Annotated in this window: 60 protein-coding genes (1 of these 60 running past the window's edge); 25 read left to right on the top strand and 35 right to left on the bottom strand. The window is 44.4% G+C overall.

Annotation, left to right across the window (positions count from 1 at the left end):
* From AB1L08_RS07965 to AB1L08_RS07950, 4 genes are all read right to left on the bottom strand, one after another.
* Positions 1-2079, bottom strand: partial view of a sensor domain-containing protein gene (locus tag AB1L08_RS07965; RefSeq protein WP_413064140.1) — the 5' portion only. The gene continues 501 nt to the left of window position 1, outside the view; the window shows 2079 of its 2580 coding nt (coding positions 1-2079); the start codon lies at positions 2077-2079; the stop codon falls past the left edge of the window.
* Between the two features lie 162 nt (positions 2080-2241).
* Positions 2242-2613, bottom strand: a complete 372-nt coding sequence (locus AB1L08_RS07960) for a YisL family protein (protein ID WP_413064139.1) — start codon at positions 2611-2613, stop codon at positions 2242-2244.
* Between the two features lie 99 nt (positions 2614-2712).
* Positions 2713-3609 (bottom strand): fumarylacetoacetate hydrolase family protein, encoded by an 897-nt coding sequence (locus AB1L08_RS07955; RefSeq protein ID WP_413064138.1) that lies wholly within the window; start codon positions 3607-3609, stop codon positions 2713-2715.
* A complete protein-coding gene (locus tag AB1L08_RS07950; protein WP_413064137.1) occupies positions 3590-4792 on the bottom strand; it encodes a DUF418 domain-containing protein in 1203 nt (400 codons plus the stop codon). Before AB1L08_RS07950 ends, AB1L08_RS07955 begins: the two co-directional genes overlap by 20 nt.
* A gap of 226 nt (positions 4793-5018) precedes the next feature.
* On the opposite strand from AB1L08_RS07950, the gene AB1L08_RS07945 reads away from it, so the two are divergent.
* The 6 genes from AB1L08_RS07945 to AB1L08_RS07920 all read left to right on the top strand — a co-directional run bounded on the left by AB1L08_RS07945 (position 5019) and on the right by AB1L08_RS07920 (position 6993).
* Positions 5019-5240, top strand: a complete 222-nt coding sequence (locus AB1L08_RS07945; protein WP_413064136.1) for a spore germination protein — start codon at positions 5019-5021, stop codon at positions 5238-5240.
* A 96-nt stretch (positions 5241-5336) separates the two neighbouring features.
* A complete protein-coding gene (locus AB1L08_RS07940; RefSeq protein WP_413064135.1) occupies positions 5337-5540 on the top strand; it encodes a spore germination protein GerPB in 204 nt (67 codons plus the stop codon).
* Positions 5541-5581: 41 nt separating this feature from the next.
* A complete protein-coding gene (gerPC, locus tag AB1L08_RS07935; protein ID WP_413064134.1) occupies positions 5582-6196 on the top strand; it encodes a spore germination protein GerPC in 615 nt (204 codons plus the stop codon).
* The gene (locus AB1L08_RS07930) at positions 6186-6380 is read left to right on the top strand and encodes a spore gernimation protein GerPD (protein ID WP_413064133.1); all 195 of its coding nucleotides are present in this window, start codon (positions 6186-6188) and stop codon (positions 6378-6380) included. The genes gerPC and AB1L08_RS07930 overlap by 11 nt, the downstream gene beginning before the upstream one ends.
* Positions 6377-6754, top strand: coding sequence for a spore germination protein GerPE (locus AB1L08_RS07925; protein WP_413064132.1), 378 nt, complete (start codon positions 6377-6379; stop codon positions 6752-6754). The genes AB1L08_RS07930 and AB1L08_RS07925 overlap by 4 nt, the downstream gene beginning before the upstream one ends.
* A 20-nt stretch (positions 6755-6774) precedes the next feature.
* Positions 6775-6993, top strand: a complete 219-nt coding sequence (locus tag AB1L08_RS07920; RefSeq protein WP_413064131.1) for a spore germination protein — start codon at positions 6775-6777, stop codon at positions 6991-6993.
* A gap of 47 nt (positions 6994-7040) precedes the next feature.
* Here the strand turns inward: AB1L08_RS07920 and addA are convergent, their stop codons facing one another.
* From addA to AB1L08_RS07905, 3 genes are all read right to left on the bottom strand, one after another.
* Positions 7041-10772: a helicase-exonuclease AddAB subunit AddA gene (gene addA, locus AB1L08_RS07915; RefSeq protein ID WP_413064130.1), complete on the bottom strand. Its 3732-nt coding sequence runs from the start codon at positions 10770-10772 to the stop codon at positions 7041-7043.
* Entirely contained in the window at positions 10769-14257 is a 3489-nt protein-coding gene (addB, locus tag AB1L08_RS07910; RefSeq protein WP_413064129.1) for a helicase-exonuclease AddAB subunit AddB, read from the bottom strand. The genes addA and addB overlap by 4 nt, the downstream gene beginning before the upstream one ends.
* A gap of 331 nt (positions 14258-14588) precedes the next feature.
* Entirely contained in the window at positions 14589-15197 is a 609-nt protein-coding gene (locus tag AB1L08_RS07905; protein ID WP_413064128.1) for a TVP38/TMEM64 family protein, read from the bottom strand.
* 202 nt (positions 15198-15399) lie between these two features.
* On the opposite strand from AB1L08_RS07905, the gene AB1L08_RS07900 reads away from it, so the two are divergent.
* Positions 15400-15813 carry a YhjD family protein gene (locus tag AB1L08_RS07900; protein ID WP_413064127.1) on the top strand — a complete coding sequence of 138 codons (414 nt, stop codon included), beginning with the start codon at positions 15400-15402 and terminating at the stop codon, positions 15811-15813.
* 11 nt (positions 15814-15824) lie between these two features.
* On the opposite strand, the gene AB1L08_RS07895 is transcribed toward AB1L08_RS07900, so the two are convergent.
* Entirely contained in the window at positions 15825-16379 is a 555-nt protein-coding gene (locus tag AB1L08_RS07895) for a competence protein ComK (protein WP_413064126.1), read from the bottom strand.
* A gap of 209 nt (positions 16380-16588) precedes the next feature.
* Between AB1L08_RS07895 and AB1L08_RS07890 the strand changes: the two genes are divergently transcribed.
* Positions 16589-16813: an IDEAL domain-containing protein gene (locus AB1L08_RS07890; RefSeq protein WP_413064125.1), complete on the top strand. Its 225-nt coding sequence runs from the start codon at positions 16589-16591 to the stop codon at positions 16811-16813.
* A gap of 109 nt (positions 16814-16922) precedes the next feature.
* Here the strand turns inward: AB1L08_RS07890 and AB1L08_RS07885 are convergent, their stop codons facing one another.
* Complete coding sequence (locus AB1L08_RS07885) at positions 16923-18194, bottom strand: M48 family metallopeptidase (RefSeq protein ID WP_413064124.1); 1272 nt, start codon at positions 18192-18194, stop codon at positions 16923-16925.
* Between the two features lie 166 nt (positions 18195-18360).
* Positions 18361-19425 carry an NAD(P)H-dependent flavin oxidoreductase gene (locus tag AB1L08_RS07880; protein ID WP_413064123.1) on the bottom strand — a complete coding sequence of 355 codons (1065 nt, stop codon included), beginning with the start codon at positions 19423-19425 and terminating at the stop codon, positions 18361-18363.
* Between the two features lie 256 nt (positions 19426-19681).
* Here AB1L08_RS07880 and AB1L08_RS07875 point away from each other — a divergent pair, with 256 nt between their 5' ends.
* Positions 19682-19864, top strand: a complete 183-nt coding sequence (locus tag AB1L08_RS07875; RefSeq protein ID WP_413064122.1) for an H-type small acid-soluble spore protein — start codon at positions 19682-19684, stop codon at positions 19862-19864.
* A gap of 36 nt (positions 19865-19900) precedes the next feature.
* Here AB1L08_RS07875 and AB1L08_RS07870 read toward each other — a convergent pair whose 3' ends face one another.
* From AB1L08_RS07870 to AB1L08_RS07860, 3 genes are read right to left on the bottom strand one after another with little or no spacing between them, the layout of a single operon-like run.
* A complete protein-coding gene (locus AB1L08_RS07870; protein WP_413064121.1) occupies positions 19901-20677 on the bottom strand; it encodes an enoyl-CoA hydratase-related protein in 777 nt (258 codons plus the stop codon).
* Between the two features lie 36 nt (positions 20678-20713).
* A complete protein-coding gene (gene lplA / locus AB1L08_RS07865; protein ID WP_413064120.1) occupies positions 20714-21703 on the bottom strand; it encodes a lipoate--protein ligase in 990 nt (329 codons plus the stop codon).
* Between the two features lie 23 nt (positions 21704-21726).
* Positions 21727-22461: an MBL fold metallo-hydrolase gene (locus AB1L08_RS07860; RefSeq protein ID WP_413064119.1), complete on the bottom strand. Its 735-nt coding sequence runs from the start codon at positions 22459-22461 to the stop codon at positions 21727-21729.
* A gap of 155 nt (positions 22462-22616) precedes the next feature.
* On the opposite strand from AB1L08_RS07860, the gene yhfH reads away from it, so the two are divergent.
* Complete coding sequence (gene yhfH, locus AB1L08_RS07855) at positions 22617-22745, top strand: protein YhfH (RefSeq protein WP_413064118.1); 129 nt, start codon at positions 22617-22619, stop codon at positions 22743-22745.
* A gap of 70 nt (positions 22746-22815) precedes the next feature.
* On the opposite strand, the gene AB1L08_RS07850 is transcribed toward yhfH, so the two are convergent.
* On the bottom strand, positions 22816-23817 hold the full coding sequence (locus AB1L08_RS07850; RefSeq protein WP_413064117.1) for an ABC transporter substrate-binding protein: 1002 nt from the start codon (positions 23815-23817) through the stop codon (positions 22816-22818).
* A 181-nt stretch (positions 23818-23998) separates the two neighbouring features.
* The gene (locus AB1L08_RS07845) at positions 23999-25084 is read right to left on the bottom strand and encodes a quinone-dependent dihydroorotate dehydrogenase (RefSeq protein WP_413064142.1); all 1086 of its coding nucleotides are present in this window, start codon (positions 25082-25084) and stop codon (positions 23999-24001) included.
* A gap of 190 nt (positions 25085-25274) precedes the next feature.
* Between AB1L08_RS07845 and AB1L08_RS07840 the strand changes: the two genes are divergently transcribed.
* Entirely contained in the window at positions 25275-25838 is a 564-nt protein-coding gene (locus AB1L08_RS07840) for an SCO family protein (protein ID WP_413064116.1), read from the top strand.
* An 85-nt stretch (positions 25839-25923) separates the two neighbouring features.
* On the opposite strand, the gene hemY is transcribed toward AB1L08_RS07840, so the two are convergent.
* Genes hemY through hemE form a run of 3 tightly spaced genes read right to left on the bottom strand, consistent with a single transcriptional unit; the run spans position 25924 to position 29363 of the window.
* Positions 25924-27366, bottom strand: coding sequence for a protoporphyrinogen oxidase (hemY, locus tag AB1L08_RS07835; RefSeq protein ID WP_413064115.1), 1443 nt, complete (start codon positions 27364-27366; stop codon positions 25924-25926).
* The gene (gene hemH / locus AB1L08_RS07830) at positions 27356-28294 is read right to left on the bottom strand and encodes a ferrochelatase (RefSeq protein ID WP_413064114.1); all 939 of its coding nucleotides are present in this window, start codon (positions 28292-28294) and stop codon (positions 27356-27358) included. Before hemH ends, hemY begins: the two co-directional genes overlap by 11 nt.
* A 16-nt stretch (positions 28295-28310) precedes the next feature.
* Positions 28311-29363, bottom strand: coding sequence for a uroporphyrinogen decarboxylase (gene hemE / locus AB1L08_RS07825; RefSeq protein ID WP_413064113.1), 1053 nt, complete (start codon positions 29361-29363; stop codon positions 28311-28313).
* Between the two features lie 242 nt (positions 29364-29605).
* On the opposite strand from hemE, the gene AB1L08_RS07820 reads away from it, so the two are divergent.
* Together AB1L08_RS07820 and AB1L08_RS07815 are read left to right on the top strand one after the other, a co-directional pair.
* On the top strand, positions 29606-30127 hold the full coding sequence (locus AB1L08_RS07820; protein WP_413064112.1) for an antibiotic biosynthesis monooxygenase family protein: 522 nt from the start codon (positions 29606-29608) through the stop codon (positions 30125-30127).
* A 438-nt stretch (positions 30128-30565) separates the two neighbouring features.
* A complete protein-coding gene (locus AB1L08_RS07815; RefSeq protein WP_413064111.1) occupies positions 30566-31753 on the top strand; it encodes an amidohydrolase in 1188 nt (395 codons plus the stop codon).
* Positions 31754-31783: 30 nt separating this feature from the next.
* Here the strand turns inward: AB1L08_RS07815 and AB1L08_RS07810 are convergent, their stop codons facing one another.
* Positions 31784-33004 carry an ABC transporter permease gene (locus AB1L08_RS07810; RefSeq protein ID WP_413064110.1) on the bottom strand — a complete coding sequence of 407 codons (1221 nt, stop codon included), beginning with the start codon at positions 33002-33004 and terminating at the stop codon, positions 31784-31786.
* Positions 32991-33737 (bottom strand): ABC transporter ATP-binding protein, encoded by a 747-nt coding sequence (locus tag AB1L08_RS07805; RefSeq protein WP_413064109.1) that lies wholly within the window; start codon positions 33735-33737, stop codon positions 32991-32993. Before AB1L08_RS07805 ends, AB1L08_RS07810 begins: the two co-directional genes overlap by 14 nt.
* 386 nt (positions 33738-34123) lie before the next feature.
* Here AB1L08_RS07805 and AB1L08_RS07800 point away from each other — a divergent pair, with 386 nt between their 5' ends.
* Together AB1L08_RS07800 and AB1L08_RS07795 are read left to right on the top strand one after the other, a co-directional pair.
* Positions 34124-34546, top strand: coding sequence for an HIT family protein (locus AB1L08_RS07800; protein ID WP_413064108.1), 423 nt, complete (start codon positions 34124-34126; stop codon positions 34544-34546).
* A gap of 141 nt (positions 34547-34687) precedes the next feature.
* On the top strand, positions 34688-35206 hold the full coding sequence (locus AB1L08_RS07795) for a tryptophan transporter (RefSeq protein WP_413064107.1): 519 nt from the start codon (positions 34688-34690) through the stop codon (positions 35204-35206).
* Positions 35207-35259: 53 nt separating this feature from the next.
* Here AB1L08_RS07795 and yhzF read toward each other — a convergent pair whose 3' ends face one another.
* Positions 35260-35370, bottom strand: a complete 111-nt coding sequence (yhzF, locus tag AB1L08_RS22570) for a membrane protein YhzF (RefSeq protein ID WP_489686523.1) — start codon at positions 35368-35370, stop codon at positions 35260-35262.
* 210 nt (positions 35371-35580) lie between these two features.
* Here yhzF and AB1L08_RS07785 point away from each other — a divergent pair, with 210 nt between their 5' ends.
* The gene (locus AB1L08_RS07785; RefSeq protein WP_413064105.1) at positions 35581-35958 is read left to right on the top strand and encodes a YtxH domain-containing protein; all 378 of its coding nucleotides are present in this window, start codon (positions 35581-35583) and stop codon (positions 35956-35958) included.
* Between the two features lie 138 nt (positions 35959-36096).
* On the top strand, positions 36097-36666 hold the full coding sequence (locus AB1L08_RS07780) for an HTH-type transcriptional regulator Hpr (protein WP_413064104.1): 570 nt from the start codon (positions 36097-36099) through the stop codon (positions 36664-36666).
* 6 nt (positions 36667-36672) lie between these two features.
* Here the strand turns inward: AB1L08_RS07780 and AB1L08_RS07775 are convergent, their stop codons facing one another.
* Entirely contained in the window at positions 36673-37011 is a 339-nt protein-coding gene (locus AB1L08_RS07775) for a DUF1878 family protein (RefSeq protein WP_413064103.1), read from the bottom strand.
* A 131-nt stretch (positions 37012-37142) separates the two neighbouring features.
* On the opposite strand from AB1L08_RS07775, the gene AB1L08_RS07770 reads away from it, so the two are divergent.
* Together AB1L08_RS07770 and AB1L08_RS07765 are read left to right on the top strand one after the other, a co-directional pair.
* Positions 37143-37685, top strand: coding sequence for a DUF3267 domain-containing protein (locus AB1L08_RS07770; RefSeq protein ID WP_413064102.1), 543 nt, complete (start codon positions 37143-37145; stop codon positions 37683-37685).
* An 88-nt stretch (positions 37686-37773) separates the two neighbouring features.
* Positions 37774-37953, top strand: a complete 180-nt coding sequence (locus AB1L08_RS07765; protein WP_413064101.1) for a hypothetical protein — start codon at positions 37774-37776, stop codon at positions 37951-37953.
* A 90-nt stretch (positions 37954-38043) separates the two neighbouring features.
* Here the strand turns inward: AB1L08_RS07765 and AB1L08_RS07760 are convergent, their stop codons facing one another.
* Both AB1L08_RS07760 and AB1L08_RS07755 read right to left on the bottom strand, forming a co-directional pair.
* Positions 38044-38136, bottom strand: coding sequence for a YjcZ family sporulation protein (locus tag AB1L08_RS07760; protein ID WP_413064100.1), 93 nt, complete (start codon positions 38134-38136; stop codon positions 38044-38046).
* Between the two features lie 86 nt (positions 38137-38222).
* Positions 38223-38309 carry a YjcZ family sporulation protein gene (locus AB1L08_RS07755; RefSeq protein WP_413064141.1) on the bottom strand — a complete coding sequence of 29 codons (87 nt, stop codon included), beginning with the start codon at positions 38307-38309 and terminating at the stop codon, positions 38223-38225.
* A gap of 179 nt (positions 38310-38488) precedes the next feature.
* Here AB1L08_RS07755 and AB1L08_RS07750 point away from each other — a divergent pair, with 179 nt between their 5' ends.
* Entirely contained in the window at positions 38489-39403 is a 915-nt protein-coding gene (locus AB1L08_RS07750; RefSeq protein WP_413064099.1) for a peptidylprolyl isomerase, read from the top strand.
* A gap of 57 nt (positions 39404-39460) precedes the next feature.
* Here the strand turns inward: AB1L08_RS07750 and AB1L08_RS07745 are convergent, their stop codons facing one another.
* The 4 genes from AB1L08_RS07745 to AB1L08_RS07730 form a co-directional block, all read right to left on the bottom strand.
* Entirely contained in the window at positions 39461-39652 is a 192-nt protein-coding gene (locus AB1L08_RS07745; RefSeq protein ID WP_413064098.1) for a sporulation YhaL family protein, read from the bottom strand.
* 84 nt (positions 39653-39736) lie between these two features.
* Positions 39737-40681 carry a 3'-5' exoribonuclease YhaM gene (yhaM, locus tag AB1L08_RS07740; protein WP_413064097.1) on the bottom strand — a complete coding sequence of 315 codons (945 nt, stop codon included), beginning with the start codon at positions 40679-40681 and terminating at the stop codon, positions 39737-39739.
* A gap of 33 nt (positions 40682-40714) precedes the next feature.
* Positions 40715-43717 carry an ATP-binding protein gene (locus tag AB1L08_RS07735; protein WP_413064096.1) on the bottom strand — a complete coding sequence of 1001 codons (3003 nt, stop codon included), beginning with the start codon at positions 43715-43717 and terminating at the stop codon, positions 40715-40717.
* 15 nt (positions 43718-43732) lie between these two features.
* Positions 43733-44968, bottom strand: a complete 1236-nt coding sequence (locus AB1L08_RS07730; RefSeq protein ID WP_413064095.1) for a metallophosphoesterase family protein — start codon at positions 44966-44968, stop codon at positions 43733-43735.
* A 711-nt stretch (positions 44969-45679) separates the two neighbouring features.
* On the opposite strand from AB1L08_RS07730, the gene AB1L08_RS07725 reads away from it, so the two are divergent.
* Positions 45680-45865 carry a YhzD family protein gene (locus AB1L08_RS07725; RefSeq protein ID WP_413064094.1) on the top strand — a complete coding sequence of 62 codons (186 nt, stop codon included), beginning with the start codon at positions 45680-45682 and terminating at the stop codon, positions 45863-45865.
* Positions 45866-45918: 53 nt separating this feature from the next.
* Here AB1L08_RS07725 and AB1L08_RS07720 read toward each other — a convergent pair whose 3' ends face one another.
* From AB1L08_RS07720 to AB1L08_RS07710, 3 genes are all read right to left on the bottom strand, one after another.
* Entirely contained in the window at positions 45919-46785 is an 867-nt protein-coding gene (locus tag AB1L08_RS07720; RefSeq protein ID WP_413064093.1) for a Cof-type HAD-IIB family hydrolase, read from the bottom strand.
* Between the two features lie 742 nt (positions 46786-47527).
* Positions 47528-47881 (bottom strand): YlbF/YmcA family competence regulator, encoded by a 354-nt coding sequence (locus tag AB1L08_RS07715; protein WP_413064092.1) that lies wholly within the window; start codon positions 47879-47881, stop codon positions 47528-47530.
* Between the two features lie 32 nt (positions 47882-47913).
* Positions 47914-49053 (bottom strand): DUF445 domain-containing protein, encoded by a 1140-nt coding sequence (locus AB1L08_RS07710; RefSeq protein WP_413064091.1) that lies wholly within the window; start codon positions 49051-49053, stop codon positions 47914-47916.
* 656 nt (positions 49054-49709) lie between these two features.
* Here AB1L08_RS07710 and AB1L08_RS07705 point away from each other — a divergent pair.
* The 3 genes from AB1L08_RS07705 (at position 49710) to AB1L08_RS07695 (ending at position 51528) form a co-directional block, all read left to right on the top strand.
* Positions 49710-51035, top strand: coding sequence for a YheC/YheD family protein (locus AB1L08_RS07705; RefSeq protein ID WP_413064090.1), 1326 nt, complete (start codon positions 49710-49712; stop codon positions 51033-51035).
* A 14-nt stretch (positions 51036-51049) separates the two neighbouring features.
* Complete coding sequence (locus AB1L08_RS07700; RefSeq protein WP_413064089.1) at positions 51050-51265, top strand: YheE family protein; 216 nt, start codon at positions 51050-51052, stop codon at positions 51263-51265.
* A 77-nt stretch (positions 51266-51342) separates the two neighbouring features.
* A complete protein-coding gene (locus AB1L08_RS07695) occupies positions 51343-51528 on the top strand; it encodes a hypothetical protein (protein WP_413064088.1) in 186 nt (61 codons plus the stop codon).
* Between the two features lie 467 nt (positions 51529-51995).
* Here the strand turns inward: AB1L08_RS07695 and AB1L08_RS07690 are convergent, their stop codons facing one another.
* A complete protein-coding gene (locus tag AB1L08_RS07690; RefSeq protein WP_413064087.1) occupies positions 51996-52241 on the bottom strand; it encodes a hypothetical protein in 246 nt (81 codons plus the stop codon).
* A gap of 215 nt (positions 52242-52456) precedes the next feature.
* Between AB1L08_RS07690 and AB1L08_RS07685 the strand changes: the two genes are divergently transcribed.
* The gene (locus AB1L08_RS07685) at positions 52457-52660 is read left to right on the top strand and encodes an alpha/beta-type small acid-soluble spore protein (protein WP_413064086.1); all 204 of its coding nucleotides are present in this window, start codon (positions 52457-52459) and stop codon (positions 52658-52660) included.
* Positions 52661-52720: 60 nt separating this feature from the next.
* Here the strand turns inward: AB1L08_RS07685 and fumC are convergent, their stop codons facing one another.
* From fumC to AB1L08_RS07670, 3 genes are all read right to left on the bottom strand, one after another.
* A complete protein-coding gene (fumC, locus tag AB1L08_RS07680) occupies positions 52721-54106 on the bottom strand; it encodes a class II fumarate hydratase (protein WP_413064085.1) in 1386 nt (461 codons plus the stop codon).
* Positions 54107-54206: 100 nt separating this feature from the next.
* Positions 54207-56288 carry a transglycosylase domain-containing protein gene (locus AB1L08_RS07675; RefSeq protein WP_413064084.1) on the bottom strand — a complete coding sequence of 694 codons (2082 nt, stop codon included), beginning with the start codon at positions 56286-56288 and terminating at the stop codon, positions 54207-54209.
* 200 nt (positions 56289-56488) lie between these two features.
* Entirely contained in the window at positions 56489-56689 is a 201-nt protein-coding gene (locus AB1L08_RS07670) for a hypothetical protein (RefSeq protein WP_413064083.1), read from the bottom strand.
* Positions 56690-57272 lie beyond the last annotated feature (583 nt).

Genomic DNA, 57272 nt, shown 5'->3' with positions numbered 1-57272 from the left:
TACAGAAACACTGATATTTTCAAAGCCATTCCTTTGCCATTCCTTTATCTGCAAACAAGCCGTTTTTAATATCCACTTGCCCAACGCATGAATCATTCCGGTTTCTTCAGCAACCGGAATAAACTTCATCGGCGGCACGATTCCCCATTTGGGATGCTCCCACCGCAGCAGTGCTTCACAGGCAACAATTTCTTTGGTGACCGAATTAATGATCGGCTGATAAGCCAGAAAAAACTCATCTTTGTCGATTGCTTTGCGCAAGCTTCTTTCAAGCTCCACCCGCTCAATCATTTCTTTATTCATTTCATTTAAATAAAAAACAACGTTTTTACTCGTTCCAGATTTTGTACGGCTCAGGGCAGCATCGGCGTTTTTCATTAAACTGGCATATTCCTGCCCATCAAACGGATATACACTGATGCCGATGCTTGGTGCGATATAAAATTCTTGATTTTCAAAGAGCAGCGGCTCCTGAATGGCTTGTACAATGCGCTGGCAAATCGCAAGCACCGCATTTGAGTGCGTATTTCCACCGAGCAGAACCGTAAATTTGTTTGTCGAAAATCTCCCCAAAAAGGATCCTCCCGGCAACATAGACTGGATCCTGGCGGCAAGCTGTATCCGTGCCTTGTCGCCGACATGGTGTCCAAAAGCATCGTTAATCGTTTTAACCCTGTCTATTTCTATAAACAAAATGGAGAATGACCGTTTTTCCTTTTTTGCCTTTTGGATCCACTTGTTCACCATTTGTTCCAATTTTCTTTGATTCGGCAGTCCCGTTTTCTCATCATAATAAGCCATTTTTTCAAGCTTTTCTTCCATGAGCCGCTGTTCTGTCATATCCCGGCCGACCAACAACATTTCAACACATTCCTCATGGGCGAAAATCGGGAAAATATGAATGTAAAAAGTTTTGAATTCCTTTTTCCCCGGAACTTCCATTTCTAACTGAACGGTCTTTCCCATTTTTGCTTTTTCAAAGCCATTTTTAAGCTGTTCCCTATTTATAGGGTTGATAAATTCCATCCAGCATATCCCTTCCAGCTCTTCCGTCCTTTTGCCGAACATCTTTGTAAAAGCCGGATTGACCATGCGGATGTTGCCGTTTACATCTGTTGTAAATATGATATCAGGGTGGTTTTTGATAATTGAATCATAATATCCCCCGGAAATTGACCGGAGATCCAAATCTCCTTTCAATTTCTTTGGTTCTGTTTGCAGCAACTGGGTCCACCGTTCAAAATGATTTTGTTTGTTTTGGAACTGATCTTTTCTTCCTCCGGCCAGCTCCGATATACATAAATAAATGTCCTTGTGCTGGTCCATACTAGCTGGTTTGCCGGGAGGTTTCACAATTGTTTGCCGGCAAACGAAAAGGGAAATGTTAGCCGCATGAAAATCCGGCAATTCATCCAAACGGCTTGTAAAGCCAAAAATAGTATGATTCTGTATTGCCACTTTATCCGGCTCGCCTTTTTTTAATGGATCATGAAATCTGGCCGCTGTACCCTTCTGCTCTGCCTGTCTTTCATTCAAGATGATTTCGGCACCCAAGTTTTGTGCGCTGAAAGTAACTGCAGCAATCCCTTGTTCGGATATCATCGATTCGGTAAAAATGATTGTATTTTTACCGGCAGTTCCTCCGGCAATGGCAATTTGCGGATGGTAGTCGCCAAATAATCCGATGCAATCCTTAAGCATCCCGCTCCATTCATTCGCCACCATAATAGCCGCTTTTGGCCTGCCAAATGCGAGCCCTTTTACAAAATCAATGATGGGATCATTGCCGGCAAGATCCAATAAGGACGAGGTTATTTTTATTTCGTTAAAATGTGTAAAATATAGGATGGATTGCCCGTTCCTCCCGTCTGCCAAATGGCCGGCAGCATTGTGCCCGATCATGACGGCATGGGGTAAAAGGGTGGAAATCAAACGGCGCAATCGATTGATTTCTCCGATTGACCAATTCGCAACATCCGCTTGGATTAGAAGGCTGTTGGAAAATTCGTGATAATGAGTTTGTATGAAATCCTTCAATTCGTTTTCATTCTTGTAAGCATAGGCGTATGTTGGTCCCAAGCTGTCAGTCACCACCGTTCATTTTTCAACATTTTTTGACTATTTCTTATTACTACTATTTTAATGATTTTGTCTGATTATGTCACTATTAATTGTGCTATTTTTCAATTCATACGGCTAAAATAAAAAAACCGCCGGCATGCAGCGGTTTTTTCTCAGGTTCTATGAAAGCCAATTCCATCCGAGCGGCAATTTAATCCCCAAAATGAACGTTACAATAAGGGCAATGATAAAGATACCCCAAAATAATCCAGTCCCTTTGCCTTTTGACAGGCGTACAAGTATCATTTCCATCATCGCAATCACGATGACGCCGCCAAGAAATTTCAGCCCGTACAAAGCCGGGTTATAGCTTTGATGTTTTGAAAATAATAATATTCCCGTAATAAGAATGAGCAAATAAAACACCCTGAGGATCATTTGGACAATTTTTTTGCCTTTTTCGTTTCCCCCTTTATGTAAAGCCAATGCAACAACAAAAAGAATCAGCCCAATCGCCCATGTCGTAATATGGGCATGCGTCGTATCAAACATCTGTCATACCTCCTCCACCTGCCTGTAGTTTTTAAAATCCGCGAAAGGATACTCCATCCATCTTAGCATAGAAGGGATCGGCAAAAAACGGACAGGCCTTCAGTTCACACTATTGTTTAATTTTCCGACCCCTTCAACGTATACCTCTATTTCATCCCCGCTGTTCAGGAAACGGGGCGGCTTAAAACCTTTCCCGACTCCGGAAGGCGTTCCCGTGGCAATGATGTCTCCGGGTTCGAGCGTCATGCCTTGTGACAATGTGGAAATAATTTCCTCCAACGGGAAAATAAAATGTTCCGTATTGGAATCCTGGCGGATTTCTCCGTTCACTCTCGTTTGTATGCCCAATGTGTTGGGATTTTTAATTTCCGAGTGATGGACAATCCATGGGCCCATCGGACAGAAAGAGTCAAGGCTTTTTCCAAGGAAATATTGCTTATGCCTTTCCTGAAGGTCACGGGCCGTCACATCATTCACGATTGTATAGCCAAACACATAATCAAGCGCCTCTGCTTCGGTTATATTCCTCCCCCTTTTTCCAATGACAACAGCCAACTCGCCTTCATAATCCAGCTCATTCGTCAGTTTTGCATGGGCTTCTATCGTTTCTTGATGGCCAATGACTGTCGTGGGCGCTTTCGTAAACACGATCATCTGCTTGGGAATATCTGCCTCACTTCCCATTTCAATTGCATGGTCCCGATAATTTTTTCCCACACACATAATATTTTTGCTTGGCCGCGGAATCGGGGCAAGCCATTTCACATCTTCCAATGGAATCATATATTCCTCTTTTCTGTTTTCCGCTCCCCATTGGACCAATTTCCCAAGGGTCGCGTAAAAGTTGCCGCTCTCCTGAATTCCTTCTGCAATTGAGCGGGGGAGATCCTGATCATTTGCTTCTGCAAGTGCCAGTACATCCCAGACACGATCGCCTTTTTCATGAACCACGCCATATTTTACGATGCCATTCCATTCAAAACTCATTAACTTCATTCGTTCCACTCCTTCTTTTCATGTTTTTTCCATACGTCAACCTGCGCCACAGCATTTCTGCCGGACCTCTTTTGAACTTTGACAGCCATATCCCTGCCAAAACGACCTGGATAACATAAATCAAAATGGCAAGCCACGTTCCGGTAATCAATGAAACCTTTCCATACAGCCCCAGGCCATACGGATAAAAGATAAGCGTTCCGACAATGGATTGCATTAAATACATGGACAGTGACATGCGCCCCATCGCCGCGATCGGTTCCAACACCCCGGCTGCCAGCCGGGAGTTCATGAGAAGGATGAGGCCGGCTGCATAGGCAAACCCCAGGATGGGCCCCCCCAATGCATCCTGTATGTATTGCAGACTAAGGGAAGCTCCTGCAAAAAAAGGGATAAGCTTTACAGCTATGCCTGCCGGCAACGCAATCAGGAAAATGGCAAGCCACATTTTCCAATGTTCCTTTGCCTGTTCAATCCATTTCAACTTTGCGGCCCCTGCACCTATCATCATCATCGGTAAAATTAAAAATATGTATAAAACAAAGCCGCCTGACAGATTATTCATTTTCCAATCGGCGATGCGCTGGGACGTCACTTCCAGATAGCTTCCACTTGAGTAAATTTCCTGCGAATTTTGCAAGCCAACGATATCCGTATAATCCGTCAATGAAACCCCATCATGCAAATGGATCAAAATAAACAGCCCTGAAAACAACAACTGGGGCAGCAGATATAACACCATGCCCGAGCCAATCAGGAAAGGGCCGGGTATTTTCAGAAACAGAAGCAACAAAAGTCCCATCAGCGCGTATGTTATCAATATGTCCCCATACCAAATGAAAAAGGCGTGGATGACACCGATTGCAAGAAGAACCAACAGCCGCCTGACAGCGATGTTCCAAAAAGAATAACCGCCGGCCAAGGCTTTTCTTTGAATCATGACCATGCCATATCCAAACAGCATTGCAAAGATCGGGTAAAAGCTCCCCTGAACAAATATATCGATCCAGACATACGCTGTGAGGTCACCATATTCCCACCATTCGTACGGATTATAATAGCCGTATGGAGAATGAAATCCGATCATGTTAACGAGTATAATTCCAAACAGCGAAAAACCGCGCAAAACATCAAGCGTTTGGATTCTTTCCATGCAGACAGCGGGCGCCAAACTGTTATTCATCGCCATAACTCCTTTCTTCCGGTTCGAATGCAGGACACCTCCCCCATTTTAAAACAATTCCCCTGTTTTTGTTTATACCATCTTCGTCCATGTTTGTCTAAAAAACGATGCTTTTTTACACATAAAGACTTTTAAAAGCAGGATTGGGCGTTTGAATCACAATTTACGCAGCCGCTCATAAAATACAATGATGATAAATAGAAGCAGCGGAAGGATGTGAACGGATTTGCCCGGATTTGTTGGTGCCGTTCAAATTATTAACGTAAGTACAGGAGCCGCCGTCAATATTGGAGACGTGTTTCAAATCCATCCGATTGCCTATGCCAAAACCTTTTCCGGTTCAGGTTCGTTTAACACCGGTGAGGGGATTACGGTCCGAAATCATTATTCTTCAACAAACACTTATGATGCCGACGGCCTTGATCAAGGAATATTGTTTAATTTATAAGAAAGCGGACAACACGCCGCAGCAATTATCGGCGCTTATGTATGGCGTTCAAATGTTTACCGTTTCCCGTACGATTATCATGAACAGGAGGCCGAAATGATTGTCAATGTTCAACAAACGATTCATATTAATATGATAAAAATTGGCGGAATCACAAACTCTTCTGTCCTGCAAATCGGAACAGCAGGAATCATTAAGCCCGCCTCCTATTTATTCAATACAGGCGGATTTTCAGGGCCTGGCCCCCAAGCAGCAGCTCCGGAGCTGGCTCTGCAGGAAGTAAGCCTCATCCCATTGTAAAAAAGTGCCTGATAGCCAAAATGTAAGCGTGGTGGAGGAAAATGTACATTAACTATCATATTCAGCAATTGTACGGCTGCATCAATCAACAGCAGAAAGAAATAGCGCGGCTCAAAAGCAACATTCAACATTTATCGGCGGAGATCAAACGGTTGGGGGAAAAACCGCCCATGACAGTTGAACGGCTTGAGTATAAGTTCGATCAATTAAAGGTAGAAACGTTGGAAGGGACCCTCAATATCGGTCTCTCACCAGGAAACCTTGATGCGATCGATGAGGTATCCATACCGAATGCACAGTCGCCCCAGACGCAGGCACTTTTCCGGGATTCGGATATGTACCGCGATATGATCGGCAAGCTGAACAATTATATTGATGAAGAACTCGATCAGCTTATTTTGGATACCCAAACGCAGTCCGGAATTCACCTTGATCCGCCTTTTATTCAAATGATCAAGGAAGATGTGAGAAAGCAAATCTCCGGACGCGCGGATCATTATTTGCATTACTTTGGCTCGCAGCCAAATAACGAAGGTACCCAAGAAGAACTATATCATAAAGTATACCAAACGGTCATTGCAGATATTAACAAGGCGGTACATCGTTTTATCGCGGATATGCCAAATCAGGAAGGAATGAACCCTCATGGAACTTAACGTCGTGAACCGGGAATTATCCGTCGGACAAATTCGCGTCATCGGGGTGAGTGCGTCCTCTTTACTTTTGGTTGGGGATGCCAATACGATTCAATTGGGATCGGTCTTTGACACGCCCCCCGAATCACTGATCATAGGGCCTTTCGTTCCCCTTGCAAGAGAATCCGGAGTATTTCCGAAATGACAGGAAAAAGGAACTCGCTCGTTAAATGCACGGATATTAAAAGCATGCTGTTTGGTTCCGTATTGGAAGTGGGGGATTCCGTTCATCTGAGGGGCCATACTGAAGCCTTGGCCGTCCAAAGAAGAAAGCAGCTTTTTTATGCCGGCGAGGGAGATTTAAGGTCTTTCTCCGCCTTTCACAAACCCATTCCCCTTCCGCCGGTTTACGAACCATTGACGATAAAGGATAAAATCAATGACATTCCGAACATTCGTGTAGGGAACATCCATGTCATTACTGTATCATCTGCTTCGATTCTGCATATCGGCAGTACAAACCATATTGCAATGGAAGCAAGAGTGAAGCATATTCGGCAAATCAGCCAAACGATTTAAATTTTTTAAGGAGGTACGCGATGCCTGCCTTTATAGGACCTGTACAAATCTTTAATGTAGGTGGAGGTGTAGTCCATTTTGGCGACACGGCTGTCATTTCCCCGAAGAGCAGTTCAAAATTATATACCGGTTCAGGGTCTGACAGTTCCGGCGGCTTTGTCGCAACCAATAACGGTTTTAGCGCCACCAATACTTTGGATACGAATCTTGTCGACCAGCCGACGGTTGGCAATAACTGATCCGGAGGCATTAGAAAAAACGGGTACCCGAATTTTGGGCACCCGTTTTATAATTTGATAATATTCCCCCCATCGAAGAAATACAAATATTTTTCCTTCACTTTCTTTTTATAAATTTCCTTGATGGCACGCTCATATAAATGAACTTGCATTTGGTACCTGGTTTTCAATGTTTCTTTCGCCTGCGGGAATCCTCCCGGGAAGCGGCCGGTAATTGCATCGGTTTTATAATCGAGCAAAACGACTCCGTCTTCTTCTTCTATCAGACAGTCCACCACCCCCTGAACAACAACCACTTCATTTTCCCCGTCCCATTCAGGATAAACATCGTGCGCCGGAATGCCCATTGTAAAAGCTACTTCTCTTGAAATGTTCGATGTTCCCAAGAGCCTTTTTCCCAATTCGCTTTCGAAAAATTGGACAATCTGTTCGCCGGAAACCGCATCAGCCTGCTCCCCTGTAAGGATTTCCCTTTGAATAAGATCATCCAGCAAATGTTCGATGGACAGCAGTGTCGGAGCTTCGTTCAAAGGCATGTGCTGCATGACGGTATGCATGATGGTTCCCCGTTCGGCAGGCGACAGCGTTTTTTGCTCCAAGAATTTGGGCTTATGAAACAGAAGATTTTGGCGTTTTCCTGCAAACTCATACCCGCTTGTCTCATCCTGCAGTTCAGCCATTCTTTTCAGCTCGGAAATGGATTGCTTCGACATTTTTTTCGTAGCCATTTGATAAGGATACTTCCAGCTTAGCCGTGAAAAGACGAGTTCCTTGAAATGGGACTCAACATCCAAAGGCTCGCCTGCTTTAACGCGCTGCAGCCATTCTTCGCTGCCTTTGGCTTCTTCTTCCGCTATCGGCGCAATGTCCGTTTTCGAAACAATATCGATTTGCCACCGGGAAGGGTGCTCCGCGATGAGGCTTGCCGCCTGGATGCCGTCGCAAATATGGCAATGGCGATGCCTTAATAAAGCCGGTCCGATCCAATCCAAATAGGACATTGCATTCGCCCTGTCAAAATCTTTTAAAAGCCATTCTTCACTTTTGACCGCTTTTTGCCATTTTAATATTTCTTTTTCCGCATTTTTTACCGTACCGACAAGAAAAAGCTTCTCCTTGGCTCTCGTAAGCGCCACATAAAGAACCCGCATTTCCTCCGCAACCAATTCCAGCCTCTTTTTTCTCTTTAAGGCCAACTGGGGAAGGGATGGGTATGATATCCGTTTTTCCGGGTGGATATATTTGCTCGCAAATCCGTAATCTTTGTCAAATAGAAATGGGCGATACAAATCCTTTGTATGAAATTCACGTCCAATTCCCGAAACAAATACGATGGGAAACTCCAACCCTTTGCTGGAGTGAATCGTCATGACGCGTACGACATCTTCTTGCTCACCCAGCGCCCGTGCAGCTCCCAAATCTTTGCCACGGTCACGCATTCTGTCAATAAATCGAAGAAACCGGAATAAACCTCTGAAGGAAGTTTCCTCATACTGGGAAGCCCGGTCATACAGCGCGCGCAAATTGGCCTGACGCTGTTTTCCGCCCGGAAGGCCGCCGGCAAAATCATAAAAGCCGGTATCACGATAAAGCTGCCAAATGAGATCAGGAAGCGGGCCATTTCTGGCAAGGTTCCTCCATTCAGACAAACTGCTTAAAAAGTGCCTTACTTTTTCTCTTGTTTCCGTCTGGCCATCATCATTTGGGCTTTCAACATATTTTTTAACGGCTTCAAAATAACTCCCCTGCCGGGCGTCAAGCCGGATATGGGCAAGCTCTTCTTCATCCAGGCCGACGATCGGTGAACGAAGAACCGCAGCCAACGGTATATCCTGCTCCGGATTGTCAATGACTTTTAACAATGACAGCATGATGGTCACTTCGGTCGCTTCAAAATAGCCTTCTGCCAGATCCGCATAGACAGGAATGCCCGCATGCCTGAATTCTTCCATTATATCTTGCGCCCATGTAAGCGATCTTAACAAAATGACAATGTCTTTATATTGAGCTGGACGGGAGATCCCTTTTTTTATGTCATGGACGGGCTTTTCTTCGTCAATGATCTTCCTGATCTTCCCTGCCAAAAAACGGGCTTCCAGTTTCGTTTTTTCAAGCTCTTCTTGCGTTATTTCCGCATCGTTGTGCTTATTTTGGCCGGTATTTTCATCTGCCAGATCAATGACGGCCACTTCAACAGGATACGGTTCATCTTCGGGATATCCTGCCCCCTTCATCAACTCCGCGTCTTCGTTATAATCGATTTCTCCCACCTTTACACCCATGATTTGTTTGAACAAATAATTGGTTCCGTCAAGCACTTCGGCCCGGCTCCGGAAATTCCGGGACAAATCGATCCGCAGCCCGCCGTTGTCGCCTTCGGATGTGAAGCGGTTATATTTTGCCAAAAACAAATTGGGTTCTGCCAGGCGAAATCGGTAGATGGATTGTTTTACGTCACCGACCATGAACAGATTTCCGTTATCTTCTCCCTCACCCGAAATGAGCTGCAAAATGGTCTCCTGTACCATGTTAATATCTTGATATTCATCAACAAGGACTTCCCTGAATTGATGGCGGTAGCCGATAGCCACCTCCGAAGGGTTGATCTGGCCGTTTTCTTTATCCAACAAAATATCAAGTGCCAAATGCTCCAAATCCGAGAAATCGACAAGCCCTTTCTCTTTTTTGATTTTTTCAAACCGATTGGCAAAGGCCTTGACCATTTTTACAAGCGTGGCATAAAGAGGACGCATCTCGCACATGTCCCTGATAAAGTTTTCCGGCGTCCTTGAAAAAATCTCGGTTGAAATATTATTCAGGATTTCCTTTGCCTTGTCTCTTAAATCAGCGGCTCTTTTCACCAATTCAGGGTCGTATTCATCACCCCTGCACGTTTTGGCCCGTGAGAATTTCCAATGATTCATGGTTTCATGGAGCGCGTCAAATCCTGCTTCGGCGGCTTTTTCCATTTGGCCGACGATTTCCAGGTCGTCCGCATAATTGACAGCCCGGGGAGCAGGTCCTCCCGGCCATTTTGTCATGTCATATGCTTCTTCCAAGAGACCTTTTGCCCCCGAAAGCTGAAGCCTGATATCGGACAGGAGCAGTTTTCCATAAACAAGATCATCCACGCGGTGATCTTCTGTTACACCATGCATATTGATTAGCTCATCGAGCCATTGATCCGGAAACGGATGGGACCGGGAAAATTCATACAGCTTTAAAACAAGGGTTTGCAGCTCTTCATCACTGCGGTCGCCCGTAAAAGTATCTACAAGCCTGAAAAAAGATTCATTATCTTTTTTTCCATACTCTTCTTCAAACAATTCATCTATCACTTCATCTTGGAGAAGCACCATCTCCGTGTCATCGCCGATGCGAAAATGCGGGTCGATATCGACCATGTAGTAAAATTTTCTTACTACTTCAAGGCAAAAAGAGTGGAGCGTGGATATCGATGCCCTGGTTAACAATCCCAATTGTTTGCGCAAATGGCTGGATTCAGGACGGTCGTTCATTGCCTTCGAGAGCGCTTCTCCGATTCTCGACCTCATTTCCGCTGCCGAAGCGTTTGTGAACGTAACGACGAGCAATTGATCCACATCGAGCGGATCTTCTTCCGCCACTATTTTTTGGATGATCCTTTCGACAAGTACGGCCGTTTTTCCCGAACCCGCCGCTGCCGCTACCAAAACGTCCTGATCCTTGGCAAAGATGGCTTTCCACTGTTCATCAGTCCATGTGGCCTGCTCTGGTTTTGCCGGAATGACCGTTTTCAAATTTCCTCACCCTCTTCCCGAATACGTGCAATCACTTGTTCCCGTTTTTCTTTTTGGATGATCCGAAACTGGTTTGCAGGCAAAGCCTCGTCAAATTGGCAGACAGGCTTGTACAGGCAAAATTGACACGGCGTTTTGTCCGCAAGCTGGTAGGGACTGATTTCAACATAACCGGACAGAATGGCGTTGCCCGATTTTTTGTAAAGGCTGCGGACATGGTTTCGCAACTTGTGAAAATCTTCCCTGCTGGCTGCTTTTGAGTCCGCCCTCAATGTCCCGTCCGTTTTCAAACCTGCGGAAATAATGTGGGAACTCCCCGATTTCAGCGTGTTGTCCATCAGACGGATGATGTTTGGATCCTCAAGAACGAGGCCGTCCATTTTAAATTTTTTGTGAATCTCCTCTTCGATGCCTTCCAATGTCATTGCCTGATTGCTTTCAACGATTGGATTATGCAAATGGAAATAAAATACCCCGGCAGGCAATCCTTCCTTGCCGATTAATGTTTTTGAATGTGTAACGATGATATCCAAGTATGTCAACATTTGCAGGGACAGCCCATAATACACTTCACTCAAATCCAGCCTGCGGGCGCTTGATTTGTAATCGATCACCCTTAAATAAATGCCGTTTTCATTTTCGGCTTTGTCTACCCGGTCAATTCGCCCTTGAAGCTCCATGCGGGTTCCGTCTTTCAGGGTGAACACCAAAGGCGGCAATGGCTCGTTCGGACCGAAAGAAAGCTCCAGGCCGACAGGCGAAAAACCGCTTTTTTTGGCATGCCCGCTCATGACATATGAAGCTCTTTCAATTACTTTTGCCAATTTCCTTTTTATGTAAGAATGGCGGTTTGTGCTTAACAATATTTGATTGTTCAATTTCGGGGCCAGGTGTTCCACAGCTTCTTTTGCAAGCCATGCACATTGGTCTTTCGTCAGTTCCGTCCACTTCAAATGATTTTCATGGATTTGGTCGGCAATCCATTTTAATGCGCTGTGGAACAGATCTCCGATATGGGGGGCTTCCAGTCTGTAAACCTCCCGCTCCTGCAGCTTTAACCCATGCGAGACAAAGTGGGAAAAAGGGCAGCCGTGAAAAAGCTCCATTCGAGAAACACTGGCGATTATTTTGTCTCCGTATAATTTTTTGCTCGTTTCTTCAGACAGTTTTTTCGTCCTGTTGTCGTAATATAAGCTTGACAATATACGCTTTGCCTTTGCTTTCCAGGCGGGAGCAGCCATATAAAAATTGTAAACGTCCCACCAAAAGTCAGCCATTGGATATTTTCTTTTTTTCAGTTGAAGCTGGCCGGTCAAGTACGCAATTGCGGAATCTGGATGGGAAACATATTCAAGCTGATCCCCTTCAAACAGTTCGGCCGGTTCATTGACAATCATTTTTTCCGCTGCATGGGGAAACATTGCCCTGATCCTGTCGATCAATGGAGAGGGCTGAAGGGCTTTTCCTTCATCGTCTGCAAGCGGGCTGGACAGTATGAGCTGCTCTTCCGCGGCAGTCAATGCCTGATATGCCACAAACTCCTCATTCAGGAGCCGCTTTCTGCTGTCCGGTGCAATGGACATGCCTGCTTGCAGCAAAGCAGTCCGGTCTTCGTCGGACAGTACTCCCCCATCCGTCACCCTTGCCGGCAACACACCGTCGTTTAACCCGGCAACAAATGCTGCTTTAATATGGGACAGTCTTGATAATTCCAAATTGGCAACGAAAACTTGGTCTGCGGCTGGCGGAATAAGGGAAAACTTCATTTCTTCCAAACCGGAGTCCATGATGGAAATAAACTGATCCAATGATATGTTCGCATCCCCCAAAATTTCTACGAACTGATCCATCAATTCGATGATGGCATTCCACGCCTGGTCGTGTTCTCTTGATTCGACAAGCCGGCCCTTTTCCGCAGCCTTTTCACTGAGCAATTCCAACTTTTTGGGGATTTCCAGCTCTTCCAGAAATAAATAGACAGCTTCACACAAATCCCGGCCCTTTTCGGCTTTTCTCATTCGCCTGGACAGCCTGACAATCGGGAGGGCAACGATGTCCCTTGAACGGGCGAGCTCCCTCTCAATCTCCCTTTCTTTATCGGTCTGTACGAAATGGGTTGATTCCAAGCCGCGAAACCGGCTGTATGTCCAACGTTCTTTTTTTGTCCAGTCATCCCCTTTCTTTCCATGGGCCAGAACGTAATTCTCCAGCCTGTCCATTTGTTCCCGAAGAGTGTCGATATCTTCTTCGAGGGGAAAGAGCAAGTCTGTTTTGATGGCCCGAAATACCGGTTCATAGCGCCAATTTCCATTGATTACCTCCAAAACAGAGCGAATGAGTTCTACAAGCGGATGGTTGAGCATGGAACGTTTCTGGTCGATAAAAAATGGTATTTCGTAGTCATGAAAAATGGTCTCCAAAGTCGACCGGTAGTCGTTTCCGTTACGGATTAAAACAGCTATATCCTTATAGCGGCATCCTTCCTCCATTACGAGCCGGCGTATTTCTCTCGCGATGCCTTCCATTTCGGCCCGGCGATTGGCAGCCGTCATCACCTGGATGCCGCTTTTCTCCCCGGAAGCCATCACAGGCCTGTTTTCAAATCCTGCTTCTAAATGGCGCAAACTGTCCGCCTTGAATTTTCGCGGATTCGCAAGTTGAATATCATGTTCGACCTGAACGTTTTCCTGCTTTGCCATATCGTATAAGCGGGCGTATGTCTCACCGGTCATCCTGAATAAATGAAGTTCATCCGGCAGTTCATTTCTAAATGGCCGATCCAATAAGAGCGCCACCGAGACCCTGCTGCATTTTTTCATAAGGCGGCATATCACCAAATATTCCTGGGGTGTAAAACTGTGAAAGCCGTCAATATAAACCTCGGCATTTTGCAAGTATTGAGAGCGGCCAATCAATTCGGACAACAGGCGCAAATAATCGTTGGAATCCAAATATTTCCCTTCCAGGCCTTTTTCAAAAAGCCTGTAAATCAATTCAATGTCATGAAGTTTATCGGCCAATGCCCGTGTTGAATGAAGAAAGGCCATTTCCTCCCTTTGTTTAGCCAAATCGGCCGGCTGCACGCAATAATGTTTAAATTCCGTGAACATCCGTTCCAACTGCTGTACAAATCCCGATTTATCGGATGCCTGCCTGAACAGCTTCAAGTCATTTTTATGGTCTTCGACAATTTTCCTGATCAGCATATTCAGACCTGCGCTTGTCACGTGGTTTCTGCTTGCTCCGCCCGTTTCCTGAAATATCCGCCAGGCAAGCCGCGTAAAACTGTACACCTGGGCCCGGATCATGCCGGAAAGACCCGGCGTTTTCACCAATTCATGTTCAGATAAAAAAGTCATTTGCTCCGGTACTATGTATAGAATCGGAGGGCCGTCGGGCTGTTCTTTTAATTTTTCCCTTATTTCGTTCAGAATGAATGTAGTTTTGCCTGTCCCCGAGCGTCCGATAATAAAACGAAGCGCCATGTTTCCAACCCCTCTTTCGCGTATTGCCCCATGAAACCGAAATCCTTTTCTTTATTATAACATACAACAGCCACAATGCGAACATACATTCCGTTAACGTCCTGTCCGCCGAAGCTGGACAGAGCAGATGTTTTTTTCAGCCTGATATTCATAAAAAATTTATACTATAACAGCAAAAAAACCGCCGAAACATTGGCAGTTTTTATATAAAATATTTTCTGCCCCGTCCGGCGGTTCTTTCAGAATGTGCCATGACAAGATCTTGCGTCTTTTTGGTATTTCATCAAGCCTCAACAGCCTGTATACTTCAGGAAAGGCACGTACACTTTTCTTAGCCCCGCATATGTATTTTATCCTTCATCTTTTCTTCGATCCGTTTACCGGCATACCATAGAACGGCGATGATCACACAAACAATTCCTGTTCTGACGGGCTGTTTTACAAGAGAGACGATGTCGTATCCAATAAAGCTCATGATAAAAATCATGACGGCTTTCCCGGTTAACACGGCCAGCATATATTGATAAACGCCTATTTTCGAAAGACCCGCCACAATATTTACGACCGCCGACGGTGTAAACGGAAAACAGAGTAAAATAAACAACGGGCCAAAGCCGCGTCTTTCCACCCAAGTCATCAAGCTTTGAACTTTTTGATGCCTGCGCAGAAAGTTGAATACCCGGGTTTCGCCAAATCTTCGTATAAGCAAGAACACAAAATAGGCTCCAGCCGCAGAGCCAACCCAGGAAAAAAGAAAACCCCAGCCAAGTCCGAAAGCGTTGGCATTTGCCATCACAAACAAAAACAGCGGCAAAAAAGGGAAAAACGCCTCCAGGAACGGCAATAATATGCCGGGGAGCGGGCCGAATGAACGGTATTTTTCGATTAATTCCATCACATTTTCAATCGTTATCCAATCTTTGAAGAAATCCAAATCCATCAACATTCCTCTATTCGCAACCGGGAGCACGGCCTTGTTTGTTTTTAAATTATAACATAGCCGGATGCCTCTTTTCTATTCTGCATCATTCCTTCCTCATACAGTATTTCCCTTTCGCACCAGCAATTTCATCTTGCCATTTCGGGTGCCTCTTAGTAAAATAGGAACAAACGTTCCCTTGGTCAGGAAAGGAGAATGAAAAGTGACAAGAATTCCTGAAAATGAACGGGATGTGATTGAGCAGGCGATATACTTGCCGATGGTTCTTTCCGTATTGCACCGCGACTTGCACATTATAGAAAAAAGCCCTTTCAAATTAAAAAAGCCTTATCAGGAATTGATTAAAAAAACAATGGTCACGATCCAGAAGGAACTCGCGGAAGTGAATGGCCATTTACAAAAAAACAATATCCGCGTCAAGAAAATGAAATCGGACAATGCCTTTACGATGTATATGTTCTTTTACAAAGGCTACGAAGAACACCACAATTACTTTAACCCCCGCCTGCGAAACAGGGTCGAAGAGCTGCTCGCTTATTATTTGGACAGCGGCCGGAGTAAAGCGCAAGCGCCTTCCCCCATAACGGAGCGGGCAGCCAAAAAGAAGGAGACATGAATATGCTCCTTCTATTTACCAATCCGATAGGGCCCTTTTTGTTCAGAAGCCTGATTATGTATAAGCCTGCCGAAATTTTCCATCCGTTTCATATTTTGCATAAATTTGATTCTTAGCATGGCAGTCCGCGATAACTGGTTTTCAAACGAATAAAACGAAACCGGAAGTTTATGGCTTTCATTGTTTTGGAATGTAACGATCGTCTCGTCAGACCCGTTTCTTTCATGTGAAGCAACATAATCATGGGAAATCCATATACAATGAGGACTTGTCGGTGATGCAGTAGGAAAAAGAAAGATGGATGTATGGGGGTCAACGATAATCGGTGCCTTGTGAGTAATTCCAATAAGCTGCTTCGTCCCCTGGCGCCTGCCATTGAAGGATGAGCCAAAATATTCGCAGCTTCTCCTGACGATATCAAATGGTGAGTCTGAAGATAAATAACGGCCATTCATCTCAAAAATTTCCGAGAGAAATCGAGGATCATTGTTCGCTGCAGGTTTAATCATCATCGTATACGGGTTAATTTCATAATCCTCGACAAAAAATAAATCCTTTTTCGTCATTATACTTCCCCTTTCAGCAAACTTCATCATAATTCATAAAGATTTTATCATACATTTTCAAAAATGTCATCCAAATTTTAAATAATTGGAATAGGGGGAATTCTCGTCACAAACAATATTTTATAAAACCATCTGAAAATTTTTAAAGATTGGTTGTATTTTGCCCATTAACCGTGTATAATTAAAAAAAGGTTCCGAGGTGATCATCGATGGAAAGGAAGAAATCTTATCAGGAACTGTTGAAAGAGTATACGATGACACAGCAACAAAAAGAGGCTAAAACGCTTGAGTGGTACACTGAGCTTTTCCTGAACGGACTCCTCCAAAAGAGACGCGAAGAGCAGCTGCGGAAGGAAATTGACCTGGCGCTTGACCGAAGAGACAAAGAAGCATTTATGAAACTGACAAAAGAATTGGCAAAATATACAGAATAAAAGCAAAAACACAATTCATCCCCCTGACAGGGGGATGTTTTTCGTTTTTCCCGCATGAACCGGCCATGCGGGGGATAAAGAAAACCCCCGCCGGATTGAAGCGGATAAGTCAGTCGCCTTCTTGATCATATTCAAATTCTTCCACCATTCGGATCCGTTCAAACATCGTCGGATGTCCATAGCGGAAAATCTTCACAAGATATGGCGGATTTACCTGGCTTAACCCGGCTCTCGTCAAGTTCTGAAATGTCTGTACGGCCGCAGCTTTATCCTGTGTCATTTCGAGCGCGTAGCGATCGGCCCGCATTTCCTGGTAGCGTGACACCCAATTGGTCAAAGGACTGGCTGCAAACAGAAGCATGGATGTAATCAGCAGGAAAACCGGCAAGGAACTGATATTTGCTATGCTTTCCACCTTCCACACTGTTCCTCTTTTGGCCACCCAGCGTTCCATCCATTTCGCCGTCAGCCACAGGCCTGCAAAGGAAAGCAATATATAGCCGGCCATGCCAAAATAAATGTGCTTTTCCACGTAATGCCCCATCTCATGGGCCATGATAAACAAAACTTCCTCATCATCAAGCCGCTCGAGGGTCGTATCCCAAAGCACGATTCGGGAATTGGAACCGACACCCGTTACATAGGCGTTTAACGCATTCGTTTTTTGCGACATATCCACTTCATATACATGCTCCGCCGGAATGTCCGCCTCGTCGGCAAGCGAGAGGATTTTTGATTCAAGCTGTTTGTCTTTCAGCGGGTAAAAATCGTTATAAAGCGGATCAATAACGACAGGCTGGATAAACATCATGAAAATGGAAAACGGAATCGACAAAACCCATGCGGCGAGCCACCATTTCTTTTGAAATTTTTTCATCAGACTGTACAATACAATGACCACGATGAACATGGTGGCGTAGCCGACCCAAAAATCAATCAATTCGTCCTTCATCCAAGATCGAAACAGCTGTGTGGAAATATTGTAGGTTCTCGAGAATAAATAAGAAACGTAGGAAAGTGGAAAAGTAAATACGAATGATGCAAGGGACAGCCAAAACAAATAAATGGCTGTTTTCAGCGGAAACCACTTTGATGCCTGGCCTGCCCAACGTTCGAAGGCTGCTGAAATGCCAAAAATAAGTACCAAAAAGTAAAACAGCCATTCATAAGGATCGGACAGAAAAAAAAGCAAATCGCGGATCTTGGAATATTCTTCACTTAACATTATTTCCCGGGCATTTAAAAAAGTGGCTGGATCGACACTCGTACCCTTATATGCATCCGGAATGGACGTGTCTGCCAAGAAAAACAAATAAATATACATGGCGGCACCGAACAAAAAATAAACGGCAATTGCACGCAAACCCCATTTTCTAACCATTTCATTCCCCCCTCGTCCATTTCATTATTATATGTAGGAAAAAACGGACCAGAATAGAACCTATACGAAAGTATTGTATCCTGCTGCGAAAAAAATAAGCGGGCGAAGACGCCGCGCTGATGAAAATCATTATTTTTTCCTATAAAGCGTTTTATTGTTCGATATCTTAGCTTAGAACTTGGTTCGCTTCCTCCATGATGTTTTCGAGAATTTGAGCGGCATGTTCGTCTGACCGGAGGAGGCGTGTTGCTTGTCCCGCCCATAACGACATATATTCCGGCCTGTTTTTTTCTGCGGCCGCTTTTCTGATGTCATTCGTCAAGGCATTTTGGACGGGAAACGGAAGCGGTTCGGCTGCGGCTTCAAATTCTTGGATAAATGTGTTTTTGATGCCGCGGGCCGGCCGTCCCGAAAAGCTTTTCGTAATGACGGTGCTTTCTTCTGTACTTTCGGACAATGCCTTCTTATAGACAGGATGGGCGACGGATTCTTTGCTAATCAGAAAAGCTGTTCCGAGCTGAACACCGGCAGCACCCAGTGCCAGTGCGGCGATCAGCCCTCTTCCATCCATAATGCCACCAGCAGCGACAACGGGGACCGTTACATGATCCACAACTTGCGGGACGAGTGAAAAAGTGCCGACATTGGCCCCGTTTGGATGCGCGCCGATATCAAACGTTCCGCGATGTCCCCCGGCATCACTTCCCTGGGCCACAATGATATCCACACCCGCTTTTTCCGCAGCGATCGCTTCGTTTACGGTTGTCACCATGGAAATGACCTTGCTCCCCGCTTTTTTTGCCTGCTCCATTTTATCCGGTGGAAGCAAACCAAATGCGGTGCTGATCACCGGGACTTTTTCTTCGATCAGCACTTGAAATTGCTCTTCAAATATCTGCGGCGGCTTTTCAAAGTCAAACGTCTCCTTCATTCCCAGGTCCTTTCTGAAGCGATTTAAGACATGTTGAACTTTTTCAAAGCCTGCCATGCTGCCTTGTTCTTTCGTACAAAATAAGTTTACGCCAAACGGCTTATCCGTCCGGTCACGAATTTCCCTGATGCTATTTCTGATGGTTTCGGGAGACATATAAGCCGCACCGACTGTCCCAAGCCCGCCGGCCGAGGAAACAGCCGCCGCCAATGCCGCAGTCGCAGTCCCTGCCATACCTGCCTGAATGACCGGAAATTGAATGTTTAACTCATTACAAATAGCAGTTTTCAACTTAATCATGATTTCGCCTCCTCTTTTGTTTTTCTATCAATCTTCTGACGTTTTTTTTGGGTGTCCAGCAATCAAACTGATAGTTCGTTTTCGTTTCATACCCAAGGCGGGTGCATAAATAGACCATCCTGCCCTCTTTTCTTTCTGCCGAAAAATGAATGCATGTGGCACAACAATGATAATTTTTCATCTCAAGCCCCCGATTCATTTCTGCACGTATAACCCAATCATCAAGAACAAATAGTATAATTGGGAGGGTTCATTCATGAATATAATACGAGCAAAAGAAATTGCTTCCTTGCCGGACATGGCAAAGGTCACTTTGAACGGCGTTCCTGTATATATCCAGCATGTGGATGAGAAAAATGAGACGGCCAGGGTTTTCCCGATTGACGAGCCGCAAAATGAACGGACCGTTTCCATCCGCCAGTTGCAAGAAGAGCGATAAAGAAACAAGCCACATGTTCACGTGGCTTGTCTTATGTTACCTCCCCTGGTATACTGGCTTTCTCTTCTCACTGAATGCCCGAAGGGCTTCGATCCGATCCTCTGTCGGGATTGTCAATTCATAGGCCTTTCTCTCGATTTCAAGCCCGGTGGCAAGATCGGCATTCATCCCCGTTTTAACGGCATATTTTGCCTGCTGAACGGCAATCGGGCCATTGGCCAAAATGGCGTCTGCCAATTCTCTTGCGGCTTCCATAACCTTTTCCCGCTCCACCGCTTTCGTTGCCACTCCATATGCAACAGCGTCTTCACCCGAGAATCTTTTCGCCGTTAATATGAGCTCGAGCGCTTTTGCCTCGCCGATCAGACGGGGCAGCCGCTGTGTTCCGCCGGCGCCCGGTATGATCGCAAGACTCGTTTCTGTCAGCCCCATCAGCGCATCTTTGGCGGCGATCCGAAAATCGCATGCAAGCGCCAGCTCCATTCCGCCCCCAAATGCGTGTCCATTCATCGCGGCAATCGTCGGCTGCGGAAGTTTTTCGACCGAATGGAACACTTCCCCTATTTTATAGACATTGCGGCGGACCTGCTCTTCAGAAAGTGTTTTTCTTTCTTTCAAGTCTGCTCCGACACTGAATGCTTTGTCACCAGCTCCCCGAAACACAATGACCCTTGCATCCTTGTTGAGCCTAAGGGATTCAACTGTTTCTTCAAGCTGGCGCAGTGTTTCATAATTGAAGGCGTTCAAAGAATCCGGCCGGTTAATCGTGACGGTTGCGATAAAATTCTCCACATGTAATAAAATATTTTCCATTCCATCCCTCTCCTTTTTCAGAAAAAATAATGCAGGCTAATAGATTAAATTGACAATTTCAGCTTTCGTTACATTTCCGAAATAATGGGGGACATCAATCCCTGCCAGCGCTCTTTCGATTTCCGATCGCTCGTAGCGGGTTCCGGTCAAACGGTTTTCAATATCGGCCACATCGCCGACACCGAAAAAGTCCCCAAATATTTTACATTGTGAGATAATGCCTTTATTTACATCCAGGCGGAATTCAATGAGGCCGACCGGGAACCTGTGAGAATGCCGGATATTAAATTGGGGCGACTTTCCATAGTTCCAATCCCAGCTTTTGTAGCGTTTTTCGGAAATCTCATGAATTTTCTTCCAGTCATCATCGGTTAATGTATATTCGGGTATTTCGTCCGCTCCTTCAAAAATATGGCGGAGCAGCAATTGCTTAAACGCTTCTATCGTCATTTTTTCGGATAAAAATTCGGAAATGTTGGCCACCCTGCTGCGAATTGATTTAATGCCTTTAGATTCAATTTTATCCTTTCTTACTTTCAATGCCGATACGACGTTTTCAATCTCCGAATCAAACATGAGCGTTCCGTGGCTGAACATCCTGCCCCTCGTTGCAAATTGGGCATTTCCGGAAATTTTTCTTCCGTCGACGAGAATATCATTCCTCCCTTTCATTTCTGCTTTTACACCGATTTTTTCCAGGGCCTGGATGACAGGCTGTGTAAATTTTTGGAAGTTCATGAAACTGTCGCCATCATCCTTCGTAATAAAGCTGAAGTTCAAATTGCCCAGATCATGGTAAACAGCGCCGCCGCCGGACAGTCTGCGAACAACATGAATACCGTTTTTTTCCACATACTCCGTATTGATTTCCTCAATCGTATTTTGGTTTTTTCCGATAATGATCGAAGGTTCATTAATGTAAAATAATAAATATGTATTGTTGACATCCAGATGTTTGAGCGCAAACTCTTCTATCGCCAAATTAATGTGCGGATCCGTCACCCCGTTATTATCAATAAAAAGCATATTTTTCCTTCCTTTCCATTCTTTTATATTGAAACGGCAAGTCCTTCTTTTGCGATGAGAATTTCCCCGCCGTATTGTTCCCCCGCTTCTGTTTTAAGCTGATTCAAGTTGCCGAAGTGCGGAAGGTGTGTCAAAATCAGCTTCTTCACCTTTGCCCTCTTTGCAATCCATCCAGCCTCCTCACTCGTCATATGCCCGGCCGCCGCTCCATCCATCCCTTTATAAAAATTGGTCTCCGCCAATAACACATCAGCATCCTTGGAAAATTCCGCCAGCTCTTGAAAAAATGCAGTGTCACCAGTGTAAACGAGCGTCTTTCCGCCGGCTTCGATTCTCATGCCGTAACAGGGGACGGAATGCTTCGTTTTGAAGAAAACAACGGAGAATGGCCCAATCTGCAATGGTTGAGCCGGTTCATAGCGCATCCCTTTCATGACGTCCTTATAAGATAGTTTTGCAAATTCGGCCTCATCCTGGCCATGTCCATAGACGGGAAGGCAACCCCCGTATTGATGGATGAATTTTCCAACGTAAAGTGCATGTTGGATAACGCCGATATCCGCTGTATGATCCGGATGATAATGGGAAAGTACGATCGCATCCAGTTTTTCGGGCGGCATGACCGTTTGCAGCTTGGACAGGACAGCGCTCCCGCAATCGATCAACAGGTGAAAGTGTTCATGTTTCAGCAAATAACCGGAGCTGGCTTCGCCGGCTTTCGGATAGCCGCCCCAGCATCCCAATACAGTCAGTTCCAATGTGTTCACCAACTTTTTTATTTATCTTTACTATACTTGATTTTGGAAAATTTATCATGATTGAAAGTTTTTATTGACAGGAAAAGCACTGTTATAATACACCGTTTTTAAAGATAAACAGTTGTATAACAAATTGAAGGAGAGGGAAGCTTGCAATGCTTATAAACGTCCTGGAATTCTTTAAAAACCTGCCTCCAAAAAGATGTACGGAATGCGGAGAAACTATATCTGAACAGCACGAATGCTATGGAACAAAATGTGAAAAATGCCTTGATTTTAAATAACTGATCACAGCAAAAAATCTCCTTTCCGAAAACAAACATTGAGAAAGGAGATTTTTTTTGCTGTATTTTTCTATTCTTCGTAAATCTCGGCGTTCCACTCCGGTTTTATATCCATTTCGATTGTATCCGCCACCTTCTTATTGACCATAAACAATAATGTTTTTGGCGGCTGGGCCGGTATGTCAGCCGGTTTTGCTTCCTCTGTCAATATTTTGACGGCCATTTTTCCCGCCTCATGGCCAACTTCAAAAAAGTCGACGCCATATGCGGCAAAGGCACCGCGCGGAACCGAAGCGATATCGGCTGCCAACAACGGCACTTTTTTATCTGTTGTGACGTCCGCTACCGACTCAAAGGCTGAAACAACCGTGTTGTCAGTAATCACATAAAAAGCATCCACTTGATCGATAATCGACTCGGTTGCCTGTTTTACATCAGCGGTTGTTGAAACGGTTGCCTCTACCAACTCCAATCCATAGTCGTCCATTTGTTTTTTAAGCTTGTCAATTTGGGCCCGCGAGTTTTGCTCCCCGGAATTGTATACTGTTCCGATTTTTTTCGCTTTCAATTCTTCTTTAAAGAACTCCAGCGTCTTTGGAATGGAATCAGGATGGTGATGGCTCGTTCCTGTTACATTTCCGCCCGGTTTTTCCATTGATTCGACTAATTCAGCCCCAACCGGGTCCACGACTGAAGTAAACACGATCGGAATTTCCGTCGTCTTGCTCAATGCCGCCTGTGCGCTCGGTGTTGAATTGGCAAAAATAAGATCGACATTCGCACTGACAAAATTAGTGGCAATCGTGTCATTGGCAGTGTTATCGCCTTGGGCGTTTTGAATATCGTATTCCACATCCAGTCCCGCTTCTTCCAGCGCTTTTTGGAACCCTTCAGTGGCCTCATTCAAGGCGGGGTGCTCCTGGATTTGTGTCACGCCAATCGTATACGTTTCCTTCTTTTCCTTTTCCCCATCTTCTTTTTTAGGTTCAGGCGAAGCGGAATTGCTGCTGCACGCCCCCAAAATAAAAATAGCGCTAACAAAAGCAAAAGCGCGTTTTCTGAATGCGATCACTTACATCCCCCCATTTTTATGTACAATCCCTTCAATTTTTTCTGCTCCCCTTCAAAATATCAATTTTCAAAAATTATAAATTAGGGGGGTATATATTGTCAATCTATTTTTATTTTGCTTTATTATAAAAATTGTTGTGCAAACATCAAAAAGCCATCAATAAAGACGGCTTTCATTCTCGCTATTTGGCATCTGCTCCCACGGCTTCGGAAATATGGCTGATTCCGTCCCTGTCCATCAATTCCAGCAGCCTTGTATTGATATTTTTTGCAATGGCGGGCCCCTCGTAAATCATTCCAGTATACACTTGGATGAGGCTTGCTCCTGCCCGGATTTTTTCATAGGCATCATCCCCTGTAAAAATACCTCCGACCCCGATAATGGGCAGCTTGTCCCCCGTTTCTTGATAGATTTCCTTTATCCAGGCAGTTGAACGGTCCTTCAACGGCAGGCCGCTCAATCCGCCAGCCTCACCCGAGACCGACTGATTCCGGAGGCCTTCCCTGGATAGTGTCGTATTCGTGGCGATGATGCCGGAAAGTCCCTGCTCTTTTGCCAGGCGGATGATGTCAGACATCTGTTCATCCGCCATGTCCGGAGCAACTTTCAACATGATCGGTTTCTCTAGGGCGCCCTTATGTTCCAAATCGCATTTCTTGTCTTGAATGGCCGCGATTAATTGCCTGAGGCTGTCTGTTTCCTGCAAGTCCCTCAAGTTGGGGGTATTAGGGGAGCTTACATTGATAACAAAATAATGTCCGTAAGGGTAGAGAACTTCCAAACATGTTTCATAATCATCCGCAGCATCCTCATTCGGGGTGACTTTGTTTTTTCCGATGTTGATTCCAATCGGAACATGGGCGTTTTCGAAGTCCTGCAAATTATCTTTGACCCGCTCCGCTCCCTCGTTGTTAAAGCCCATTCGGTTAATGACCGCTTTGTCCTCAACAAGGCGGAAAAGGCGGGGCCTGTCATTACCGGGTTGGGCCTTTGGCGTAATCGTCCCTACCTCCACAAATCCGAAGCCCAATGCGGCCAAACCGCGGTATACTTCTGCATTTTTATCAAAACCGGCGGCGAGCCCGACAGGATTGGGAAAATGGATCCCCATCACCGTGGACGCCAACCGGCTGTCGGCTGAACCATACATCTTTTCGAGCAGTCCGCCTCTGCCCATTTTTTCAGCCAGTTTTAACAGCGCCACCGTCTTATGATGGACATCCTCCGGGTCTAGCCGGAATAAATATTTTTTAATAAGTGGATAAATCACTTTTCACACCTTTCTTCAGTCCCGATTGTATGTACTCGAAAAGATTTTACCATTATACATCGATCCGCTCAACGCATGTTTTTAATGCCTATATTGAATAATTTTCGAACTCTCGGTGACATGATCCTGTTTAACAGCAAACGTAGGTTATAATGAATATGAGAGTGCATAAATGGAGGTATTTTCCTTGAAAAAAACATTATATATTGTGTTTCTGGCTGTTTTGCTCGCATTGACTGCCTGTTCATCCGAAAAGAGGGGCAAGCCGATCGAGGATTTTAACTTTACGGATCAGGACGGAAAACCTTTCGGCCTGAAGGAATTGAAAGGAAAAGTGTGGGTGGCTGATTTCGTATTTACAAATTGTACGAGTATTTGCCCGCCAATGTCCATGAATATGAGTGAATTGCAGAAAAGAGTAAAAGAAGAAAAGCTGGATGACGTTCATTTTGTATCTTTCAGCGTAGATCCCGAAATTGATACGCCCGAAGTGTTAAAACAGTACGGTGAAGCCTTTAATGCCGACTTTTCCAGATGGCACTTTTTAACAGGGTATTCCCAAAAGGAAATTGAAGATTACGTTCCGAAAAACTTCAAAGCCGTCGTAAAAAAACCGCGTGACGACGATCAGGTGATCCATGGATCCAGCTTTTATCTTCTGAATAAAAACGGAGAAATTATCGGCGAATATCCCGGAAACAAAGAGGTTCCGTTTAAACAAATCGTAAAAGATATTAAAAAGGCCTTGTAGCAGGAAAGGAGCCTCTCCTTTCTTATTTTTGTTGTACCGCCATGGCGGGCACACAAAAAAAAGCGGCCGGAACGGGCCGCCTTTGCTATGTGTTGACATACGTTAAAACCTTTTCCACCACTGCTTTGCCCTGATCAATACAGTCAGGGATACCAAGGCCTGCAAACGAGCTGCCGGCAATAAAGATGCCGGGCAATTGCCGGCTGGCATTTTCATGCATCCGGGCAACACGGGCCTTATGGCCTACCGTATATTGGGGCATCGCCTGCTTCCAGCGGGTGACAATTGTAAATTCCGGCTTGGCCTTCACATCCATGATCCTTTTTAAATCATCCAATACGATTTGTTCAATGTCTTCATCAGGCAGATCAACGACGGTTTCTTCTCCGGCACGCCCGACATATGACCGTAAAAGCACTTTTCCTGCCGGTGTTGTGTGCGGCCATTTTTTGTGTGTCCATGTACAGGCTGTAATGGTATAATCACTGTTTCTGGAAACGACAAAACCTGTTCCATCAATGCGGTCCTCCACGTCTTTTGCGTCAAATGCCATCGCTACCGTTGCCACAGACGTTGAGGGTATGTCTTTAAAACCACCAAAAAATTCATGGTTCGGAAAAAGATCAGCAAGCACCATATGCGGCACCGTGACAACAACACTATCCGCTTCAATTTTTTTTCCGTTATTTAAATAAACCGTATAGCCTCCGTTCCTTGAAACTTCCGTGACACGGATTCCTTTCATGACGACAGACGGAGGAAGTTTTTTTTCAATGGCGCACACCATTGACTGCAGCCCGCCTTTAAGGGTTTGAAAAATCCCCCGGCTTTTCGGGCTTGACGTTTTTTGCGGAGCTGATGGTGTTGTTTTCTTCATTCCCAATATTAAGCTGCGGTATTTCCTCTCCACTTCGTGAAACTGGGGGAACGTGGATTCAAGGCTCAACTGGTCGATATCCCCGGCATAAATTCCGGACAAAAGAGGTTCGATTAAATTTTCAACGACCTCATCACCCAATCGCCTTCTGAAAAATCCGCCCAATGACTGGTCTCCCGATACTTTTGAACGCGGAATAATCAAATCGGCGGCCGCCCGCATTTTTCCTTGAACCGAAAATAAATTGGTTGTGATAAAAGGGGTGATTTGTGTAGGGATCCCCATTACTGCCCCTTTTGGCATGGAATGGAGCTTCTCATTAACAAGCACGAATGATTTTCCCGCAGTATTGTTTACAAGCTGTCCTTCCAATCCTATATCTTTCACAAGTTCGGCGGCACTTGTCTTTCGCTCCAAAAATGAATCGGGACCCCGCTCAATAATAAAGCCTTCCTTATGGACTGTTTGAATTTTTCCTCCAAGTTTATGGCTTGCTTCAATGAGTTTTATATCAATCGGGAGCTTTTGTTCAGCAATTGCCTTCTGCAAATAATACGCTGCTGTCAAACCGGTGATGCCGCCGCCGATTATAACAACTGTTTTTTGACTTTCCAAAACGATACCGCCTTCTTTTTGCAAATTAGTCAACATATTTCAGTTTCTTCAAAACGACCGTGGCCATGGTATCAATAAACTCCGGCTGGGCATCAGGCATGGCGGGTCGGTAGTATGAAGCACCAACCTCGTCTGTCACGACTTTGCATTCATAATCATTATCGTAAAGGACTTCCAAATGAGTCGAAACAAAACCGGCCGGAATATACATATATGCTTTATAGCCTTTTCGTTCATGCAAGACCCTTGTTAAATCCTGGACGTCGGGGCCAAGCCAGGGCTCCGGTGTATTTCCTTCACTTTGCCAGCCTACAGCATATTCTTTTATCCCTGCTGCCTCCGCAATCAAATCGGCTGTTTCTGCCAATTGCTCCGGGTAAGGATCGTTAAACTGTAAAATTTTCTCCGGAAGGCTGTGAGCCGATACGATCAGGCAAACAGACTCTTGTTCTTCTGCAGGCATAATTTCCAATGTCTCTTTCACTTTTTTGGCCCAATAATTGATGAATTTGGGTTCTTTATACCAGCTTTCAACCGATATAATCGACGGGCCGCCAAGTTCCCCGGCCTTTTCTTGCGCACGGCTGTTGTAAGACTTGACGCTGAACGTTGAAAAATGGGGCGCCAATACGATTGAAACAGCTTCCGCAATGCCGTCTTCATGCATTTTTTCCACGGCATCTTCAATAAACGGCTCAATATGTTTCAGCCCGATGTAAGCCTTAAATTCGATTTCTTGCTGAATTTCGTTCAGCCGCTTCTCCAAGCCGAAAGCCTGATCCTCGGTTATTTTGGCGAGAGGTGATATGCCGCCGATCGCTTCGTACCTTCTCCGTAAATCCTCAAGCGCTTCCGGAGACGGCGGTCTGCCATGCCGAATATGTGTATAGTATCTTTCAATATCATCCTCGGTGTATGGAGTGCCATAAGCCATTACAAGCAAACCCATTTTTTTTCTTGCCATGGTTTTCGCTCCTTTTTTATTGAGACTGTTTCAACTGCTGTGCGCTGTATTCATGTATAAAAGCTGTCAGCTTTTTTAACGTTTCCGGTTTTACATCAGGGAACACGCCATGCCCCAGGTTAAAAATGAACCCCGGCTTTTGAATGCCTTGGTCAATAATTTCTTTCGCCCTTTTTTCAATCATGTCCCATGAGGAAATTAACAAGGCAGGATCCAGATTCCCTTGAACCGCCTTCGTAATTCCCAGGCTGCGTGCCTCACGAATCGGCAGCCGCCAATCAAGCCCGATCACATCGAGCGGCAGGTCATTCCATTCCAGTGCAAGGTGGCTCGCACCCACCCCATGCATGATCAGGGGGACTTTTTCATTTTTCAGGGCGGAAAAAATTTTCACCATATGGGGTTTGATATACATGCCATAATCCTGGCGGCTGAGCGCCCCTACCCATGAATCGAACAGCTGCACGGCACTTGCCCCGGCATTGATCTGCGCTTTCAGATACACAATGGTCATATCGGCCAGCTTATCCATTAAAAGTGCCCAGGCTTCAGGGTCGGAATACATAAAAGCTTTCGTTTTATGATAATTTTTCGATGGGCCGCCTTCGATCATGTATGACGCCAACGTAAACGGGGCCCCGCCAAAACCGATTAAAGGAACGGACAAATGCTCTTCCGTCAACAATTTGATCGTATCCAGTACGTAGCTGATGTCTTCTTCAGGCGTTAGCTCCCCAAGTCTTTCAACATCCGCTTTTGACCTGACCGGATTGCCAATGACGGGGCCCACCCCGCTCTCAATCTCCACATTGATGCCGAGTGCAGGGAGCGGCGTCATAATATCTTTATATAAAATGGCGGCATCCACTTCGTACATTTCTACGGGAAGCCTCGTGACATAGGCGCATAACTCCGGTTGATGCGTGATGTCAAACAATGAATACTTTTCTTTCAGCTCCCTGTATTGGGGCTGGGATCTTCCGGCCTGGCGCATATACCAGACAGGAACATGCTCTGTCTTCTCTCCCCTCGCCGCTTTTAAAAAAGAATCATTCGTTATGTTCCTCATATTCATAAAACCGCCCTTCATCAATTTTGGCCTTTGCAGTATATTTAAAAATAGATGGTTTGAGCTGAAATCTTGTCCGCCTTTACTATAGTATTTTTATCATACAAAGTATAGCCGGGGTGCAGTGTTGTCATAAATTTGTGCTTTTTTTCGGGATAAAGCCCCAGGCGGTGAAGCGTTTTTCAGTTGCCTAAATGGGTAAACTACGAATACTAACAAAATCGCCAAAGAGGTGTTTAACGTTGTATGCATACATTACAACCGGAACTTTTTACTTTATGAAAAAAATAACGGACAAATATCCGGACGAGACAATGATTTTGATGTTAAGTCCCGGAACGGTCCTATTATGGCATGAAACAAATGGCAAGACTGTCTTCAAATCCCCCAGAAAATATGAAATCATCCATTCCTGCGGCACGCATGCCCAAAAAGGGTTTGTTGCCTGCAACCATATTCCTGTACGGGACGAAGGCCGGCCGATCTTTGAATATGACTTTACAAAAAGGCTGAAGCAGGTCGAACAGTTTCCGGGGTTTGTTTCAATGCGAGTGTTGCGCCCTTTATCCAGTGATACGTATATTGTCATGACGATGTGGAAGGATGAGGAATCGTACACTGACTGGAAAAGCTCGGAATCCTTTAAAAAATCCCATCAATCGAAAGGCTTAAAATCAGCTGAGAATACAGGTGTTTTCTCCGGGCCATCCTACGTTACCACATACGTCGTCGGCGAAGAAGAAGATCCGGCCGATAAAAGCTGATTCTTGAAAACCACTCCCGGCCTTTTATTGGGGTACCCTCCATCACCATTTTAATACATCAATGCCGTCCATAGCAGGGAATAAGAAAAGCGCAAGCGCCTTGCCCATCGACGTACAGACTGGAGTGCCTCCGACGAGATAAAGGAAACACGGCGACGAAGGAGCCGATGTTGACTTATCGTAGGAGGAGGCGGGAAGTCTGCTAGTCGATAGGCGCTGGAGCTAGACAACTAAGGGCTTTGTTCAAAATGTTAAACCCTAAAAAAACTTATACTTTCTTTAAAAGTAAAAATCAACGCAGGGCGGCCATTTGGATTCCATGCCCTGCACCCGGTCCCCTCATCCTTTCGCTGCATGGGGAATGCCGCCCGTTGGCATTCCTTTATTTTTCTGTTAATGATATAATCTAATGTGAAAAAATGTTGGGTGGTGTTCTATTTGAAACAGGCAATCTTAAAAAAACTGGAACAGTATTTCGATGAAATGGTAGAAATCCGCCGCTATTTGCATCAGTATCCGGAATTGTCTTTTAAAGAAGAAAAGACGCCCAGGTACATAGCTGATTTTTATCAAAATCTTGGAATTGATGTCCAAACCGGTGTCGGGGGAAATGGGGTTATCGCCCGAATTAAAGGAAATAAGCCCGGCAAAACGATTGCCTTGAGGGCCGATTTTGATGCACTTCCAATTCATGAAGAAACCAACTTGCCGTTTCGCTCAAAAATTCCGGGGGCCATGCACGCATGCGGACATGACGGCCATACGGCAACATTGCTTATTGTCGGAAAAGTTTTGCATCAGTTAAAAGAAGAACTTTCGGGGGAATACGTACTGATTCACCAGCATGCCGAAGAACTGGCTCCAGGCGGTGCCATCGCCATGATCCAAGACGGATGCCTTGAAGGGGTGGATGCCATATTCGGGACACATCTATGGGCCGAGATCCCTTACGGGACGATCCGCTATAAAACGGGCCCCTTTATGGCTGCTGCAGACCGTTTTGAAGTGACGGTCAAGGGCCATGGCGGGCATGGCGGCATGCCCCATAAAACAAAAGATGCAGTTGCGGTCGGCTCCCAGCTCGTAATGAACCTGCAGCAAATCGTCAGCCGGCGGGTAAACCCCACGGAGCCCGCAGTTGTTTCAGTCGGTTCTTTTGTGGCGGAAAATGCCTTCAACGTGATCGCCGATACAGCCAAATTGGCTGGAACCGTAAGAACTTTCAGTGAAGACGTGCGCAATCAAATTGAATCGGAGCTGGAAACAATCGTCCAAGGAACATGTGCAGCCGCCGGCTGCGATTATCGTTTTGGTTATCACCGGGGCTATCCGGCGGTCGTCAACCACCGGGAAGAAACCGAGTTTCTAAAGGAGATTGCAAAAGAAGTTCCGGAAGTATCATCCGTTGAGGAGTCCGAGCTCATCATGGGCGGCGAAGATTTTGCCTATTATTTGCAGCACGTAAAAGGCACCTACTTTTTTACAGGAGCCAGGCCCGAACGAGAACCTGCTTATTCCCACCATCATCCGAAATTTGACATCCATGAAGAAGCAATGCTCGTTGCCGCCAGGACGCTGGCTCTTGCCGCGATTGAATATCAAAATTTTGAAGCGGCAAACCGTTGACATGCCATGCTGCGAGTACTTCTTTTTTCTTTATCTAATGGTATCCCCCACTCTTTTTGGCGCATAGCGCATGGAAAACCAGGCAGCAAGGGCAATACCGGCCGCTCCCGTATAAACGGCATTTAAAAAGCTGCCCTTTAGGACCAGGACCAAGATAAACAAAACTGCCTGTCCTGCCAAAATGTAAAACAAAAGCTTTACAAAAGCTTGCTTTTTAACATGATGCGAAATCGGATAAAGCTGTACCCACACCTTTAAATCGTGCCGGCGGTAGACCGGCAGAAGCTGAAAGCCTGTTAAATATAAAAAAGTCAGGGCAACGGCAATCGTAATATACGGATTTTCCAAGAACACCAAAAGAATCGCCGGAATTACCGTCAAGCGAATGATCAGTCCCGAATACTCTTTCGTCCGCAACAGCGTTCTCGAAAACAAATGCAAATAAATTTGATCCCGCCCATACGGTATGGACCGAAAAATGGGATCCAGCCACTTTCTTCTGCCAACGTTGCTTTTTAAATGGGGAACATCCGTAAACATATTGGCGGTACGATAAAACATCTGCATTCTTCCAGACTCTTTTTCAATCAGCTTTTCCCATTTAAGCGGCCGCTCCTTCGCCAAGTTTTCGGAATGCAAGGTATAAGCCATCATAAAAAGTGCAGCGGCCAGCATCATGATGACTGAGGCCTGGATGATGAGAAAATAAAGAAAAAGGCCGTTAAGGACAAAGCGGATTGTAAAATCTGCCATTAGCATGTTTTGTGTTGCTGTCTTTAACGTATTCCAATGCATGCGCATGTTCCAAACTTTCAGTAAAAGCAGGCAGGCAAACATAATAAAGAAAAACCGGAGGTTGACACCGTTTGTTTGATACAACATCGGCATCAGCGCTGCCAAGGCAAGCAAAAGCAAATAGGATTGCAGCAGAAAGCTGAGCCGGCCGCCTTTCTGGAAATACCCGGATAGGCGCTTTTCCAAGGGAAGAAGAAAAACGGCATCCGCTTCTTTTAACAAAGTGATGATCGGGCTCACCGAAAGGAATCCGGCCAAAATGGCCGCGGCAATGACTGCTCCGGGAAATTCGGGCCCGATCATTCTTACCCACTGCGAATAATAGTAAATGGCCGCGCCCCCGCCAAATATGAGAACAAACTTTAAATGGTCATTCAGCATATATTTGAAATACCGCCTGATCTCCTTCATAAACGAATGGAGCCGTTCCGGCCATAGCGATTCAATCTGTTTCATTCGTCTCTTCCTTTGTCAGATGAATATATATATCATCAAGCCCTGCGCCCTTCATTCCAAATTCCTCCCGCAAATCGGCCAGTGAACCTTTTGCCCGGACTTCCCCGTTATGCATCATTATGAAGCCGTCACAAAACCGCTCTGCAGTAGCAAGGATATGGGTGGACATCAATATCCCTGCTCCCTGCTCTTTTTTTCTGTTCATCAGTTCAAGCAGCGATTGGATGCCGAGCGGGTCCAGGCCCAAAAATGGCTCATCAATGATATAGAGCATCGGCTCCACTAAAAAAGCGCACAGGATCATCACTTTTTGCTTCATGCCTTTGGAAAAATGCGCCGGAAACCATTTTAATTTTTTATCGAGGCGAAACTCCTTTAATAACGGGCCGATTCTTTCCTCGTATGTTTCTTTCTGCAACCCGTATGCCATCGCTGTTAACTGGAGATGTTCCTCCAGTGTCAATTCTTCGTATAAAACAGGTGTTTCAGGTATGTATGAAAACTGCCTGCGATATTGTTCCGTATTTTCTTTTAATGTGATCCCATTGATCGTTACCGTTCCGGATCTTCCTTCCATCAGTCCAATGATATGCTTGATGGTCGTGCTTTTACCGGCACCGTTCAAGCCGATCAGCCCGATGAGCTGACCTTTTCCGACCGAAAAACTGACGTTTTTAAGTACGGGGTTTTTTGTATAGCCACCGGTTAAATCTTTCACTTCCAATAACGACATTGCAAAACGCCCTCTCTTTAAATTGCTTTCATTGTAACATATCCCAAGATCGTATGATAAGCGATTTGGGCCTGCGCTTAATCCGTCATTCCCTCTTTTTTCCGCTCATGAACGAAAGCCGAAATGGTTATCTTAAGGATTGAAAGGGCGGCAAAAGAATATGGGGTGATGGCGTTGGGCGGTAATCTGCATTAAACGCGAAACACGATCAACATTTAAGGCACGAATCAAACCGTTTAAGGGGATGATAGTGTTGGACATGTTATCGATTCATTGCATTTTTCTTTAGCCACAAATCGCTCTTTCCTTACAGTGTGCAGGGCGTTTGCCCTGCACATATTCTGTGCTAAAATAGCTTTAAGAACAAGGAAAGGTGGAATCCAACCATGAGTGATTGCATTTTTTGCAAAATTGTCCACAATGAGCTTCCCTCCGCAAAAGTGTATGAGGATGAGCATGTTTTGGCTTTTCTTGACATCAGCCAAGTAACGAAAGGGCATACACTGGTCATTCCGAAATTACATATCGACGATCTATTTCAAATGGATTCCGGAACAGCCGAAAGAGTGTTTTCCCCCGTACCGGAAATCGCGAATGCCATTAAGGAAGCGTTTCATGCGGAAGGTATGAACCTTTTGAATAATAACGGGGCTTTTGCCGGACAGGAAGTTTTTCATTATCATCTGCATCTTATCCCCCGGTATGATCATACGGACGGCTTCGCCAAAACTTTTATCAGCCATCAAAACGATTATTCGCCAGCGGACCTGCAGGAAATGGCTGCAGCCGTGCGCAACAAACTTCAATAAGCTAAGCTGGCAGGCTCCATTTAAAAAAGGCTTCATTCCCCGAGATTAGTATGATACAATATTCCTAATCTTTCGCTGGCAGCATCAGAGCATGCCAGGAAAGCAGAAAGCCAGAGTTTAGCTGAGAAGAGGAGAGTTTGCATGAATACAAGAACACTCGTCGTTTTATCCCTGTTTATTGCGATCGGGGCGGCGCTGCATTTCATCATGCCCGGAATTTATTTGGGAATGAAGCCTGATACGATGCTGGCCATGATGTTTTTGGGAATTGTGTTATTCCCCGGCGTCAAAAATGTGCTCATACTCGGTATCGCAACCGGAGTGCTTGCCGGCATTACATCCAGTTTCCCCGCAGGCCTCGTTCCCAACATGATTGACAAACCGGTTACGGCATTTATTTTTTTCGGATTATACTTGCTGATCGCCAAAAAATTTACCAACGTTGTGAGTGTTTCTGTTTTAACCGCGATTGGCACGATCGTGTCGGGAACTGTGTTTCTTACATCTGCCTATTTGTTTGTCGGTTTACCCGGGACATTTGCAGGACTTTTTGGAATGGTCGTCATTCCTGCCACCGTCATGAACGCCATTGCCATGTTCATTTTATACCCTGTTGTAAAAACCATTTTAAAACGGACGAACTTGCAGCAAGCGGCCTAGTGATAACAATGGCGCCAAGAAGAACCCTTTTGGGGTTCTTTTGTTTTACATTTTTACAGAAACCAAGCTATAATAAGCATCACCAATCCGGAAAAACCAAACAATGCTGCCCGCTGTTTCAATATTTTTTTCGGCGGATAAATTCTTGGGCGCAAGCATGCCATCATATGGTGCAGCATCCCGAACAACAGGCAGATGCCAATTACGATTGCCAAACCTTTGACGATATTCAATTTCCGCCACCTCGATCCCCAATCTTTTTAAATCATATGCCGCAATGTGTGTGGACATGAAAAAGTTGGGGTATAAAGTATGTAAGGGAGTCTATTTTTTAAATCAATAAAATGAATTATAATGAGAGGGGTGATATTGACATGAATAAAAAAATGTTAACTTACGGGTTAGTCGTTGGAGGAGTTGTCGGGGCAGCAACTGCGCTGCTCTCTGCACCGCTTTCGGGAAAAGAGCTCCGCAAACAGGTAAAGGAAGCGAAAGATGAGTGGATTCGTATCGCCAATGAATTCAAGGTCAATGCTGCCGAAATGAAAGATTCGGTTACAAAGCTTTCCAAGGAAGGAACCGCTATCATTAAAGAATTGGCGACAGACGTTAAAACAGTCGTTGAAGAATGGCAGCAGGATATTGAACCTACTAAAGAATCAATGCAGCAGGAAATTAAACATATCCAACAAACGATCACTGATTTGGAAAAGAAACTGCAAGAAGGAAAACAAAAAATCAGTTCCACCTAAATATCTTTGGGCAAGAGGAAGGAATTCGACAAAACTCTTGCCTTTTTTCATTTTTTCTTTGGAAACAGAATTTTCTCATTGCATTTTTATTATTTTTTTTGCATAATAATAAAAAGACGTGCAAAGCGGGGGAATAAAATGCAAGAAGAACAATTTTCAATGAGGGAAGCAATGATTTTCAGCCAGCGGATGGCCCAACTAAGCAAAGCATTGTGGAAAGCGGTAGAGAAGGATTGGCAAAACTGGATTAAGCCATACAATTTGAATATTAACGAGCACCATATTTTATGGATCGCCTATCATTTAAAGCAAGCGTCTATTTCGGATATCGCGAAATTTGGGGTCATGCATGTATCCACTGCCTTCAATTTCTCGAAAAAGCTTGAAAAACGGGGGTATCTCCAATTTTCCAAGACGGAAAATGACAAGCGGAATACGTATATCAGGCTGACAGAAAAAGGGGAACATTTGCTGCTGGATTTAATGGCATGTTTCGAGCCCCATAAAAGCATGGTTGTCCAGGGAGCCCTGCCATTGCAAGGCCTATTCGGGAAGTTTCCGGAAATGATGGAAATCATGGCGATTGTACGCAAAATATATGGAGATGATTTTATGGAGATTTTTGAAAAATCATTCAATAATATTGAATCTGATTTTACGAATGAGGGACTGGTCATTCATGAACCAAAGATTGACAATGTTGTCTAAAACAGCTTATTCCATATTTCTCAAAAGTTTTTTCATCAGCTCAACATACATGTTTTGCTTTAAGCATGCGGAAATGGTTTCTTTCGGCGACAATTTTTTGTTTAACTTTGTGGTAAATTCCTGAAAAAGCGGAGCATAATAAACAAAATGATCCGCTTTTTGTTTTTCAAATTCTTTGTTAAGTGCTTCACAAAGATCCAGAAAATCCTTTACCTCTGATTCAGACAAATTATTTTTAATAACAAGAAGGTCAAATGCTTTTTCAGTATGATGAATCATCCCCAAAAGGAGTCTTTGGTGAAATTCCAGCCTTTCCACCCGAGCCTTCATCTCTTCCATATTCATGTTTTCCCTTTCCCCCCATACACTCTGTATCTTTGTTTAACTTAAGGAAAAAGCTTATTGCAATTCAGCACTTTTCGTCGTAAAGTATGGAAAGCGAACCATTTTGAAATCATTGTTGGAGGCTGTCCATTATGCATTGTTGGAAAACATATTATTTAAATCGCAAGTACGATTTTTTTCGGCGTTTTTTTATTTCTTCCATTGTCGCCCTGCTTGTTTTTATCTTATTTTACGTAACGATGCAGTCGTTTATGGACCGTCAATTTAACGATGATTACGTGCTTGTTTTTATATTCGCATTGATTCTTTTATACCCGTTTCATAAGTTATGCCACTTGCTGCCGATTATTCCGTATTATCGATACATGAAGTGGGAAATCGAGTTTTTTTATCTTTTGCCGGTTCTTAAGATGAAAGTGGAATATCCAATTCCGAAAAAAAGATTTGTGTTTGCACTTATTTTACCATTTTTACTGATCAACGCGGTACTTTTAACAACCTTATTTCTTTTTCCGGAGTATGGCCACTATATTGCCATTTTATTTGCCTTAAACAGCGGTATGTCCGCCTTTGATTTTATTTACATTAAGGCGCTGTTCTCCTCTCCAAAAAATGCACTTGTGGAGGAAAATGAGGATGGATACGACCTTCTGATTGAGGATGAGGAGGATTAATCACCAAGCATTTTGAAGATGGCACTATGATTTTGATGTAAAATTTGCTATTCTTTCATTATGAAGGAAGTAAGGGGGAGGATCATTCTTGGTATCTTTTTTTATTGTTTATGCAGTTCTCATATTATATGTTTTTAATAATTTAACTTACTCCCTCTGTATCCAGAGAGAGATTCCCGAAGAGCGCCATCCCAAAATTTTTCGGACAATTAATATTTTGATTACGATATTGCTATTTTCATCTTATATTGAAATTTTGTACACATAAACGCAGGCTGGTCCAAAGACCGTATAAAAAGGAGAGACGGGATCCGGGGATCCCGCCTTTTTTGGGCTTATATAAACCGTTATTGGCTTCTTAGTAAAACCAAGCGGCACCTACGATTACCAACAAAATGAACAACACGACGATCAGGGCAAAGCCCCCACCGTATCCGGCTCCTGCGCTCACTTTCTACACCTCCTCTTTACCATTCACCATTTATCATATTCATTGATGATTGTATTGCTCAGGATATGAGCCCGTTTTTCAACAAATTAACAAACGTATGCCGCTCCAATAATCACCAGCAAAATGAACAGAACAACGATTAAAGCAAAGCCTCCTCCGCGAAAGCCTCCCATCGTTCATGACCTCCTTTCCCATTCAATACAGCATATGCCTTGCAGGGCTAATTGGCTGAAGCAAACGCCCAATTTGCTTCGATTTTATGGAAACAGTTTTTTTCTGCAACCATCTATGATATAGTAAGTTTTGTGGAATTTCTCACAAAGAGATATAAAAATACAGGGAGTTGTCTTATATGAAAAAATGGGTATTCACCCTTACGATGGCGGCAGGAATCGTCGGTTTGGCAGGCTGCGGCGGCCAAAACAGCGATACAGTGGCAAAAACCAAAGCCGGTAATGTAACAAAAGAAGAACTTTACGAAGCAATGAAAGATAAAGCCGGTGAACAAGCCCTTCAGCAGCTCGTGTTCGAAAAAGTACTTTCCAAAGAATACAAAGTTTCGGATAAGGAAGTCGACAAAAAATTGGACGAGTTGAAAGAGCAGCTCGGACCCCAATTTGAAATGGCTCTGATGCAAAGCGGTTTTAAAGATGAGGACGATTTCCGCCAGTCGCTGAAAATAAATTTGCTTCAAGAAAAAGCGGCGGTCAAAGACATGAAAGTTTCTGAAGAAGAAGTGAAAGAATATTACAATAACAAACAAAAAGAAATTGAAGTGCGCCATATTTTAGTGGATGATGAAAAGACTGCGAAGGAAGTCAAATCAAAACTTGATAAAGGCGAAGACTTCAAAAAGCTAGCAAAAGAATATTCCGTCGACACAGCCGCCAACGAACAGGGCGGCAGCCTTGGAACGATTTCAATTGATGAACCGCAAATGGACGAGACATTTAAAAAAGAGGCATTCAAATTAAAGAAAAACGAAATCAGCAACCCGGTTGAAACACAATTTGGCTGGCATATCATTCAGGTGACGGATATTAAAGAAAAACCAAAAAAAGACAGACAGCCGTACGATAAAGTGAAAGATGACTATGCCCATCAGTTAAAAGTGGCCAAGCTCGATCCTGAGACTATACAGGAAGCTCTAAAAGATGAACTGAAAAAAGCAGATGTCAAAGTAAATGACAAAGATTTAAAAGAAACATTTGACAACATACTAAATGAAAAGAAAGCCGAAGACGACAAGAAAAAAGCAGAAAAATAAAGAAGCTGCCCTCATTGGGCAGCTTCTTTACATCCAACAACATTGGCCAAAGTAATCTTAAGCATTTCCCGCTTCATTTATTCCCCTTTTCCGCTCTTTCTCTTCTTCCATTCTCTTTATAAAAACTTCCCCTTCTTTTTCAATCCATTCCTGTTCCACTTCCCGGTCTTCACGGGCCGTTTTCACCGCCATAAACGCACTGACAAAGATTCCTGCAATAACGACGTATAACCAAATGGGCAGGGACATGTATGACATCTCCTTTCAAGAGCTTGACCGTTTGTTGTATCATATGATGGAATCCCAAAAAAAATGCCCCTAATTAAGAGGCATTTACGAATGGAATGTCGGCTTGTAAAAAGAACGATTGTCCAGCGGAAATATTTTTTCCGTGAATTCCCCGGGTTTTACCCGTTTTAAGGCGCGGTCCAGCATATTCATTTTGGCATCCAAATTATCAATCAGATGTAATATTTCCGCTTCTTTAATCATTGGCTGCTTCGGGCTCCCCCATTCCATCTTTCCGTGGTGGCTTAAAACGAGATGCTGGAGAACAACGACTTCTTCCCCGTGAATCCCGAGTTCCCCGGCCGCTTTTCCGATTTCGTCCACCATGATCGTAATGTGGCCGAGCAAGTTGCCTTCAATTGTATAAGAAGCTGCCACTGGGCCCGTCAATTCGAATACTTTGCCCAAATCATGCAAAATAACACCCGCATACAGTAAATCCCTGTCCAGTGACGGATATAATTCCGTGATCGACTTGGCGAGATCCAACATGGACACGACATGAAATCCGAGCCCGGAAACAAATTCATGATGATTTTTCGTAGCAGCCGGATATTCAAGAAACTTCTCATAATATTTACGCAGCAGATGCCTGGTAATCCTTTGGATATTGGGGTTTTTCATTTCAAATATATATTGTGTCACCTTGCTGGATATTTCTTCTTTTGTCAATGGGGCGGTTTCCAGCAAATCTGCTGTCGATACTCCGTCATGCGGAGTCGACCTCCTAATCTGCTTTATTTTTAATTGCATCCTGCCCCGGTAATTATGGACTTCCCCCGCTATCCGCACGATCGTTCCCGGTTGATAAACCTTGACTTCATCATCGGAAGCATCCCAAAGCTTCGCTTCTATATCTCCCGACCGGTCCTGGAGAATGAGCGTCAGAAATGGTTTTCCGTTGCTCGCAATTCCCCTCGTCGCACTTTTGATCAGCAGAAACATATCGACATGTTCGCCAACTTCATGTTCCAACAATTCTTTTAACATCCAAACGCCTCCATCCCCGTTGTTCCAATCAAATTATACCATAACCCTTCCTGATTGAATCCCGCTCAATTGAACGGCCCGTTTTTCAAGTTGCATGACCTTTTCTCCGGGAAGCTGTTCGATCAAATGCGGATGGCAAGTAAACAGCAATACTTGCGTATCGGAACTGACTTGTTTTATCAATTTTAACACCCGCTGCGTACGTTTCTTGTCAAAGTTTACAAAGCCGTCATCTATGAAAATCGGAAACGGGAATTCTTCCCTCAGTACGTAAATCAGGCCCAAGCGAATGGCCGTATATAACTGTTCTCCCGCTCCTTTGCTCATTTCGGCGGGCGTAAAAACTGTCCGATCCTTTCTTTCGACAACAAGGTTCCCGTCTCCCTGCAAGTAAAGGCGCCTGTATTCGCCGTCTGTCAACATGGTGAAAAATTCCGCCGCTTTTTGCATGGCCTGCGGAAAGCGTTCTTCCTGATACTTTTGCAATGTTTTTTTGAGTATCGCTTTGGCCGCGGCAAGTTCGGCCCACTTTTTGGCGTCCTCATTCAAAATCGACCGCATGTGATAAAACTGATGAAGATGTTCCGTATAGGTTCCTCCGTTTTCCAGGAAGCGGATTTCCTGTGCCAGCGATGCCAGTTGATGGCGGAAGCGGTCCAATTTCTGCTCATCCTTTTCGATGGATTCTTTCAGCACAGCGATTTCACCTTTTAATTCCCCGACAGTTTGGAAGTCGGGAACAAGCTGATCCGGATCAACTTGGCTCTCCAAAAGATTCAGTCTCACTTTTAATTTTTCCGCTTCGGCATACAGCTCCGCTTTTTTTCGAAATGCCTCTTCCGTTTCAACATCCGCCGCTTTCAGCAATTTAGAAATATGTGCGTTGATTTCTTTTTGTTCATTTTCATGAAACAGCACATCCGCTTGTAAAGCCTGAAGCTTTTTCTTCAGCTCCTGGAATAAAATTTGCTTTTTGCGTTCCTTATCCAGTAAATTTTTTAAGATAAAAACAGCTTCGGAAGGCTCTGTTACCGGAATATCGAATGAGCCCAAAATGGATTTTAATTCGGCGAACCATTCTCTCTGTTTGCCGGATAACATGCTTAATTGCTCCTTTTGGTTTTGTATATGCTCGTCAAGCTTCTGCAGCCGTTGCAAAAGTTGAAATGCATCTTCCAGCTTTCCATTGAAAAAACTTTCGGAAAGCCCAAACGATTTTTTGATCTGGTTCAAACCATTTTGAATGGCCGCCATGGCGCTTCTTATTTTTTCAAGATGAACCTTTGCGTTTTCAACCTTCTTTCTTTGCTGCTCCAATAGATGGTAGGATTGCTTCCATTCTTCACGGAGCTTGAGCTGCCTTTCAAAACGAACCGTAAAATCTGTTTGTCCGGCAGCTAACGAAATTGCTTCCTCTATTGTTTTTAATTGCTCTTTCTTTTTTTGGATGCTTTCATCGTATAACCCGACATCATTTTTTTTCCGCCACGTAAAAGTGACGCAGGAATAAAGGATGGCGGCCAATGAGAACAGCGCAAATATCCACTCGCCGGATAGAAAGCTCCATATGAAAACAAAGGCAAACAGAGACAGAAACAGGCTGTTTATAAAGAAAGCCTGCTTTCTTTTTTGCTCCTTTTCCTTTTCTTCACGGCTCTTTTGCCGGAGAAGGCTATCAATCTCCATTTCCAAATACCGCTTTTCTTGTTCCGCCAATGCGAAAGACTCGTGCATATCATACTGTTTTTTCCATTTTTGAAATGTTTCTTCATCGATCAGGTCCCGTTCAATTTCCCGACACGTTTCCTCCCATTCTTTCAGCAATGCAAGCTCATTTTTCAGCATGTCTTCACTGTCGCTTAATTTTCCTTCCAGCCGGACAAATTGCCCAACCTGATCTTTTAATTTCGCTTTCATATCCATCCCAAGGTTTAATTCATGAATGGATGCGGAAGCGTCCCGCGACCAATTCAGCTCCTTCAAAATATGTGCAATTTCCTTTTCAGATTCATCTATATCTCGATTAATCACGGACATTTTTTCGGCATTTTGCTCATATTGGGACCAGCCCCGGAGGAGCAATTCCGCCCGATTTTGCTCAAAGCCCGGCAAGGGTGAATGCTCCTCCAGCTCCTTCATCGTTTCCGCCACTTTTTGTTTGGCCGTTGTCAAAGCGCTGCCTGCGCGAATCATTTGGTCTTTATATTTATCAAGCCTGGCAATCCCTTGTGCCGGAAAATCGACGGGCCCCAGTTGTTCAAGCCGCTTTTTGAGCTGTTGGGTCTCCATAATGAGCGGCCACGCCTTGTACAGCTCCTCATATTTTCTGAACCGTTTCTTTTTTTCGTCCAGAATTTGGTCCAGCGCCCTCATGCCATTTGCTGCATTTTCTTTCTCCTTAAGCAATGTTTCATATTTTATGTTTTCTTTCCTGGCTTTTTTAAGAAGCTGTTCCTGTTCACGGAGCTGTTTTATTTGGATATTGATCCGGGGCTTCCTTCCGCCCGGCTTAAAAAGCTGCTGCAGTTCTTTTTGAAAATGCTGTTCCGCCTGGAGCAATAAATCCGTGCCGACCGTTCCTGCCGCGATCAAATACTTGGCGATATCTTCTTCTTTTAAACGGTGAACTTGCTGCAATCCTTCAAGATGAAAGGAAAAAACACTTTCAAACATCTGCCTGTCCATTCCATTTAACATTTCACGCAAAAATTCCTCGCCTTTTACCGTTCCGTCTTCCAGCAAAATCATTACATCTCCCGCAGCTTTTCCCCTGATCCGTTCGATCGCCACTTCACCGAATTTTTCGGATGCCATAATGATTTTTCCTCCATAAGAAGATCCGGTTTTCGGTTCGTATCTTGGCTGGGACGACTGTTGTTTGGGCGGAAATCCGAACAGCATGCTTTGAACAAAAGACATGATCGTCGATTTGCCCGCTTCGTTCTCACCGTAAAATATTTGCAGATCTGCCAGGTTTTTGATGTGGAGATCACGAAATTTTCCGTATCCGTATATGTATATTTCCTTGAGCCGCAACGTTATTCTCCCCCTTTACTTCATTTTGGAGATGGAGTGAATCACGAGCTTTTTGGCGGAATGAAGAATGTCCCCTATTTCTTGTTCAGTCAAGGCATCCAAATAACGGCTTCCGTATATATGCGAATAAAGCTCTGAAATCACCTCGTCCAATCCATTCTCCCTTAGCTCCAAAAGGATGTTTTCGATTGTGCCGGCAAGTTGTTCGTCAATGACATCAGCACTTGAAAAATGAGGCGCTGCAATGTGAATCCGATAAGGCCAAACAAACGCACCTTCCGATTCGGAGCTGTCTTGGAGCATTTCAAGAAACTCTCCATTCTCGATCGTCCGCAAAACATGATCCAAAAGCAAATCCGCACGGTGAAGCGTCAAACTGCAAAGAATCCCTTCGGTTTTGTTTGACCTGATCGATTCCATTTCTTTCATGCATTCCGTAAAAAGCTGCGTGAGATCCATGCCCTCCCGGACTTGAATGCCGACTGATTCCCACCGGATATCGGCCGTTTCGACAAATTCCATTTTTGCTTCGCCGCCATCATTTAAAACGACAAAATAGCATCCTTTTGTCCCGCTCTCTTTTCGATGTCTCCCCTGAATGTTTCCCGGGTATACGATATAAGGATTGGCATGCAATATTTGTTTGTGATGTATGTGGCCCAGCGCCCAATAATCCATTTCCTTTTTCAGCAATTCCTTCACCGAAAAGGGAGCATAAGGCTGATGCGCCCCGCCTTGTCCTTCTTCGCTGCCGTGAAGCATGGCAATATGGAAATCCGCTCCGTCCACCCTTTTATATTCTGAAATTTTCCGGGAATAGACATGCCGTTCCGGATAACTGAACCCATACACATGGGCGGAAACCCCGTTTTTGCCTGTCCAGCGGAAAGGTTCGACTTTCTCGGAAAATATCCGTACATTTCCCGGCATGTCAAGCGCTGTCCAATCACCGCCCAAGTGATCGTGGTTTCCATGGATCATAAAAACGGCTATTCCATTCTCTTCCAGGCGTTGAAGCTGTTTTCTCAATCGCGCCTGTGCCTTGATGCTGCGATCTTCACCATCAAATAAATCACCGGATATGAGCAGGAAATCAACTTTTTTTTCGATGGCCGCATCAATTACTTTTTGAAAAGCCGCAAACGTACTTTCCCGCAAGCGCTGGAACAATGATTTCGGCAAATGGCCCAACCCCCGGAAAGGGCTGTCCAAATGCAAATCTGCTGTATGGATAAAACGGATTTCTTTCATAAGGCACTCACCCCCAAACGAATATACGTTCTCAATATTATACTAGAGTTTGGGAATGCTTGCACGATCCATCTTTTCATTTTTCCGCAAATATGTAATGATAGTGATAAAGAAAAGCGCAAGCGCCTGGCCCATCGACGTACAGACTGAGCTGAAATGCGGAAGACGGCCGCCTAGGGGCGACAAGCGCTGGAGGGCAATCCAGCGAAGTCGTTCTTTGACTTCGTTGGATTGACCGAAGCGACCTCGAGCCCCTGCCGTCTGCAACTAGACAAAAGTGCCTTTGACGAGATAAAGGAAATACGGCGGGGAACGCAGGCTCAAGCGGCAACGTCCTCGAAAAAGCTTACGCTTTTTCTTCGTGCGATGATGATGCTGCCGAAGCTATCCTTGTCCTGTCGCTTCGCCTGCACTGGCACGTCCTGTGCGGCGGCAGGCTCAAGCGGCGACTTCCTGTCGCTTCGCCTGCACTGGCACGTCCTGTGCGGCGGAGCCGATGTTGACTTATCGTAGGAAAGCTGCTTCTTTGAGTTAACATCGTGAGCTTTGCGCGAGGTGAGCCTATACTTCCCCGAATAAGCTGCGCCGCAGGAGCACATTAGCGCTAGTCTCTCAGTCGATAGGCGCTGGAGCTGGACAAAGCAGATACTTTTTTCAGCCTAATATTCAAAAAAATTTATACTTTAACAGTTTAAAAAGGGAGGCATTGGAATGGGAGCTTATCAATTAACCGCTTTTGAAAGAACAGGAGAAAAACTGTTGGATGAAACGTTTGAAGCAGAAAATGAAAATGAGGCAAAAAGGAAAGGAAACGCCATGTTGGCTGAAAAAGGATTGCTGGATAAAACACACAGATGTACAACACAAGCGGGAAAACTCATATTATTTCACCGTTAACACAAATTGGCGCCGCAAGCTTAATGAAAAGCGGAAGGCGCCTTTGCAAATGTTTAATTAAGCATATTGTTTTTCTTTAAAAATTCAATGCGGTACTGTTTTCTAAAGTGTTCCCGAACCATATAGGCCAAGCCGTTTTCATTATTGGTCCTCGTAATCCAGTCAGCGGCATCCTGCAGCAGGGCTGGGCCATTTCCCATGGCGACCCCCAAACCCGCCCAACTGACGAGAGGAATATCATCATAACCTGCCCCGACGGCAACAACTTCGTGCTGTTTGATGCCGAAGTGATCACAAACATATTTTACTCCATTTAACTTGGAAGCGCCCGCGGCCACAATTTCCATCTTTAACCCGCCAGACTCGATGCAGTGGACTTCTTCGTACATGTCCCCGATCGTTTTTTTGGCATCTATCATATCGGTTTCAGTGAAAAAAATCACCTCGATTTTTGGCGGAGAAACTGGAGCATCCAATAGCCTTTCACTCAGGGAATCCACATATCTTTCCTGATAAATGAATCGGCTGGCCGACTGGAAAACCACCTTTGCCATCATATTATTGGGGATTTTCACTTTGTTGCCCAATAAAAACGTTTCATGAACAAGCCGGATTTGGCAAGGAAAGGACTCCAGCAGCGTGACAAGTTCGCTTGTGATCTGTTCATTAATCCTATGGACATATATCGGTTTGTTTAAATGCTTGGCGATGAAAGCGCCTTGGTGTGTAACCAAATAGGAGTCGAGTTTTAGCGTTTTTGCAACACGTTTGGCGGCCGGAAAATTCCTGGAAGTTGCGAGCGTTATATGAATCCCCTTTTCCAGCGCAAAATCCACTGCTTCCCGGGTATGTTTATGAATCTTTCCATTGTCCTGCTCAATCGTTCCGTCGATATTCATAACAAGCATTTTATATATCATGCTGCATGTTCCCCCTTTACGCAATCTCTGCCTTTATCCATATATACGAGATGCGCGGAACAATTAGAACAAACCCGCCGGATTTGAAAATGGAATTAAGAAAAGCGCAAGCGCCCGTATCTTCTGCAAATATTAAGACAAATTGCCGAGTAAGCCTTGACTTTAATTAGTGATTAAACAACTGTCGATAATTCCACTAAAAAAGCTAAAAATCTCATCCATAATAGACGCTCAGCCCCTCTATTCAGAGGGAAAGGACCCACCTGCTGGCTCGCTTTGAACATCTAAGCGACATTTTACAATATCATCAGAATTTGGGCTCTTTCAAGATTGGATTGTCGATTTTAACCTTCTTCGGGCTCCTGAAACTCTCTACGTGACCCAAATGACGAGATTTTCCCTTTTACGGTCACTTAGAAACTCTCTACGTGAACGGAACCAACAAAAAAAGCGCCTTGCTAAACGCAGACAAACAAGACGATTCCCAAGGAGGCAGCCGCAAGCGAATATCGGGGGGCTAGGCCGCTGGCCGCCTTAGGTCGCCACGTTCCTGTGGCCGGCGGCACTAGGACTGTCCGTCGGCAGGCTCAGGCAGCGACGTCCTGTCGCTTCGCCTGCACTAGCACATCCTGTGCGTCGGAGCTATACACAGATAAGCTTCTTTTGAAGAAAAATTTTCTTAGCAAGTTATACTTAACACTAAGAAACAGGCACATGAACGTTCATGCGCCATTCGCTTCCGTTATCCGGAAATGGAACCGTATAGATCATCAAGTGGTTTTAGAATAATTTTATTCAACTCGGTAATGACCATGCTCATCCGCTGTTCCGCTTCCATCAATTTCGCCACTTTCGGATTTTGCTGCACACGGTTGGCAATTTCCTGTGCCTCCATCACTTCATCTTCCGTAATATCCCGGCCTTCTATTTGTTTTTGCTGAAGCTCCAATTGAACATTCCGGAATTCATCAAACAACGTGCTGGCTGCTGCATCATTGGCCACAGCGGCATACATTTGCTTCAGGTAACTGAATTCAGGACTTTTTCGCATCGCTTTTTCAAGGCTATACGCATGGTCATATAAATTGGCACTCATTTTAACAACTCCTCCTTCCATAGTTTAACATATTATGATGCAAGCGTAACAATGATACCTTGGATGACTCCAATCGCACCCCCTAGAATGGCCCCGAGATAAGTGATCATGGCCAATTCTTTTTTAGCGATCGAAATGACGAGTTCTTCCAGGTGCTGCAGTGAAAACGACTCGATCTCATTCCTGATAATGTCCTCTATTTGAAAGCGTTCCATAATCTCCCCGGATTGCTTCGTCAAATATTCACCGATGACTCCCAGAAGATTGGGGAGGACGGATTCACGCATTACAGCCCTGTATGGGGAAACGATTTCCTTTACGGGTTTTTGAAACATTTGATCCCATTTAATCGTGCCGGCAGCAGTTGATTGCAAAAATGACACGACTTTCTGATCATTAACATGCTGAAAGAATTCATCGACCTTTTTCTGTTCAATTTTTCCAACTTCTTCTTCCATGATGGAGACAAGCAATTTTTTCGTGTTTGGATGATGCAGAAATTTTAACAGTTCAGGCTGCACTTTTTCGGAAAGCTGTGCTTCCCCAATAAACATTTGAATGAGGCTCCACATTTTTCCCCTGTTTTGGAAAAAATTTTCAATCATGATGGTGATTTTTTCTTTTCCTTCCTCACTTGTAAAATAATCGCTCCCTTTTTTAATGATCTGGTCAGCGATGAGGGGAATATTTTGATAAAAAACCGCCAACCACTGTTCCGGAATGATTTCCAATAAGGTTTTGTCTTTATATTGCTGTTTTAATGAAAAATACTTTTTTTCAATTTTATCGTTGATATAATCCGAAATTTTCTCACCGAGATCATTTATTTGCATATGTTCAAACAATTTTTCCAAGGTGATCCCTTTATCAAGCCAACCGGATAACTTATCATTGATCCAGATTTCCATTTCCTGTTTGAATTTTTCATCTGTAAATTTTTTTTTGATGCTGTCAGGTGTGACCAAATGGCTGACGACAAGCCGCCCGATTTGCGCCGCCAGCTCGCCTTGTCTTTTCGGAATCAGCCCCGGCGTAAACGGGAGCCGCCATTTACCGATATAAATCGGATGAAACGGCCGAAACAGCATTCGAATGGCGAGAAAGTTTGTAAAGCCTCCGATCACTGCCCCGATCACCATCATAAACAAAATTAATGTGAACCAATTGTTCATACGTAAATCTCCTCCAAATAATCAATTAAGACTGAATAAAAAAGCAGGCTTCAACCAGCATAAGACCATTCTGCTGCTTTGGGCATCATGAATCGATGTTCCCGTGCCGCCTGGCATCCTGTCACTTCCCCCATTGGCACTTCATATCCGTTAAAGCTTGATAAAGCGCAAGTTGTCTTGCTCAGCAAGGGCAAATAAGGCGAAACACGCAGGAGGCCCCCGCCTCCGGAGTGTTGTGACTTATGACCCCGAGGGGCTAGGCGCTGGCGCCTTAGGTCCCCACGTCCTGTGGCAGCGGCGGCACTAGGACGTCCTGTGCGTCGGCAGGCTCAGGCTGCGACGTCCTTGAAAAAACTACGCTTTTCCTTCGTGCGATGCTAATGCTGTCGAAGCTCTCCTTGTCCTGTCGCTTCGCCTGCATTAGCACATCCTGTGCGTCGGAGCTATACACAGAAAAGCTTCTTTTGAAGAAAAATTTTAATAGCAGTTATGTTTTCTTTACTTTTAAAAAATTTATGCTCTCTTTCCTTTGAACAAAGACATTTACACTGACATACGATGATAAGAAATGAGCCCAAAAAATGCGGTCATGACCTGATTATAAAGAATGGCTGTATACAAGGGCAAATATGGACGCTCCCAGGGAGGCTTCAGCAATGAAAAGACATTTTAAGATTGATTTTTTTGAAGACGAAAAGTTGGAATTGCATTACCCGGAGGATTTCAGTTTTAAACAAAAACATCAATATGCGGCTTTCGGTTCAGCTTTGGAAAAAACTGTGTTTATAAAGCATCCGGAGGGCAGAAATGTGGTCGGTATCAGTACCGGACTGCGCGATGCCCTTGGACTTCCGGATTTTGTTTCGTCCATCAGCCTTTTTGAAAATGGGGAAACATTATATTTGGGACCGCTTGTCGGTATTTTTACATCTGGCTTTACCCCGAAACAACTCGCTCCGGTCGGATCAAGGTCGGACTTGTTTGCAGGGCAAATGTCGATGCACAGCGAATTGGGGTCCGTTTCTTTTTTATTCGGAAAAGAACATATTGATTGGGACAACGGATTGATACAAGGTTTTTTCCATACTAAAGAAGGTTGGGAAAAAAGACCTGTTCCTTTTCCAAACATCGTCATAGATCGGCTTCCGAAAGGTTCAAGTGAAAACAGGGATGCAAATGCCCAATTAAAACAAAAACTGGAGAATGACTATTTGATCCCCTGGTATCATCCGGGATTTTTCAGCCAGCTTGAACTTTATGAAAAACTGTACAATGATGCACGGGCAGAGCCATATTTGCCAGAAACGCATCCTTTTATCTCTTTTTCGTCCGTGGAGCGCATGCTGGATGATTATGGCCATGTTTTCTTAAAAGACGATGACGGCAAATCAGCCTGCCAGCTTCTTTATCACCGCAAGGAACGATTATATTACTGCCGCTTATTTGATCAAACAAAAAAACTTCTAAAGTTCAAAACCATTGAAGGTTTTTCAAGAAAAATATTTGCAAGAAGGCAATTGGAAAAATTTCTCATACAACAGGGCATCCGTCTCATCCGAAAAGAAAACAAAGCAGTTGATTTTCATGTTGTTGTCCATAACAATAACAAATGGGGAACGGATACCATCAAAGCAAAATACGCCTACGAAAAAAGCGGAACAAACGAAATCTCCTTTGAAGACGTATTTCAAGACGAAGCCGAACGGATGAATCAGCGGAAAAAGCTTGAAAAGGCTGCCATTGATATTGCATGTGCGATCGAAGACAATTTGGGAGGAATTCTCACAGGAATGGAATTGGATTTAGGCATGGACCGTGATGGCCATATATGGCTGCTTAAAGTGGAGGCAATACCCAATCAATCCATTTTTTTCCCTCCCGGATTGGGACGTACAGATTATTTGACAAAAAGGCTGGCGGGCGCCTTTTTGGTTCGGCTGAACAAAAAGCAGGAAAAAGAACTGGAGTTATCGAAAAATTAGATGGGGTGACACCAATGCTGCAACATTTTCAATACAGTCCGTTGTATCGCGATGAAAGAATTCCCGGCTGGAATATTTCCTTTTATTTTAGCGGAAAAAGGTATGAGGGCATTTACAGGCCAGACGGGAAGATTGATTGGCTTGCCGGAGCGCCTGAAGCAAGGATCCGGGAAAATCTTGAGAAGCATATCCATGATTTAATGCTGTTTCATGTTTATGATCAACGTTAGTCGGAAAACTGCCATTGTTTTCTATGAATGATCCATTACGGAGGCTGCCTAAACTGTAAACAAAGGAGGGTCATGTAATGGATCAAAAAAAAGACCAATTTTTGCCGGACACAGAACATGAAGGAAAAGACCAATCTTTTCTCGATATTGACCGAATGGTGAACGAAGGGCTAGCCGGCGGGACGGTAATCATGAGAAAAGATGGTGCAAACATCGAACAGACTATAGACCTTTTTCCTGAAGAACCGCTGAAAAAACAATAAACATGCGATAAAGGGCCGGGTGTCCGTGCCCTTTTTTGCTCTTTCGCAAATTTAGACCGTCTGGCTTCTTCTGCTCTGACTTTAAAAAAAAGCGCAAGCGCCTTGCTCAGTACGGGCCATAAGGCAAAACACGCAGGAGGCCTACTGTTTGATTTATGACCTCGGGGGGCGGCCTAGGTCCGCCGCGTCCTGTAGGCGGCCTGGCGGCAATAGGACGTCCTGTCCGTCGGCAGGCTCAGGCTGCGACGTCCTTGAAAAAGCTGCGCTTTTCCTTCGTGCGATGCTAATGCTGTCGAAGCTCTCCTTGTCCTGTCGCTTCGCCTGCACTAGCACGTCCTGTGCGTCGGCAGGCTCAGGCTGCGACGTCCTGTCGCTTCGCCTGCACTAGCACGTCCTGTGCGTCGGAGTTGGACACTGAAGGTTATGCTTTCTTTACTTCCCAAGAAAGAACGCGTCAGCTTTATTTCTTATTTATGATGAACCGTCAATTCTTGTTCGTTTCCGCAGCGGGGGCAGACCAGTAAATGTACGCATTCCGGCTTCCCCGCACTGTTTGGAACGCCATCCGCCAATTTGTTCCAATCGATTTCCATATAAGGAGAATAATCGTCGTAGTAATCGTAAATTTTTCCTCCATCCTCCATTTTTCCCTGACACACGGAACATTGGTAATATTCATCGCTTATTCCATTGCATAGCGGGCAAAATGACATATTGCAGCCACCTTTTTTGATTAATTTTTGTGTCTGCCGTGAAATCATGCATAAGCGGTGCAGGGAAAAATTCCCTTTTGTCCATATGCATATTTTTTCCCTAAGAAAACAAAATAGAAATACATTGGGTTAGGCCCAGTAGCTAACATGCATGTTTGTCGGTGCAACTCCGACTAACCCAACCAATTTATATCATACAACAAGGAGATGACAACATGGCTAACAACAACTCCAATCAAATCCTGGTACAAGGAGCCGAGCAGGCGATTGATCAAATGAAGTATGAAATTGCACAAGAGTTTGGCGTAAATCTTGGCGCGGATACGACCTCCCGTGCAAACGGATCTGTCGGTGGTGAAATCACCAAGCGCTTGGTAGCAATTGCCCAGCAGCAGCTTGGAGGATTCTCCGGCCAATAACATGATAACATGAATGGAAAAAAGCCCCCGGGAAATACCGGGGGCTTCATCCGTTTGTATTTACTTTGGAAGGTTAACCATTTTGCTTGGGTCGATCCATTCATCATACTGTTCTTCAGTTAAATAACCTGTTTTAATGGCCGCTTCTTTCAATGTTGTTCCTTCTTTATAAGCCAATTTCGCGATTTCTGCAGCTTTTTCGTAGCCGATGTGCGGATTGAGGGCTGTAACAAGCATTAAGGAACGATTTACATTTTCTTCAATAACTTCCATATTGGGTTCCAAGCCGCGGACACATTTTTCATCAAACGAAACCATTGCATCTGCAAGCAGATGGACCGATTGCAGGAAGTTATAAATAACCACCGGCTTAAAAACGTTCAATTCAAAGTTCCCCTGGCTTGCGGCAAATCCGATGGCTGCGTCATTCCCGAACACCTGGACAGCCACCATCGTAAGTGCTTCACTCTGTGTCGGGTTTACCTTGCCAGGCATGATGGAGCTTCCCGGTTCGTTGGCCGGAATCGTAATCTCGCCGATGCCGCTTCTTGGGCCGCTTGCCAGCCAGCGGACGTCATTGGCAATTTTCATCAAATCGGCTGCCAGGCCTTTTAGCGCACCGTGGACAAAAACAATTTCATCATGGCTTGTCAGTGCATGGAATTTGTTGTCGGAAGAGACGAATTCATAACCTGTTTGTTTGCTGATCTGCTTTGCGACTTTGTCGCCGAATTCAGGTTCCGCATTTATCCCTGTTCCGACGGCAGTGCCTCCAATGGCCAGGTTGAGAAGATGTTCAGCACTTTCCCGGATCATTTTTTCACTTTTTTCCAGCATGGCGCGCCAGCCGCTAATTTCCTGTCCGAGTGTCAGCGGTGTAGCGTCCTGCAAATGGGTACGCCCGATTTTGATGATGTTCATGTATGCTTTTTCTTTTTCAAGAACTGCTTGTTTCAATTGTTCCAGCGCAGGAACCAAATCATTGTAGATGGCATGATAGGCTGCAATATGCATGGCCGTTGGAAATGTGTCGTTGGAGCTTTGTGACATGTTGATATCATCGTTTGGATGAATCTTTTCATCCACACGTTCACCCAACAGCTCGTTTGCACGGCGTGCAAGCACTTCGTTGACGTTCATGTTGGATTGTGTACCGCTTCCCGTTTGCCAAACAACAAGCGGAAAATGCTCGTCAAACTTACCTTCCAATACCTCATCGCAAGCTTTGAGGATCGCATCTTTTTTCGCGTCGGACAACTTGCCCAGCTCATTGTTTGTAATGGCTGCTGCTTTTTTCAATTGGACAAATGCTTTAATGACTTCCAGCGGCATTTTTTCATGTCCAATTTTAAAGTTCTCCTTGCTTCTCTGTGTCTGTGCTCCCCAATACTTGTCTGCAGGAACTTTCATTTCACCAATTGTATCCCGCTCAATCCGGAATTCCATTTCGTACATGCCTCCTCGTGTTCTTTAAACACATGTATTCTCTCATAAAACGCCAAAAATTTCATCTTCCGTGACTGAAGAAAAAACGGATTTGAAATAACTATTGTTCTTTCATCCTTTGATACGTCTCCCTCAGTTTTTCTTCCAATTTTTCAAGATTGCCTTTTCCTTTTTGCAGTTTTTCCTTCCATTTTCTGGCTTGATCCATCATTTTTTCGTCAAATTGATCAAGCTTTTCTTTTATGGATTGGTCCTCTTTCTTTTTCTCTTCTTCCAGCCGCTGATTGACAGAAAGTGTATCAAAATCTTCTTTTTCTATATGAGGAAGAGCATTTTCCATCATGGACCGGAAAATGGGAACGACGGTGTCGCTGCTCGATCCCATTAAATAATGGTTTCTGTCGGTTATATCATATCCGAGCCAAACAGCTCCGACAAGATTTGGTGTATATCCGACAAACCACTGGTCTTTTGTGCCGTCTGAAATTTCCGGATAAGGGAGCTGGGTTGACCCGGTTTTTCCCGCAATGGAGTAACCTTGTAATTTGGCATTTCTTCCTGTTCCGGTTTCTACAACATTCAGTAAAATCGAAGTCATTTGTTTGGCCGTTTTGCTGCTAGTAACACGGGTTGATTTTGGTTTAAATTCAGCCTCAACATTGCCGGTGGGACCGACTATTTTTGTAATAATGTGGCTTTCCATCCTTTTTCCGCCATTGGCGAATGCTGAATAAGCCTCGGCCATTTGCCGCGGTGAATAGCCCGTAGTGGTTCCTCCCAGCGCAAGGCTTAAGTTTTTATCCTCTTTTTTGATGGGCAAACCGAATTTTTTGGCTGCTTCCACTCCTTTTTCCAAGCCGATTTCATTTAAAAGCCAAACGGCCGGGACGTTTAATGACTCCTCTACGGCTCTATACAGCGGGACTTCTCCAGCATATTGGCCGTTAAAATTTTTCGGCGTGTATTGATCAAAAGACATGCCTTCTTCATCCTTTAAGGTCGAGTGGGCCGTATACCCTTCCTCAAGCGCCGGCGTATAAACGGCCAGCGGTTTCATGATGGATCCTGGCTGTGCCTTCAATTGGGTGGCCCGGTTATAGGCCCTGAACGTATGCTCGCCGCGGCCCCCGACAAGCGCCCTGATGCCGCCCGTTTTCGGGTCAAGAAGGATGGATCCGCTTTGGGCAAGGGTCCCGTCGGCACTGGATGGGAAGAGGGCGTCATTCGCGTATACTCTCTCCAGGCCGGCTTGTAGATTTTGGTCCATTTGAGTATAGATTTTGTACCCCCTCGTCAAAATCTCGTCTTGGGTCAGTCCATACTTGTTGATCGCTTCATTGAGAACCGCATCTACATAATAAGGATATTTTCCTTTCAGCGGGTCTCCTCCCTTGTCATCCAATACAATTTTTTCATGAAGGGCTTCTTTATAATCTGATTCAGAAATCATTCCAAATTCGAGCATTTCCTTTAATACCAGATTTCTTCGTTCAACCGCCCCTTCAAAGTTTTTATAGGGATCGAGTGCGGTCGGCCTGTTTACAACGCCTGCGAGCATGGCCGCTTCACTTAATGTGACGTCTTCCACATCTTTTCCAAAGTATTTTTTTGATGCGTTTTGCACACCCCACGCACCCCTGCCAAAGTACACTTGATTTAAATACATTTCCAGTATTTCATCTTTTGTAAATTTCTTTTCGATCTCAATTGCCAGAAACACTTCTTCCAGCTTTCTTTTGTATGTTCTTTCCGGTGACAGGAGCGCGTTTTTCGTCAACTGCTGCGTTAACGTACTTCCTCCCGCCCGAATTCGGCCTGACATTAAATTTTGAAAAAAGGCCCGAAAAATCCCCCGGACATCAAACCCCCTATGGCTGTAAAAACGATGGTCCTCAATTGCGACAATGGCGTTTTTTAAATGATCGGGCACTTCGCCGATCGGCACGCCTTCCATCCGGTTGGCGGATATTTTGCTGGCTTCATCCCCATCTTTGTCATAAATGACGGTAGCTTGGGCCAAGCCTTGTTTTAACGATTCTACATTTGCCTTGCTGGCCAAATATGCAAAATAGGATAATCCTATTAATATGAATAATGATACGACCAATAATAAGATTTGGTTTAAGTGGGCTTTTTTCCATAACCTTTTGACTGCAGCCCATAGTTTGTGTAAAAATTCCATTTCTTTATCCCTTCTTTCGTCCACACCCATGCTACAGTAACCCATCTTCTAATATAAAGTTTTTCCATTTGAAAAGCTATTTCTTTTTTATGGCTGATTATCAAGTTTCAAAAAATATTAGCAGGGTAAAGAGATTGTAACTGGCTGCATATTTATTCCAGCACCCCTGCTTCCCCATAAAAAAAACAACCGGATCCGGATCACCAGTTGTCTGCTGTTTTTTTATCTTGATGTAATTGCGCGTTTTGCTTTTTTAACCTTAAGATTTCATCGTCCATTAACTTCATATACATATAAACAATTTGCTTCGTCTTATCATGAGCCCCGATGACATCCAAATGCTTCATACATTTTCGAATGACTGGATGCTGTATTCTGCTGAGTTGATTTTCATTTTTCATTTCATTACACCCCGCATGACAAGATTCTGCCTTGTCCGATTATATATTGCACCTTGTCTGTCCTTTCGGCATCAACATATATTACAGCTCTGGAGTCTGAAAATTGGGTAAAAAAGCTTTTATTACAGTTATTATAAATGCCATGGGAAAATAAATATATAGGCATATATCCCTGCTTTGTAAAATGGTACAATGGACGTGAAGTTTTGTTCTTTATTAAGAAAAATTTGCAAAAATTTGTATGAAAAACGAATATTTTGCTAAATGACAGAATAATAGTAGTAAATAAATTCTTCCTGAATCCGTGATATAGGTTGTTAAAACCCTGTAAATAAGATGTTATCCTGGTGTTTTTTCCAATTTCCTCCACTTGATGAATTAGAAAAAACAAAAAAACACAAAACACAGGATACTTCATTGATTTTCCGATTTTTAAACGCTTTTGAGGGCATAGTGAAATAAGCCTTGTGATTTCCAATTTTTTTCAAAGGCTGGGTTAAGGGTCTGGATTTGATTTAACAGTATAGCCGGCTTAGTAAAAAGCGTAATAAAGCCTTTCGAATACCGGCATCCAGCGATGATG

This window comes from Siminovitchia jepli (genome assembly GCF_047228825.1).
Taxonomy (GTDB): Bacteria; Bacillota; Bacilli; order Bacillales; family Bacillaceae_C; genus Siminovitchia.
This window is presented reverse-complemented; position numbering and strand designations above follow the sequence as displayed.

What these genes read in the sequence shown, in the direction of transcription:
- gerPC (WP_413064134.1), top strand. Translation starts at nt 5,582, where the DNA reads ATGTACATTAACTATCATATTCAGCAATTGTACGGCTGCATCAATCAA.
- hemY (WP_413064115.1), bottom strand. Translation starts at nt 27,366, where the DNA reads ATGTTGACTAATTTGCAAAAAGAAGGCGGTATCGTTTTGGAAAGTCAA.
- AB1L08_RS07710 (WP_413064091.1), bottom strand. Translation starts at nt 49,053, where the DNA reads ATGAACAATTGGTTCACATTAATTTTGTTTATGATGGTGATCGGGGCA.
- AB1L08_RS07950 (WP_413064137.1), bottom strand. Translation starts at nt 4,792, where the DNA reads ATGAATAACAGTTTGGCGCCCGCTGTCTGCATGGAAAGAATCCAAACG.
- lplA (WP_413064120.1), bottom strand. Translation starts at nt 21,703, where the DNA reads ATGCTTTTTATTGATAATAACGGGGTGACGGATCCGCACATTAATTTG.
- AB1L08_RS07930 (WP_413064133.1), top strand. Translation starts at nt 6,186, where the DNA reads ATGGAACTTAACGTCGTGAACCGGGAATTATCCGTCGGACAAATTCGC.
- AB1L08_RS07920 (WP_413064131.1), top strand. Translation starts at nt 6,775, where the DNA reads ATGCCTGCCTTTATAGGACCTGTACAAATCTTTAATGTAGGTGGAGGT.
- AB1L08_RS07940 (WP_413064135.1), top strand. Translation starts at nt 5,337, where the DNA reads ATGATTGTCAATGTTCAACAAACGATTCATATTAATATGATAAAAATT.
- AB1L08_RS07700 (WP_413064089.1), top strand. Translation starts at nt 51,050, where the DNA reads ATGCTGCAACATTTTCAATACAGTCCGTTGTATCGCGATGAAAGAATT.
- AB1L08_RS07905 (WP_413064128.1), bottom strand. Translation starts at nt 15,197, where the DNA reads ATGGATTTGGATTTCTTCAAAGATTGGATAACGATTGAAAATGTGATG.
- addB (WP_413064129.1), bottom strand. Translation starts at nt 14,257, where the DNA reads ATGGCGCTTCGTTTTATTATCGGACGCTCGGGGACAGGCAAAACTACA.
- AB1L08_RS07715 (WP_413064092.1), bottom strand. Translation starts at nt 47,881, where the DNA reads ATGAGTGCCAATTTATATGACCATGCGTATAGCCTTGAAAAAGCGATG.
- AB1L08_RS07675 (WP_413064084.1), bottom strand. Translation starts at nt 56,288, where the DNA reads ATGGAATTTTTACACAAACTATGGGCTGCAGTCAAAAGGTTATGGAAA.
- AB1L08_RS07895 (WP_413064126.1), bottom strand. Translation starts at nt 16,379, where the DNA reads ATGACGAAAAAGGATTTATTTTTTGTCGAGGATTATGAAATTAACCCG.
- AB1L08_RS07885 (WP_413064124.1), bottom strand. Translation starts at nt 18,194, where the DNA reads ATGGTTAGAAAATGGGGTTTGCGTGCAATTGCCGTTTATTTTTTGTTC.
- hemH (WP_413064114.1), bottom strand. Translation starts at nt 28,294, where the DNA reads ATGGCAAGAAAAAAAATGGGTTTGCTTGTAATGGCTTATGGCACTCCA.
- AB1L08_RS07880 (WP_413064123.1), bottom strand. Translation starts at nt 19,425, where the DNA reads ATGATTAAGTTGAAAACTGCTATTTGTAATGAGTTAAACATTCAATTT.
- AB1L08_RS07955 (WP_413064138.1), bottom strand. Translation starts at nt 3,609, where the DNA reads ATGAAGTTAATGAGTTTTGAATGGAATGGCATCGTAAAATATGGCGTG.
- fumC (WP_413064085.1), bottom strand. Translation starts at nt 54,106, where the DNA reads ATGGAATTCCGGATTGAGCGGGATACAATTGGTGAAATGAAAGTTCCT.
- AB1L08_RS07875 (WP_413064122.1), top strand. Translation starts at nt 19,682, where the DNA reads ATGAATATAATACGAGCAAAAGAAATTGCTTCCTTGCCGGACATGGCA.
- AB1L08_RS07770 (WP_413064102.1), top strand. Translation starts at nt 37,143, where the DNA reads ATGCATTGTTGGAAAACATATTATTTAAATCGCAAGTACGATTTTTTT.
- AB1L08_RS07805 (WP_413064109.1), bottom strand. Translation starts at nt 33,737, where the DNA reads ATGTCGTTATTGGAAGTGAAAGATTTAACCGGTGGCTATACAAAAAAC.
- AB1L08_RS07755 (WP_413064141.1), bottom strand. Translation starts at nt 38,309, where the DNA reads ATGGGAGGCTTTCGCGGAGGAGGCTTTGCTTTAATCGTTGTTCTGTTC.
- AB1L08_RS07750 (WP_413064099.1), top strand. Translation starts at nt 38,489, where the DNA reads ATGAAAAAATGGGTATTCACCCTTACGATGGCGGCAGGAATCGTCGGT.
- AB1L08_RS07925 (WP_413064132.1), top strand. Translation starts at nt 6,377, where the DNA reads ATGACAGGAAAAAGGAACTCGCTCGTTAAATGCACGGATATTAAAAGC.
- AB1L08_RS07960 (WP_413064139.1), bottom strand. Translation starts at nt 2,613, where the DNA reads ATGTTTGATACGACGCATGCCCATATTACGACATGGGCGATTGGGCTG.
- AB1L08_RS07810 (WP_413064110.1), bottom strand. Translation starts at nt 33,004, where the DNA reads ATGAAACAGATTGAATCGCTATGGCCGGAACGGCTCCATTCGTTTATG.
- AB1L08_RS07695 (WP_413064088.1), top strand. Translation starts at nt 51,343, where the DNA reads ATGGATCAAAAAAAAGACCAATTTTTGCCGGACACAGAACATGAAGGA.
- AB1L08_RS07890 (WP_413064125.1), top strand. Translation starts at nt 16,589, where the DNA reads ATGGAAAGGAAGAAATCTTATCAGGAACTGTTGAAAGAGTATACGATG.
- yhaM (WP_413064097.1), bottom strand. Translation starts at nt 40,681, where the DNA reads ATGTTAAAAGAATTGTTGGAACATGAAGTTGGCGAACATGTCGATATG.
- AB1L08_RS07745 (WP_413064098.1), bottom strand. Translation starts at nt 39,652, where the DNA reads ATGTCCCTGCCCATTTGGTTATACGTCGTTATTGCAGGAATCTTTGTC.
- AB1L08_RS07705 (WP_413064090.1), top strand. Translation starts at nt 49,710, where the DNA reads ATGAAAAGACATTTTAAGATTGATTTTTTTGAAGACGAAAAGTTGGAA.
- AB1L08_RS07800 (WP_413064108.1), top strand. Translation starts at nt 34,124, where the DNA reads ATGAGTGATTGCATTTTTTGCAAAATTGTCCACAATGAGCTTCCCTCC.
- AB1L08_RS07795 (WP_413064107.1), top strand. Translation starts at nt 34,688, where the DNA reads ATGAATACAAGAACACTCGTCGTTTTATCCCTGTTTATTGCGATCGGG.
- AB1L08_RS07725 (WP_413064094.1), top strand. Translation starts at nt 45,680, where the DNA reads ATGGGAGCTTATCAATTAACCGCTTTTGAAAGAACAGGAGAAAAACTG.
- AB1L08_RS07730 (WP_413064095.1), bottom strand. Translation starts at nt 44,968, where the DNA reads ATGAAAGAAATCCGTTTTATCCATACAGCAGATTTGCATTTGGACAGC.
- yhzF (WP_489686523.1), bottom strand. Translation starts at nt 35,370, where the DNA reads ATGGCATGCTTGCGCCCAAGAATTTATCCGCCGAAAAAAATATTGAAA.
- AB1L08_RS07690 (WP_413064087.1), bottom strand. Translation starts at nt 52,241, where the DNA reads ATGTCATTTTGCCCGCTATGCAATGGAATAAGCGATGAATATTACCAA.
- AB1L08_RS07685 (WP_413064086.1), top strand. Translation starts at nt 52,457, where the DNA reads ATGGCTAACAACAACTCCAATCAAATCCTGGTACAAGGAGCCGAGCAG.
- AB1L08_RS07775 (WP_413064103.1), bottom strand. Translation starts at nt 37,011, where the DNA reads ATGAATATGGAAGAGATGAAGGCTCGGGTGGAAAGGCTGGAATTTCAC.
- AB1L08_RS07670 (WP_413064083.1), bottom strand. Translation starts at nt 56,689, where the DNA reads ATGAAAAATGAAAATCAACTCAGCAGAATACAGCATCCAGTCATTCGA.
- hemE (WP_413064113.1), bottom strand. Translation starts at nt 29,363, where the DNA reads ATGAGGAACATAACGAATGATTCTTTTTTAAAAGCGGCGAGGGGAGAG.
- AB1L08_RS07785 (WP_413064105.1), top strand. Translation starts at nt 35,581, where the DNA reads ATGAATAAAAAAATGTTAACTTACGGGTTAGTCGTTGGAGGAGTTGTC.
- yhfH (WP_413064118.1), top strand. Translation starts at nt 22,617, where the DNA reads ATGCTTATAAACGTCCTGGAATTCTTTAAAAACCTGCCTCCAAAAAGA.
- AB1L08_RS07870 (WP_413064121.1), bottom strand. Translation starts at nt 20,677, where the DNA reads ATGGAAAATATTTTATTACATGTGGAGAATTTTATCGCAACCGTCACG.
- AB1L08_RS07780 (WP_413064104.1), top strand. Translation starts at nt 36,097, where the DNA reads ATGCAAGAAGAACAATTTTCAATGAGGGAAGCAATGATTTTCAGCCAG.
- AB1L08_RS07720 (WP_413064093.1), bottom strand. Translation starts at nt 46,785, where the DNA reads ATGATATATAAAATGCTTGTTATGAATATCGACGGAACGATTGAGCAG.